A 55162-nucleotide genomic window follows, 5' to 3' on the forward strand; every position below is an offset into this window, starting at 1 on the left:
TCCCGCGGTGGGGGTGGCGCGGCGCGGTGGGTTCCGCAGGCCCCCCCCCCCCCCCCCCCCCCCTCCGGGGCGGGGGGGGGGGGGGCGCCCCCCCCCCCCCCGCGGCCCCCCCCCCCCCCGCCGCATGCGGCTCGTCGGCTCCTGAAGCGGAGGTTGCCCCTCTCGCCATCGGGCGAGAGGGGCACGAAGTGTGCTGGTTCTTCCCACCGCAGTCGGCGCGGCTTCGGCGGGAACGCCCTGTTCAGAGTGCGGTGTTCGGTGCTCAGTCACACCTCGCCGTGCGACCGGATGCGCATACTCAGTAGGAGCCCGTACAGGCCAGCAGAGTGCTCTCGTTGCGGAAGCCACAGGCGTACGAGGTGATGCCTGCGTCGTTCACCATCACCGTGTGCTGGTCACTGCCCGAGTTGACGCGGCGCTCCTTGTAGGCGCCGCTGGAGTTGCTCACACTAATCCAGTCACCCACGCTGGCGCCGGTGATCTTGCCCCAGGCGGCGCGGCACGACGGGCTGTACCGGAGCTGGATCGTGCGTCCCCCGGAAGACACCTGCTTGGCCGTGATGGCGTCATTGGCGCACGTGGTCCCGTTGGGCTCGACGCCGGTGCACGAGGAGCCGTAGCAGGTGGCGGTCGCGGAGGCCTGAGCAGCCGGCGCGGTGATGGCGATCGTCCCGAGCAGCAGCGCGGTTGAGGAGAGCCCAACCAGCAATCGTCCGTTCAACGTTCCCCCTGGAGGCAGGGGGCGCTGCCCCGCTGGCAGCGCCTCGGATGTCATGGACATTAGGTGCGGAACAATGGCTTCATAGCGCTGATTCAAGACATCTGATGATCTACCTCGCATTTCTCCAAAGATGGACCTGGCCTCCGCCGCATCCCATGGGTACGCCGGCGCATAGGTCGGTTCTCGTCGAACCTGGCGTTCGACGAGTGCACAGCGACGGCAGGGGGACGGTCCGGTCACTGGGGGCGCCTCGTATGTGTGCAGGAGGACGTGAGGCACCGTTGCGGACGGCACGGCGGTACGGCGGTACGGCGGCGCGACGGACCGGTGTGACCGTCCTCCCCTCCTGGCGTAAGCCCCGGACGGGCCCCGCAAAAGGCGCTGGCGCCTCCACCCCGGCAACGTCCACACTGCTACGGCATGGCGGGGCAAGTGTCCGGAGTCGGTGGAGTGTGGCGCACGCCAGGCGCAGCCAAGCGCCAAAGGGAGGCTCCACCTCGGGGCAGGGCCTCGTTCCCACCACGGACCCGGGACCCGCACGTCGTCCTCCCCCGTTCCTGATCGAAGGAAGGCTGCTGAAGTGCTCACGCTCGCGGAGATCGCCGAGAACCCCAGTTGTCTGACGCGTCGCCTGAAACCGCCCAGCGGTCCGGAGATCACCCTCCGCCCCCTGAAGCACACCGACACGGTCTGCCTGGCTGACTTCCTCGATGGCCTGTCCCCTGAAACCAGGCGCTTCATCGCGTTCGACGGACAGGGCCTCGCAACCGCCCGGGACCTGTGCGACGCCATCGCGCGCTACGACAAACTCCGACTGGTGCTCGAGGACCTACCGTCCGCCAGGATCATCGGGCTTCTCGAATTCAGCCTCGCACTCACCCCTGCGGACCTCACGCGCTATCAGGACGCGGGTATCCGCCTAAGCGAGCCGACTGACTGCCGCTTCGGCGCTACTCTCGCCGATGGTATCCAGGGCCGAGGCATCGGAACTCTTGCCTTTCCATTCGTCTCGGAGACCGCACGGCTGCTCGGCAAAGCGCGGATCATCCTGTGGGGAGGCGTCCGCGCCGACAACCCTCGCGCCATCCGCTATTACGAGAAGAACGGATTCCAGCCGGTCGGCTCCTTCACCCCGGCGGAAGGCTCCCGGTCTTTCGACATGATACTGGACCTGTCCGATCCGACGGCTCTGTCGAATCGGATTCCGCGCCCTTGACGTAAGCGACACCAGAAGCACAACGCCGCTTCCAGGAGAAGGAGACCGGCTTTGCAGGCGCCCAGTGGGCTCACCGCTTGAGCGTCCGGCACTAGCATCGCCTCGCGCGATCGCATGGTCGCCACCATCGGGCCGGCGTTCGCCGGTTATGTCGTCACCTACCTCAACAGTCCGCGTTTGTCGCAGCGTCAGGAACGCCTTGCGCGCGTCAATCGCCAGCTCGGCAACCTGTACGGCTTTCTGTTCGCCCTCACCGAGGCCAACAGCCGCACGTTCAGCGCGCGTTCGTCGCACACCACGCTCGCCCGGGTGGCGAGTCGCCCTTCACCCATGAAACCCCGCCCACTCCCGAGGAGCTCGCTGACTGGCGTCTATGGGTCACCACCGTCTTTCTCCCGAACATTCAGGCCATGCGTGACCTGGCCGCGCTGAAGAATGAACAGGACCGCCTGCCGGGACAACGACCGAGGCCCAGGTAAGGGGCGTCCCAGTCCCGCGTCTCTCCCCCTCTGCCCTGAGCCACGGTTGTAAAGCTTGTACGGGGGGCTACAGGACTGCGATGATCGACGATCATGCGACTGGAAGAACTGGGCCCCATCGAGCGCCAGTTGTGGCATTCCTACGCTCAGGGTCGGCCAGTCGACGTTCGTCCGGGCCCGCAAGAAACCGTCCGGCCCGCCGTCCGCGCCGAATACCTGACGGCCTTGCTTCTTGCCGCCGGTCCCGAGCCGGGCGGGGGCGAACGCCCCGCGCTGCGGCTGAGCGGCGCGTCCATCACCGGCACGCTGGACCTCCAGTTCGCGGACATCGCCGCGCCCGTCGTCCTTGCGGACTGCCACTTCACCGACGCTCCCGTCATACGAGGAGCCGAGTTCCGCGAACTCACCCTCACAGGCTGCGTGTTACCCGGAATGAACGCCGACACGGCTCAGGTCCACGGCAGGCTCGTCCTGTCCCGCTGTCGGCTGACCGGCCCTCTCGTTCTCACCCGCGCCGAGGTCCGCGGCGACCTGGACCTGACGCACACCGTCATCACTGTCCCCGGTGGCGAAGCGGTGTCCGCCGTACGTCTGGCCACGGGCGGGGATCTGTTGTGTACGCACCTGACCGTGAACGGGGGCATGCGCCTCTCCGGCGCCTCCATATCCGGCGAGTTCGATCTGCAAGGTGCACACCTGAGCAACCCCGGCGGCACAGCTCTCGACGCCTACCACGTCCACGTAGCCGAGGACTTGACCTTCCACCCCGGTTTCAGCTCCGAAGGACGCATCATCCTGTCCGGCGCCGACGTGGCAGCGGCCATCGGGTTCTGCGGCGCCCGACTGCACAACCCCGGCTCGACCGCCCTCGAAGCGGTCGATGTCGCCGTCAGCCGGAACTTCGACCTCGGCGCGGGCCTCACGGTCAACGGCGGCATCAAGCTCGACGGCACCCGCATAGGCACCCACCTCAGCCTCCGAGACACCACCTTGACCCACCACACCGGCACCGCACTGTCACTACGCCTGGTCCAGGCGCGGGAGACCGATCTGCGCACCCGGGGACCGATCGACGGCACGGTCGACGCGGGCAACGCCCAACTCGGCGTCCTCTACGACTCACCGGCCACCTGGCCCACCCGGCTGCGGCTCTCCGACACGGCGTACGACGCCCTCGCCGCACCGCTCTCCGCCTCCGAACGGCTCGCCTGGATCCGGCGCGGCACCGCGGTCTATCTTCCGCAGCCCTATGAACAACTGGCGGCCACCTACCGGCGTCTGGGTCACGAAGACGAAGCCCGTACAGTCCTGCTCGCCAAGCAACGCCACCGCCGCTCCGGACTTCCCCTGCACAGTCGCGTCTGGGGGTACGTGCAGGACGCGACGGTCGGATACGGCTATCGGCCCGCGCGCGCCGCCCTCTGGATCATGGCCCTGCTCGCTCTGGGCGCATCCTTCTTCTCGGCGCATCCACCCGCTCCACTCGAAGCGGCCAAGGCCCCTCCGTTCAGCCCCCTGTTCTACGCACTCGACCTGTTGCTTCCCATCATCGGCTTCGGCCAGAAAGCGGCTTTCGCACCGCACGGGGCCGGACAATGGCTCGCCTATGCTCTGACCACCGCCGGGTGGGTCCTGGCCACAACGGTGACGGCCGGCGTGTCCAGAGCCCTCAGCCGCCAGTGAGCCGACTCCGCGGCCCTCCCTACGGGTTCGACGCCAGTTCCGGTCCACACCCGGGGCGGCTGGCGCCGGAGCCGACATCGTGTCGACCCGATCGACTGGGCCAGAGGCGGCAGGCCACTGCCCGGAAGAACGATGCGATCGCCGAACTGTCGCCGCTCCACAACTGATCCGGCACCACCACACCGTGGTGGACCCGGGCCGAGTGACCCGCGGCCCCGAAGCGGCGGACCACCGGGCCATCAGGGCAGCCGCACCGCATCACTCCTGCCGCCGGACACCCTCCTCGGTCCCCGTCCCCCTCCTCGGTCCCCGTCCCCGTCCCCGGTTCCGCCATCCGCCGGTGGGCCGCCGCCTTGACTCCATCGGGCAGCACCTTCCCGGCCAAGCCCTGCGCCTTTGCCAGCGACGACCCGGCCACGCCCTTCTCCTCGCCCTTCACGATCGCCTTGAACGCCTGCCCGGCCACCTGCGCCGGATCGTCCTTCTTAATCGTCCCCATGCGCGTGTGTCGTCCGCCATGCCGGCCCGCTCGAAGAGATCGGTGTCCGTCGGGCCCGGCATGCAGGAGGTGACCGTCACATCGGTGCCCCTAGTCTCCTCCGCCAGCGCCAGCGCCAGCGCCAGCGCCAAGGCGAACGGCTGCACAAACGACTTGGACGCGTTGTACACGGGCTGGAAGGAGCCGGGCATCGTCGCGGCGACGGACGAGGTGAGGGCGAGCCTGCCCGCACCGCGCGCCACCATGGCCCGGAGCAACGGCTTGGCGAGCCGTACGGTCGCGGAGATGTTGAGGTCGATGACTTCTTGATCGTCGGCGAGGTCGGTATCGACGAAAGCACCGCCCTGGCCCACCCCGGCGTTGAGCGCGGCGACTTCGACGGTCGGACCGTCGAGGGCGTCCAGAGCCCGTACGGGGGCATGGTCGGGTGTGCCGTGGGGAGCGCCGCTGTCACCGAACCCGTGCAGGTCCGTGGCCACGACGGTGAAGTCCCGGGCCGGCAGCGGTGCGACGCGGTGCCACGCCAGATGGGTCTCAGGGATGCCGTGGAAAAACAACACGGGTGGCCCGTCTCCGCGCTGACGGCCGTGCATCGTCGTCCCGGGCGTCGCGACATCGACTGTTGTGAACCCGTCGAACACGCCACCATGGTTGCGCGGACCGCTCCACCTCACCAGAGTGACGCAGCAGTGGCTTGCCCACCGCGCCCAAGAAGTCTCAAGACGTCACCAACGTCAAGCGCTAGCTGTGGAACGCCCGTTCTAAGATCCCGGGATGACTGATGAGCTGTTTCGCCTTACGATCCTGGGGTGCGCGACGCCGTATCCGAGCGTGGACAACCCGTGCTCGGGCTACCTGGTGTCGAACGGCGGAACCCGGATCTGGGTGGACGCGGGAAGCGGGACCCTCGGCCCGCTCCAGCGGCACGTGCGGCTGGACGAACTCGACGCCATCTGGATCTCCCACCTGCACGCCGATCACAGCGCGGACCTGCTCACCGCGTACTACGGCGCCCTGTACGCGGACATCCGTCTGGCAGCGCCGATCCCCCTCTACGGCCCGCCGGGGATCGCCGACCGGCTGGCCGGGTTCCTCACCAACACACCGGCCCGCAGTCCGATCGAATCCGCCTTCGCAGTCACCGAGTTGCACGACGGCCATCAGGCGACCATCGGCTCACTGCGGCTGACCAGCCGGGCGGTGGTGCACGACATCCCGGCGTTCGCCGTGCGCATCGAGGCGGCCGGCAGGTCACTGGTGTACTCCGGGGACACCGCACCGTGCGCGAGCCTCACCCAGCTCGCCGAGGGATGCGACGTGCTGCTGTGCGAAGCCGAGAGCGCACAGGCCCCCGTGGAGGGCGACCAAGTCCACCACACACCCGAAGACGCCGGCGACACCGCCCGGGCGGCCCGGGCAGAACGGCTGATCGTCACACATGTCGGTCGCTTCCTCACCCCGCAGGAGGCGGTGACACGCGCCTCGGCCCGGTTCGACGGTCCCGTCGACCACGCCACGCCCGGCGCCACCTTCACGATCACGTATGGCTAGGAACCCGCCGCCGTCCGAGGCAGCGCGGAGGGGGCTGCCGAGTGGCATCGCCCGCGCATGCGCGTCTCCTCGTCCGTCCGCGTCCGGATCAGCCGCCCCTCGGCCGTGCCGATGACCAGGTCACCGTCCGGACCCGCGCTCAGGCAAGTCGGTGTGTAGACGTGCCCGCCGACAGCCAGCGGCCTGCGGCGTACCACCGTGCCCCCTACGGCCTCCAGCGTGAGCAGTTCGCGGGCCCCGGTCACGGCGTGGACGAGGCCACCGTGCACATCGAGCCCGGTGATCCGAGCGTCGAAGTGATGCGCCCAGAGCACGGCGCCGTCCGGGTATGAGCGGCGTACGAGATAGGTGTCATCGCTTGCCGTGCAGGTGTGGACCAGGCCAGGCCCGGTGGCGTCATCCAGGTACACCGCCGGGCCGCCGTCCAGGCGAGGGCCCAGTGTGTCGTCCCAGGCGAACCGGAACAACCGCTCAACGCCCCCGGGGCCGGCCCGCACGACCCACTTCTCCAGCACCTCCGGCCGCACATCCGCGTCGCCGACGCCATAGAGGAAGAGCAGATGGGGCGAGCGCCTCACCGGGAAGTCGTAGCCGCTGCCGCTCTCCCCCAGCGGCAGGGTGGCCAGTTGCCGCCCGGACGGTGTGAGTACGACGCTCTCGTACGGGGGCCAGCGTGCGTCGGGGAACAGTTCCCTGGAGTCACGGGCCACCCAGGCGCCGTCCGTGCGTGCAGCGATGGCCACCGGGAAGTCGAAGCGCAGCTCGGCCAGTCGAGCGCCGTCGGCGAGGGCGAAACGGCACAGGCGGGTGCGCCGGTTGTCGCTGGTGCCGACGAGGACGGTGATCCACACGCTTTCCTCGTCGGGGGTCACGTACCAGCGGCAGCCGCTGTGCTCGAAGGTGTCCTCCGGTTCGGGCACGGACCACTGAAGGGCGCCGTCCGGGGACCAGCACTCCAACAAAGGGTCGCCGCTCCTCGCCGCGGCGAGCACGCGGCCGTCCCGCAGCGTCTCCACCAGGGCCGTCCCGGTCCGCCGGGTCCAGGCGAGGCCCCGCTCGGCGGCCGTGGCGGCGAGGAACTCCTGAGGCCGGCGGATCCGCGGCGCCTCGACGGTGTGCCAGTCGATCTCCACGGGCACCTGCGGCCAGGAGACGAGCGCCGCCAACCGGTCGGCCGTGACGGCGTTCCAGTTGTCGTGCTCGGCGACGGCTCGTGTGTACGTCTCCCGGCCCTCATCCTCGTGGTCGATCTCGGGGCGGGCGAACGTCACCTCCAAGCGGCGCACGTCCCGCCAGCGCAGCGCGTTGACGCTTCCCCCGGCTACGGCCACGTCGGTGCGGCGCCGGACCTCCGGCTCGTACAGATGGAGCCCGCCCCGGCGATGGAACTCGTCGTCGGAATGCTCCGTGCCCAGGGCGAGCACGGGCAGGACCGGATGGAAGGCGAGCGCCTCGACGCCGTACTCCAGCACGAGTTGGTCCCACAGGGCGAGATCACTCATCCGGTAGACGGCGACCCGGCCGCGCTCGCGGCGGCCTCCCGCGGTACAACTCACCGCGAGCCAGCGGCCGTCCGCACTCACGTCCGTGGCGTACGGATGGCCGATCTCGGGGAACGGGTCGTCGGGTACCAGGCGCATCGCACGAGCCTATCGGCGCCGCCGCGTGGTGACGCGGAGTGTGGCCGTTCGGCTGCGGGACGGCCAGGTCCTCAACCAGCGACCAGCGACCGACGACCAGCGAGCAGCGACCAGCGACCAGCGACCAGCGACGCAACCAGAAGGCGCATCATGCACCACTCTCGCGACGCAACAACTCCCACGCACGCCCGTCCTCGCTACTTCCCGGGAGGCCGATGAGTTTCGGCGCGCCGGTCGGTCCAAGTCGGCACATCCCATAAAGATCGGCACCCCCAACGAAGAGGAGACCCCCATGGGCGGGACACACTCACACACCAGGACTCACATCGCCCGTCGCATGTACGAGCTCTTGGAGCCCATCTGCCTGGTCACCTACTTCGCGGACGAGTGCAACGAGGAACTGGCCGCACTCGGCCACCGCACCTACTGGGACGGCTACTTCGCCAGTCGTGCCGCACCTCTGGGGCGGGTACGCGCCCAGGTCGTGCACGCGGCCTTCTACAACTTCGCCGACGGGGAAGCCGCACGGCACATTCCCAGCGCATGGAAAACGATCCCGCCCGAGGCCTCCGTCGCCGCGCGGGAGCGGGGCAGCGCGGCCTCCCTACGGCGCATCCTCGGCGGCGAGCTGGCCGGCTCCCCGGGCCTGGTGCGCGCTGCTGACCTGACCACCAAGGCCGCGACGGGCGCCCCCACCGAAGGCCGGGTGATGTACGCCGGCATGCGCACCCTTGAGGTACCCGGCGAACCGGTCGCCCGGCTGTGGCATTCCGCGACCATGCTGCGCGAGCACCGCGGCGACGGGCACATCGCCGCTCTCGTCGGCGCGGGCATCGGCGGCACGGAGGCCCACGTGCTCTCCGCCCTGGAACAGGGCATTCACCCCCCGGAGTCGTTCGGACGCATCCATCACCTGCCGAAGGACCGGCTGGCTGCCGTCATGGGCGGCTTGCGCGAACGCGGACTCGTCGATGCCGACGGCCACTTCACCGACGCCGGCCGCGCAACCAAACAGCGCATCGAATCCCTCACCGACGAACTCGCCACTCCGCCCTACGACGCCCTGTCCTCCGCCGAGCTGGGTGAACTGATCACCGAGCTCGAACCCATCACCGCGACCCTGGTGGCCACGGGCTCGCAGTGACGCGTAAAGGTGCTTCAGATGCTCGTGGTCAGGTACGGCGCAGAACAACCGGCGTCCCCCGCACGGCCTATGGCGCCCTGCAGAGGGCGGCCAGTCGAGAAAACCGATCGACATAGAGTCCACCAGGCACTGTGATGGCTCCAACTGCCCGCTACAGGGAGCGGGCCCACCGCAGGAGCTGTTCTTGGCAACCGGGAAAACCGCAGACTTTCGCCCCGCGATCAATGCCGCTCTGGTAAGACGCCTGGTCGACATGCAGTTCCCGCAGTGGGCGGAGCTGCCGCTCAAGCTGCTCGACCCCGCTGGTTCGGACCATGTGATCTACCGGCTGGGCGATGACCTGTCCGTCCGGCTGCCCCGCCATGCGGGAGCCATCAGGCAGGCCAAGAAGGAGTTCGAGTGGCTTCCCAGGCTTGCCCCGCACCTGCCCTTGCCAATCCCAATGACGGTGGCGGTGGGTGAGCCCGGCCTCGGCTACCCATGGCCATGGGCCGTGTCCCGCTGGCTGGACGGGGAGGTGGCGACGGTCGAGGCCCTGTCCGACTCGTCCAAGGCTGCCGTCCAACTGGCTGAGTTCCTCTGCGCCCTTCAGGCGTTCGCGCCCGGGGACTTCTCGGTCGAGGACGCCGACGAGGACCTCACCGGGCAGCCCTTGGCCGACCGGGATCGCGCGACGCGAGCCGCTATCACCGAGGTCGCCGGTGTGTTCGACGCGGTGGCCATGACCGAGTTGTGGGATGCGGCGCTGAGCGCTCCCGGATGGGACCGCCCTCCGGTCTGGTTCCACGGCGACTTCCACACCGGCAACCTGCTGACTGTCGACGACCGCCTCAGCGCGGTGATCGACTTCGGCGGACTCGGCATCGGCGATCCGGCCTGCGACCTGACCATCGCCTTCACCCTGATGTCTGCCGGAAGCCGCGCCGCCTTCCGCTCCACGCTCGACGTCGACGACGCCACGTGGACCCGGGGCCGCGGCTGGGCCCTGGCCACCGGCCTGAACGCCTACGTCTCCTACGCCGCCGTCAATCCCCGGGTCGCCGCGCAGACGACCCGCCAGATCACCGAGGCTCTGATCGGCTGAGCAGGCGCGTGCGGGATACGTAGGCCGCGGGCAAACCCACCAACCCGCCAAGCGTCACCCGCCACCTGTCACCCGTCACCCGCCACCCGTCAGGTGTCACCTGTCATGTGGCTCAAGTGGTCTGTGCAGCCTCGCATGCCTCGGTGAGAGCCCGGCGCCTGAGATTGCCACCGAACAACTGCATCGTGGCGGCGGCCAGTACGTCGTCCCTGCCGATGGTCCGCCTGTCCCGTCGGCGGGCAGGCAGGGTCCCGGCGGAATCCTTGGAATCCTTGGGCAAGGGAGGAGGGACGGGTTCGTCCGACAACTCCGAGGTACCCGGCTCCGAAGTGCCCAACTCCAGAGTGACCGAACCGAAACGTCTGACCCCACCCTCGCGAACGATCATCGCCGCGTCCCGGGCGAGGTCCGTCAGGAACACGCTCGCGATTCCGTCCAGCTCACGGACCAGTAGCGGCACGGCCGTCGCCCCCTGGCTCCGCAGGAGCTGCTTGATCCCGGCCTCGAACCGATGGGCACCCACCACAGCACTCGGTCTACGCGATCTGCTCCGCTTACGAGCAGGCACGATGACGCCCTCGGCGTCGTACACGACACCGGTCAGCCCTCTGAACGTCGGGCTGTGTGCGTACCACTTGCTCCCCACCTCCAACTCGACGTTCCGATCGATCGCCGAGACGAGGTCCGCGGGGAGCAATTTCTTCCGGGCTTCCTCCGCCGCCGCTCTTCGCGCGCCGTCGATGATCTCCGTCAGCACTGTCCGTGTCACCGACGCGGCGGTCCACGCGGCCGACCGAGTGACGTGCATCGACGTCACGTCCCTGAACACCGCTTTGACGAGGGTGGGTTTGAACGGCGGGACATCCGCGACCGAAACGGATCCGGGGTCGCTGCGCTCAGGGCATGCGGGCTGTGCGGTCATCGGAGGAAACACTCCCTGCTGTGCGGGCTGTCAAGGGACCACACTCCCCGTGCAGCCCCAGGCCGCGATCCCGAATCCGTGACTACGGGTTACGGGTTACGGGTTACGCGGTGGTCGGCAGCCTAGTTGACGTGTTTCGGAGGCTGCCTCTGCCTCGTAAACGATCGGCCGCTTGCCCGAGGCAGTTGAACGTCGTGGTGCCTGGGCCGTGGTGCAGGACTTGGCGGGCGCGCGCTCGCGCCGCCCGGCCGGCGCGACCCTGCCACCGTACGGCCGTCGACCCTCCGGCACCGACGAAATGGCGGGTCGCTTCGTCGCACAGCAGCATGTCCAGGCCGCGGCGTGGCGTCGCTGTGGTCGCGGGTGAGAAATGATGGTGCGCATGAACGATCCCCAGCACACCGGCGAGCTCGGCGCACGTGTCCGGCCGCGACGGTTGATCCCGATGACCGGTCGCGATCCGGAAGAGCCCGGCCGGGTGTCCTCCCCATTGGAGCTGCTGTTCGACCTGACTTTCGTCGTCGCGGTGGGCACGGCGGCGTCACAGTTCGCCGAGATGGTCGCGGAAGGGCACGCCTGGCAGGCGGTCATCGCCTTCGTACTCGCGATGTTCGCGATCAGTGTCGCCTGGATCAGCTTCAGTTGGTTCGCCTCCGCCTTCGCCACCGACGACTGGCTCTACCGGGCACTGACGATGGTGCAGATGATCGGCGTCGTCGTGTTCTCCCTCGGGCTGCCGGCCATGTTCCACTCCGTCGACGAGGGCAGTCACCTCGAACTGCGCGCCATGGTCATCGGCTACGTCGTCATGCGGATCGGAATGGTCCTGCAATGGTGGCGCGCAGCGCGGGAGTCCCCGTCGTTCCACGACGTCGGCGTGGCCAATATGCGCTGGACGGTGATCGCTCAGGTCTGCTGGATCATCGTGGCCTTCCTTCATCTGCCGATCGCCGCTGTCTTCGTCGCGTTCGGAGCCCTGGGTGTCCTCGAACTCGTCCTGCCGGTGCTGACCCAGGGCTCAGCGGGTGGCACACCTTGGCACCCGCACCACGTCGCCGAACGGTACGGGCTCTTCGCGATCATCACCCTCGGCGAGGGCGTCGTCGGCACGGTCGCCTCCTCCGGTGATCTCCTCGGCGGCGACGGCACGCACTGGACCTCCGACGCGATCGCCGTGATCGTCGCCGGTGTGGGCCTGACGTTCGGCATGTGGTGGGTGTACTTCACGACGCCGTTCGGCGACATCCTGGTGCACCGCCGCGACTGCGGATATCTCTTCGGCTATGGTCACATCCCCCTGTTCATCGGGGTCGCAGGAGCCGGCGCGGGCCTCCACGTGGCGGGCCTGTACATGGAGCACCACACCGACATCTCCGGCACGGCCGTCGTCCTCGCCCTGGCCCTGCCCGTCGGTGTCTACCTCTTCATGGTCTATCTGCTGCACTCTCTCCTGCTGTCGGCGGTCGACCGCCTCCATCTGCTCCTGATCTCCCTGAGCCTCGCGGTGCTGCTCACCTCGGTCCTGCTGGCCGCCGCAGGTGTGCCCATCGCGGTGTGCCTGCTCGTCGTCATGCTCGCGCCGTTCGTCACCGTGATCGGCTACGAGACGATCGGCCACCGCAAGCAACAGCGCATGCTGGAAAACCTCAGTACGCAGTAGACGCAGGATCGGTACGCACCGGCCAGATGTCATGGCACTGCCCGGTCGTCCTGCGGTGCCTGCCTGCCGTGCCCGCCGTCGAGGAGCCACTCCGATCTGACGCGCCCGCAAATCAATGGGCGGGCTGCTCCCCAGCCCGCCCAGGCACCCCACGCCCCACGCTCCACGCCCCGCGCCTCACAAAGGCACTAGACACACGCGGGCCAGCCGCAGCGAGGTGTTGGTTGCGGTCGACAGAAGTGGTCGATCATGCGAAGAGACGTCAGCGGTGGCCCAACACATTGACCACTCGGTCGTTGGGGTCACGGACGAAGAACCGTCGTACTCCCCACTCCTCGTCCCGCAGCGGATAAACGATCTCCATGCCCCTGTCCTGCATGAGTGCGTAGGCCGCGTCCACGTCGTCCACCTCGACGCTCATGTCCGGGGTGACCGGCGCCGTCTTGTCGCTGGACATGATGCTGACCTGCGCTGCCGGGTGGGACGGGGACGCGAGCGTCATGATCCAGCCGTGGTTCATGACCTCCTCGAAACCCAGCAGGCCATAGAACTCCCGACTCTCCTGCCCAGCCTCGGACTGGATGTTGGGCACAACGCGGCGAACGGCCATCGATGACTCCAGACGAGTTCGAACGGTCTTTGAGACTGTCAGGAGTACTACGGCCACGCAGCCGCCGCCCCCACTTTCGCCACACGCTCCGAAACCACGAGCCCACTCACGCACGAGGACCGAGGTACACCTCTCAGCAACCTTCCGGCACCTCCTGCAAGGTATTGCAAAGAATTGCCGATGGAGAAAACTGGCGCCCAACCCCCGCCGTACAGGGGTTTTCAGCCTGCCTCGCACCCTTGAGCACCTTCAGGTGTGAAAAGCTTTGCGTCATCTTGCGCAACGTTGGACGGACGCCCTCAAGGGCCGAGATCGCAAACGAGAGGTGACATGCACCCCGACACAGGAGGGTCCTGACGGACCCTCACCCCCATCGACCAGCCGACGGGCCCACCCAGCCAAGCCCCCCGCCATCCGTTCAAGTCTTTAACGAAGTAGCTGAAGATGGGGAGACTATGCGGCCAGATTCCGCTCCTTCTTGAACGCACGAGGCGCATAACGCCACCTCGCGACTCCAACTCGTGTTGGGATGTGCGCGGACGACGGGCCTCAACCTGTTCGCCCCGCGGCGGTGCCCGCCGTCGCGCGTCAGAAGGGATGACATGCTCTCGATACGCAATCGGGTACCGGCCGCGTGGCGGTCGGTGCTCATGCTCACCGTGCTCCTCGCCGGGCTGCTCACCGGAACTGCCGCCCACGCCCAGGCGGCCACGTCGCAGGATTCGTCCGTCACCTTCCGGGTGGTCGCCGACACGGAAGGCGAAACCCTCCTGGTCTCCGGCAGCACTCCGCAGTTGGGCTCGTGGGACCCGGCCAAGGCCGTTCCCCTGGGTACCACCGCAGGCACCTATCCGCACTGGTCGACCAGCATCCAGCTACCCGCCGGCGCCACCGTGCAGTACAAGTACATCAAACGCTCCCCCACCGGCACCTTGACCTGGGAAAGCATTCCCAACCGCACCCTGACCGTCTCCCAGGGCGCTCTGGGCACCGACGACCGCTGGAACGTCAGCTCGGTCAGCACCACGTTCCGCGCCACCGCCACGACCGGTTGGGGGCAGAACCTCTACGTCACGGGCAATCGGCCCGAACTCGGCAACTGGGACCCGGCCAAGGCACTCCCCCTGACCACCGGCTCCGCCACCTACCCTCTGTGGTCCGGCACCCACCAGCTACCGCCTGACACCGCCGTGCAGTACAAGTACTTCAAGAAGAACCCGGACTCCACCATCACCTGGGAAAGCGGTGACAACCGCGCCGTCGTCACTCCGACCAGCGGCACCCTGACCATCAACGACACCTGGCGCTGACGCCGTGGCACCGGGGCCGAGGGATATGGAACAGATACCCCTCGGCCCCGGCACCCACCAGTATCCCCGCCCTCGGACCCGGAGCGCGTCGCGCGGTGGCGGCGACGATCGGAGGGCGCGCGGCCGAGGTTCCCAACAGCTGGTGACGACCGGGCTGTTCAGCGGGTGGCGGTGCCGGACACGGTGCTGATGTAGGTGCCCGGGTGAGTGGCCCCGTCCTGACGCAGGACCGCGATGTTCTTCCACGGCCAGGCGAGCGTGGTCGTGGCCGTCGTGTCAGGAGGCGTGACCTTCACCTTGACGGGCACGAATGCCTCCGCGCCCGCGCCTGTTGACTTGGGCGAGACCGGCAGGAAGGTCAGCTCGGCCATGGTGGCGACGCCCGGCTTCAGCGTCACCTTCTCGGCGGTCTTCTTCTGCCACGCCACGCTCCACGCCTCTCCCTTGGCGTTCACAAGGTCCAGCCCCGGGTGTCCCTTGAGGGTGCAGGTGCGCTTGCCGACGTTGGTGAAGAGGAGGGTGGCGCTGGTCTGCGTGGCCGTCCCGTCCGGGTCGGCGTCGGTCCCGTGCACGAGCGACGGCTTCAGCTCGGACCCCGTACAAGCGGGCTTGGCCGCGGCCTGTGCGGAGGTCGACGTGACGGCGACCCCGAGCACAGCGACGGCACTGACGGCCGCGGCGGCGAGGGCACTGGACAGGCGGGTACGTGTACGGCTGGCGTTCATGCGGTGCGTTCCTCCGTGGTCGTGCGGCTACCGGTGCAGCCTGCATCCAAGTAGAGGGCATGGCTCTCCCCGGGGTTGGCAGCCAATTTCGACAGCCCCGTAACAGAGTTTCGTGCCGTGGCTCGGTCGCGGAGGGCCGGGACGAGAGGTCGCGCGAGATCGGTCGGCGTGCTGGTGGGTTTCCGAGCTGCTGAGCCGCTGAGCTGCGCGGAACGTGAACAGCGCTACTCGTTCAGCACTACGTACAACATTGACGACGCGTTTTGATAGGCGAACTCAAGGTCCGCCAGACTGCGCGCCCACCCCTTGTAGGCCTGCGAGTTCTCGTCCTTGGCCTCGTGCGGGCTCTGCATGAGGCTCCGCACGGCCGCGTAGACGACTTCGAGTTGGTCACATACGACCCCGCCCGCCTGCACCAGAGGTGGTGGACAGCTTGACCAGACGTCGGCCTGATAGGCCACTTTGGCTGCGTTGATCGCCTGCGCGACGGGGAGGTCAACGGCTTCGCGGTCGTTGGCCAGCGAATCGACGACGTCATGGAAAGCGTGCATTGCCTTGTTGACGTGGACCTGGAAGCCACGGAAGCGCTCTTCAAGCCCCACGTACAGACGTGTTCGCCGCTCACTCCGCTCGGTCTCCCGAACTGTCACCAGGGCCGTGCGTCCGGCGAAGATGGAGCCGAGCGCAGCTCCTATGGCGCTGGAGAAACCGGCTACGGCCGAAGCCCACACAGCCGCTGACCCTGGGTCCATGGCCAGAGTCTGCCGCATCCGTAGTCACTCGTCACCCCCTCAACCAGGGCCTCACGACCTTCACTTGGCGACATGTGCCGAAGCCGAACGAGGCCCTCGGCTGTCGTGTGACCATCGGGCTGATGAGAATCTCGCGCGCTCGGCGGTTGATCCGGTGGAGCCCGCCTTGCTCACACCATCGCCCGCGCGGCAGCGCCAGGGTCGGCAGGTTCCGCGTGAGGTGGCGAGAGAGACGCACAATGGATTCCGTGGCCCACGTTCCGATCGCTCGACATCTGCTCCGAGCCCGGGATCTCGCGGACGCCCGCTACGCCGACGCGGACATGGCCGCTGCCGCCGGATTGTCCCCGGCCCACATCAGTCGCTGCTTCAAGGCGGCGTTCGGGGAGTCTCCGGACCAGTACCCGCTGGCCCGTGGCCTGGAGCGGGCCGCCGCACTGCTGCGCGTGACCGACTGGACGGTCGCCGCGATCGGTGTCGCGGTCGGGGCACGAAGCATCGGATCGTTCACGACGAGTTTCCGCAGGATGTACCGCATGACGCCGCAGGCGTACCTCGCGGCGCCCCCCCTGCCGCACGGCATGTGTGCATCCCGCGCTGTGTGGCGATGGCCTACCGCCGGCCGTGGAACCGCACGTTTCGAGAAGACACCGGACCGGAGCCTGCATGGCGTCGGATGCACACCATCGACGCAGGAGCCGGCCATGACGACTATCAAGATCGCTCATGCACAGTTCTGGGTGCATGACCAGGACGCGGCGCTCCACTTCTACACGAAGAAGCTCGCCTGGGAGGTCCGGGCGGATGTGACGACGCCTGAGTGGAACTATCGCTGGCTGTGTGTCGCACCGCCCGGCGGTGAAGGGCCGGCGTTGGTGCTGATGCCGGTTCCGGGGCAACCGATGCTGGACGAGGCGAGCAGTGCCCAGTTGTCGGATCTGGGCGCCAAGGGGGCGGGAGGCACTTTGTTCCTGGAGACCGACGACTGCGAAGCGGCGTATGACGAGCTGTCCGCCCGGGGCGTCGAGTTCACTGATCCGCCCACGCCGCAGCCGTACGGGATCGACACCTCCTTCCGTGATCCCTCGGGCAACAACATCGGGCTCACTCAGGTACTGCAATTCGATCCGGAACGGCACTGACATGGCTGCTGTGGACGAGCCAGGGTCGTACGAGATGCGGGTTCGCCGGTGTCTGGGCGTCGAGGAGGCTCTGGCCTTGCGGGAACCCATCGAGCGCCTGCTGTGCCCGGAGCCCGATCACGCGCCGCCGTGTGATGTGCCGTGGGGTCTCACCCTGGGTGCCGACGAACCTTCTGACGACGGTCGCGAAACGACAGCGCTCGTCCTGGGCGTCCATACGTCAGGCAGGCGCGCCGCGCAAACGGCTGAGGGGGTGCGCGGCGTTGTGGGCGAGGCCCGGCATGTCACGGTGAGCGCGGCGGACGCCGGACAGTTCGAGGAACTGGCCGAGCAATATCGGATCGAGCGCGCTCTCCGGCAGAGTTGACTCGCGGCGCCCGACTCGGTGCCGGCACCGGCAAGGACGTGGGGTGTCTCTGCTGGGCACAATGCAGCCATGGTTGATCCCGTTCGCGATACTTCCCGCCCGGATTTCCTCAGCAAGCCGTCGCTACGAGGGGAACAGGTGCTGCTCCGTCCCGTCACCGCGGATGACGTGCCTGCGTTGATGCCCATGCTCCTGGACGCCGGGACGGCGCGCCTTACCGGCAGCCATGAAGACGATGTGTCCGATGAGGCCGACATACGCACCTGGTACGGCAGCCGTCTGGAGCAAGATGACCGGCTGGATCTTGCCGTGGTCGAGCAGGCGACGGGGACCGTCATCGGTGAGGTGGTCCTCAACGGATGGGAGCCGAACAACGAGAGCTGCAACTTCCGCATCTGTCTGGTGCCCGGCACCTACGGATCGGGGTTCGGGACGGAGGCGACCCGGCTGATCATCGGGTACGGATTCGAGGCGCTGGGTCTGCATCGCATCTCGCTGGAGGTCTACGCGTTCAATCCGCGAGCCCGCCGCGCCTACGAGAAGGTGGGGTTCGTCGCCGAGGGCGTGCTGCGTGACGCGCTGCTCTGGGAGGGCGAGTGGGTGGACGCGACCGTGATGTCGATCCTGGCGCCGGAGTGGTTCCAGCACGGTGGGCGTCCGGGAGCAGCCGGTCACGGGGCAGGCTGACTGCGAGCGCGATGTCGAGCCGACTCCGCTCACCCTCTCGACCGGTCAACGTACCGAGAGGATCGGGGATGCCCGCCACGCTCGCCCAGGCCAGGTCGGGCCTGCGGGGCGCGGTCAGGGACCTGCGGCGGGCACGGACCGGAGACGGTGCGGTCGCCGGTCAGGGTCATGGTGATCAGCAGGGTTGGATCGGGCATCGGTTCCGGTCGGCGGACCTCTGACTGGACGACCACGATGAGTTCCGTGAGCGCATCGCCCCGGGCGGCACTGTCGTCCACATCGGTTCGATCGGGGCGGAACGCCGCGGCGGCTCGTACGGAGCCGCGAAGACCGCGCTCGCGGCCCGGAACGCCTCGCTCTCCGCGGAGTCGGCGCCCCGCGATGTCACTTGCAACGTCATCTCACCCGGATACATCGCCGGGAGCGCGGCACATCACCGGACAGACGATCAACGTCGACGGAGGCGCGTCCGCCACCCGTTGAGCCGACGGTGGCCCGAGCAGTACTGGTTCCGGCTCAGACGTGGGTGCCCAGCGGGATCTCCGGCGGGCCGCCGAGGCCCGCGTCGCGGGCGCGTACCGCCGCCGAGGCGCGGTCGTGGACCCCCAGCTTGGCGAAGATACGGGTGACGTAGTTGCGGACCGTCTTTTCCGCGAGGAAGAGTCGGCGGGCGATCTGCTGGTTTCCCATGCCGTCGGCGAGCAGTTCGAGTATTTCCAGTTCGCGAACGGTCAGATCGGCGAATCCGGTGAGTTCCGGAATGCTGGGCATCGTGGAGAAGTATCTGCTGAACCTCGCGGCGATCGTTGAACTGAAAGCGGCTCCGCCACCGGCCACGATGCGAATGGAGTGCAGCAGTTCCTCGGGTGAACCGATGCGTGAGAGATAGCCGTTGACACCGACGCGCAGGGCGGCCACTATCACGTCGTCGTCATCGTTCTGCGAGACCACGAGCGTCCTCGGCCGGGTCAGGGCGCGGCCGTAGGTGGACAGGATCTGCTGGACGTTGTCGCAGATGAAGCGCTTGGAGGGCGGCTCGCCGAGGATGATGACATGCGGCTGTGCCGCTTCGCCCGGCGGACATCGCAGGCGGTCGGAGCGGCGCAGGAGGCTCACCTCCACGTCCTTGTCGACGATCGCCTCGAGGCCGGCGCGGGCGACGGGGTCTTCGCTGAGAATCAGCAGATTGATATCGCTCATCGACGTCACCACCCTACGCCTCCTCTTTTTTTCGCGCGGTTCGAAGCGTCGGCGTGAAGCAAAGGCACAAGACTCCTTCTGGTCATCATCCGTCCGCGTGGGGAGGTGAGAGAGGTGGGGGAGGGAGCATGGCGCAACGCGTGTCGAGTATGCGTAGGCGTTTCAGGGGAACCCAAGTTCGCCTATCAAGTGCAGGAACTCCCTTCCGGTTAGAGGGTGATTCTCGGTCAGGCGTTGGACGGGCCTGTGGTCGGGCGCATACTTTCGCCGCATGGTCGACACCCGTGATCGGCGCCTTGTCCTGCTCGACGTACCGGCCGCGTTCGGCTTCGCGCTGCTGCTCCAACTGGCTCCGCTGCGCCCCGCGTTCGACGGCGCGGCGGACGGTGCCGGCGCGTGGCTGCTGTCCGCGGCCGTCGCGCTGCCGCTCGCCGTCCGCCGCCTGCGGCCGCTGCCGGTCTTCGGTTTCGTGCTGGTCGCGGCGTGTGCGGCGCTCGCGTACGGGCTCGGTCCCGTGCCCTTCCTCGCCGCTGCCTACGCCCTCTATCCGGTGGCCGTCGCGCGGCGCCGCACCGGCCGTTCCGCGGTCGTCATCGGCGGGGTCTGCGTGGTCGGCGCGGCCCTGCTCACCATGACCGGCGGCAGCGACTACCGCGGCGGAACCGGCGCCGTGCAGGGCCTGTTCGGGGCGCTCGTCCTCGGCGCGACCTGGGCGACGGGCTCGGCCGTGGGCGAGCGGCGGGAGAGCCTGCGGCGGGTCATCGAGCAGACCGCCGAGCGGGCCAAGGTCGAGGAGCGCCTGCGCATCGCCCGCGACATCCACGACGTGGTCACCCACAGCGTGGGGCTCATCGCGGTCAAGGCCGGAGTCGCCAACCACGTCATCGACAGCCGTCCGCAGGAGGCGCGAGAGGCCCTGGTCGTCATCGAGGACGTCAGCCGCAAGGCCCTGCGTGACATGCGGGCCACCCTCAAGCTGCTGCGCGACGGCGACCGCGCCGTCCCCGCCCCGCAGGAGCTGCGGCCCGTACCGGGCCTCGGTGACCTGCCCGCGCTCGTGTCCACTGCGGAGGCCGCGGGCGTCCGTGTGGAGCTGCGCGCCCACTGCCCGCAGCAGCCCCCGGAGACCGTCGCCACCTCCGCGTACCGGATCGTGCAGGAAGCCCTGACCAACGTCGTCAAGCATGCGGCTCCGACCGTCTGCCGGGTCCGGCTCGTCGCCCAGGACGGCGTGTTGGCGGTCGACATCGCCGATGACGGGCCCGCGCCCGCCGCCGCGCACCGGCCCGCCGTACCCGGTGGCGGCCTCGGCCTGGTCGGGATGCGGGAGCGGGCCGCCGCGCACGGCGGCAGCCTGACCGCGGGGCCGCGCCCGGACGGTGGTTTCCAGGTCGCGGCTACCCTTCCGTACTGACGGGGCCGCCCGAACCCGCTCCAGGAGCGCGCCGGTTGTGCCGGTTGTTCCGACTGTCCTGAATCGGCCTCATACTCAGGTATGGGTTCCGGGCGCAGGGCCCGCGCGTCCTTCCCGTCCCGCGGCCGATGTGCCCGCCGGAGCCTCCCGGAAGACTTCTTCGTGTGATCGACGCCAAGAATCTGACCAAGCGGTACGGGGAGCACACCGTCGTCGGCGGTCTCACCTTCACGGTGCGGCCCGGGGCCGTCACGGGCTTCCTCGGCCCCAACGGAGCGGGCAAGTCCACCACCTTGCGGATGATGCTCGGCCTCACCCGCCCCGACGAGGGAACCGCGCGGATCGGCGGGCGGGCCTACCGCGACCTGCGCCACCCGGCCCGGCACGTCGGCGCGCTCCTGGAATCCTCGGTGCCGCACCGCAGCCTGACCGCCCTCGACCATCTGCGCTGGCTGGCACAGAGCAACCGCATCCCGCGCCGCCGCGTCGACGAGGCCCTGGACGCGGTGGGGCTCACCGGTGCCGCGCGCCGCCGCGTGGGGACGTTCTCGCTCGGCATGGGGCAGCGGCTCGGCCTCGCCGCCGCCCTGCTCGGCGACCCGCCGGTCCTGCTGCTCGACGAACCCGTCAACGGACTCGACGCCGAAGGCATCCGCTGGCTGCGTGAACTGCTGCGCGCCCAGGCCGCCGAGGGCCGCACCGTCCTCGTCTCCAGCCACATGATGGCGGAGATGTCCATGGTCGCCGACCATCTCGTCGTCATCGACCGCGGCCTACTGCTCGCCGACACCGGGATGGCGGACTTCATCGAGCGCCACGGACGCTCCTACGTCCGCGTCCGAACCCCCGAACCCGGGTTTCTGGGGCGGGAGTTGGAGCGTAAGGGCGTCACCTTGCGGGTCGCGTCCGACGGCAGCCTCGAGGTCTCGGGGCTCACGGCCGCCGAGATCAACCAGATCGCCGCCGCCGTCTCCCTCCCCCTGAACGAACTGAGCACCCACACCGGCTCCCTGGAGGACACCTTCCTCGCGCTCGTCGGCCGGCGCCGCCCCGCATCCGAGGGGAACACACGTGTCTGAGACCGTCTCCGAGACCGCCGCGGCCGTCCGGGCCGAGTTCACCAAAGTGCGTGGCGTCCGCTCCACCTTCCTCGCCCTGCTCTTGTTCGCGCCGCTGAGCGTGGCGATCGCCGCGCTCGACGGCTGGTCCGCGAAGTCGGCCATCGAGTCCGACAACGGCATGCTCAGGGACGGCTTCACCGCCCAGCAGGCGGGCCTGGACGGCATCCTGTACGGGCAGCTCGCGCTGATCGTCTTCGGTGTGCTCGTCGTCAGCACCGAGTACGGCTCCGGCATGATGCGCGTCTCCCTGCTCGCCGTGCCGCGGCGCGGACGCCTGTACGCGGCGAAGCTCACCGTGACCGCGAGCGCCGCCCTGCTCGTCGCCCTCCCGGTCACGGTCGTCGGCTACCTGGTCACCCAGGCCGCCCTCGGCACGCACGGCGCCTCCCTCGGTGACACCGGCGTGCCCCGCGCCCTGGCCGGTGCGGTGGGCTACCTGGTCCTGATGAGCCTGTTCGCCGCCGGGGTCGCGGCCGCCGCGCGCAGTGCCGTGCTGCCGTTGGCCGTGCTGCTGCCCATGGTGCTCGCCGGATCGCAGATCCTCTCCGTCATCGGGGCGACGAAGGAACTCGCGCGGTACTTCCCCGACCGGGCAGGCACCCAGATGCTCACCGTCGACTCGGACGACGCGCTGCGCGGCTGCGTCGTCCTGCTGGTGTGGACCGCGGCGGCGCTCGCCCTCGGCTACGTACGGCACCGGCGGTGGGACGCGTGACGGGACCTGCATGGGGCTCTTGTCCCATGCCTTTGGGACATGCCGCGCCCTAGCTTCCTCCTGTCAGCGGGATCGCGGCCCCGGACCCCTCCGTCCGGGGCGACCCGCCCGATCAGGAGGTATGCCATGTCCGTTGAGATCTACGAGCCCCCCATGCTCCAGGAAGTCGGCGACTTCGACGAGCTGACCAAGTGCCTCGGCGTCGGTAGCTGCAACGACTTCGCCGGCTGTGGCTACGCCATCGTCTGCTTCTGGTGAACACACTCGGTGCCGGCGCGCCCGCTCGGGCGCGCCGGCACCGCCCGGGGGAACGAGGCGACATGGAATTCGTAGTTCTGCCGGACTGTCCGGCCGGTGCCGCGCCCGCCGCGCGCCTGCGGGCGAGCCGCAGGATCGACCACCCGTCGGGGCGTCCGTGGATCGTCGGCGACTGGGCCGACGACGAGGCCGTCCTCATCGAGGCGGGAACCCGCCGGATGGTGCTCTTCGGCATCACCGACCTCGACGCGCGGGCCACCGCCGACCGGCTCGGCCGACTGCGCTCCCCCGGTGACGCCGACGCGCTCGCCGCCCGTCTCGCGGGCAGCTTCCACCTCCTGGTGAACATCGACGGAGACGTGCGTGCGCAGGGCTCCGTCGTCGGCGTCCGCCAGATCTACTCGGCCACGGTCGACGGCGTCACCGTCGCGGCGAGCGGCGTCGCACCCCTGCGGCGGCTCACCGACGCGCCCCTGGACGAGAGCGTGCTCGCCGCCCGGCTGCTCGCGCCCGGTGGCGCGCCCTGGCCCCTCGCGCAGCGGCCCGTCCGGCGCGGTATCGCCCCGCTGCGCACCGGCCACTGGCTGTCCGTCGGCGCCGACGGCCGCTCCCGGCAGGTGCGCTGGTGGCGGCTGCCCGACGCGACTTGCTCCCTCGCCCAGGGCGCGGGCGCCGTCCGCGCCGCGCTGACCGACGCGTTCGAGGCGCGGGTGCGGCCCGGCCGGAGAGTCAGCGCCGACCTGTCCGGTGGCATGGACTCCACGACGCTGTGCTTCCTCGCCGACGTGGCCGGGGCGGACCTGGTCACCTATCACGTGGCGCCGCTGGACAGCGCGAACGAGGACAGCGTGTGGGCGCGCAGGGCGGCCGATCTGCTGCCGCGGGCCCGCCACCACACACTCACGGCGGACCGCGCGGAGAACCTGTTCGACGTCGGCTACACCGCCGAACACACCGACGCCGCCCCCGAAGGCCCCTCGACCTGGGCGTCCGGGCTCGCCCACATCCGCGACCTGGCGCGCCGGGCCCGCGACGAGGGCTCCGTACTGCACCTGAGCGGCTTCGGCGGTGACGAGCTGTTCGGCCGGATGCCCACCTCCGCCTGGTCGCTCGCGCGGGCCCGGCCGGTCAGCGGACTCCGTCTGGTCAACCGCTACCGCCTCGCCAACCGCTGGTCGTGGACCGGCACCGTACGGGCGCTCGCCGACCGGTCGACGTTCGCCCGCAACCTCACCGACGTCGCCGCCCGGATCGGTGCCCCGCCGCCCCCGCTCGATGTGCCCGACTTCGGCTGGGTGTTCGCGCCCCGGATGCCCGCCTGGGCGACGCCGGACGCCGTGGCGGAGGTCCGCCGGCTGCTCGTCACGGCCGCCGCCGAGCAGCCCGAACCCCTGGACGACGACCGGGCCCGGCACCAGGCCCTCGCCTCGCTCGTCTTCGAGGGCGCGACGATCCGCCAGGTCAACACGGCACTCGCAGGCACCGGCATCGTCTGGGACGCGCCGTTCCTCGACGACCGGGTGATCGAGGCCGCGCTCGCCACCCGGGTCGAGGACCGGCTGGCGAGCGGCCGGTTCAAACCGCTGCTGGTCGACGCCGTGCGCGGTGCCGTGCCCGACGGCATCCTCGACCGCCGCGACAAGGGCGAGTTCAGCGCCGAGGCGTTCCGGGGCCTGGCCCGCAACAGGGCCCGGATCCTGGAACTCGCCGAGGACTCCCGGCTCGCCGCACTCGGCCTCATCGACCCGGCGAGGTTCCGGGCGGCGGTGCTCAACCCCGGGCCGATGTCCCACCACCTCCAGCCGATCGACACCACCGTGGCCTGCGAGAGCTGGCTCCGCACCCATGCGGGCCCCTGGCAGGACACCGAGGTCCAGGACACAGGAGTACGCCGATGAAGCTGAGCCTCGCCCGTGACGTCACCCTCACCGACGTCGATTCGGGCGCCGTCCTGCTCGACGGACGCCACGGCCGCTACTGGCAGTTGAACGCGTCCGGGTCCGCCGTCCTGCGCAGGCTGCTGGACGGACACGGCCCCGACGAGGTCGCCGCGAGCATGTCGGCCGTCGCACCGGTCACCGAGGACCGGGCCCGCCAGGACGTACAGGCGCTCATCGACTCGCTGACCGCCGCCCGCCTCCTGGAGGTCTCCCGATGACGACCCCCGCCATCGCCGAACACGCGGCCCGACTCCCCTGGCGCCGCCAGCTCGCGCCCCGGTGCGCGGCTGGGTCCGCCGTCCTGCGCAGGCTGCTGGACGGGCACGGCCCCGACGAGGTCGCCGCGAGCATGTCGGCCGTCGCACCGGTCGCCGTGGACCGGGCCCGCCAGGACGTACAGGCGCTCATCGACTCGCTGACCGCCGCCCGCCTCCTGGAGGTCTCCCGATGACGACCCCCGCCGTCGCCGAACACGCGGCCCGACTCCCCTGGCGCCGCCAGCTCGCGCCCCGTTGCGCGGCCGGTGCCGCCCGGCTCCTGGTGCGGCTGCCACCGGCCAGGCTGCACCGGGCCCTGGGGGTGCTCAGCACCGGTGCCAGGCCCGCCGGGTACGAGGAGGTGGCGCGGGCGCGGCGCTCCGTCGTCTCGGTGAGCACCCGGTGCGCGGGGCTCGGCTGCCTCCAGCGCTCCGTCGCCACCGCCCTGCTGTGCCGGGCCAGGGGCCGCTGGGCCGACTGGTGCACCGGCTTTCGCACCCAGCCCTTCGGCGCGCACGCCTGGGTCGAGGTCGACGGGCGCCCGGTCGACGAACCCGGCGAGCTCAGCGCCTTCCGCACGGTCCTCGCCGTGCGCCTGCGGGACGGGGGCCGCGCATGACGGCCGCCGCGATCAGGGCCGAGGGCCTCTACGCGTACTACGGCACCCACCCCGCCGTGAACGGGCTCGACCTGACGGTCCCCGAAGGGTCCACGTTCGGCTTCCTCGGACCGAACGGGGCCGGGAAGACGACCACCATCAGCATGCTCACCACGCTGCTCAGGCCCACCGCGGGCCGCGCCGAGGTGGCGGGCTTCGACGTCGCGACGCACGCCTCCGACGTCCGCCGCAGAATCGGCATCGTCTTCCAGGAGTCCACCCTGGACCAGGAGTTGACGGCGAGCGAGAACCTTCGCTTCCAGGCCGATCTGTGCGGGCTTCCCCGCCGGGAGGCGCGTACGGCGATCGCCTCGATGCTCGACCTGATGGAGCTGTCCGAGCGCGACCGGATCCCCGTACGACAGTTCTCCACCGGGCTGCGGCGCCGCCTGGAGATCGCCCGCGGACTGCTCGGTGCGCCCCGTGTCCTCTTCCTCGACGAGCCGACCACCGGCCTCGACGCGCAGACCCGCGCGGCCGTCTGGGACCACCTCGACCGGTTGCGCCGCGAACAGGGCATCACGCTCTTCTTCACCACGCACCAGTTGGAGGAGGCCGAGCACTGCGACCAGGTCGCGATCGTCGACCGCGGCAAGGTCATCACCCAGGGCACACCCGCCGAGCTGAAGTCCGTGATCGGGTCCGACCTGGTGATGCTGCGCACCGAGGACGACGCGCGCGCCGTGGACGCCCTCGCCGATCGCTTCGCCCTCGCCGCCGAACGCACCCCCGACGGGCTTCTGCTGCGGGTCGCGCACGGCGCCGAGCTGGTCCCCCGGTTGTGCACGGAACTCGGCCTGACCGTGCGGTCGGTGTCCGTCGCGCCGCCCACCCTCGACGACGTCTTCCTGCACCACACAGGGTCGGAGATCCGGGAGAGCGTGCCGAACGCGCACACGCTCGGCACGATCGGGGAGGGAATCCGATGAGCCGCACCACCGTCGCCCAGGCGCCCGTCGAGGCGCAGGCCCCCGCCGGGCCGCCGCGCACCCCGGGGGCTCTGCGCCCCTATCTCCTGCTGTGGCGCCGGGAGATGACCCGGCTGCGCCACAATCCCGTACGTCTCGCCATGGGTCTGGTCACCCCGCTGCTGTTCCTCGTCGTCCTCGGCACCGGTCTCGACGCCGCGTCCGGCAACCTCGGCAAAGCGCAGCTCAACGACTACCGGGCCTTCCTGTTCCCGGGCGTCCTGGTGATGTCGGTGCAGGCGCCGGCGATCGCCGTGGGCATCTCGCTCGTGTGGGACCGCAGGCTCGGTGTGCTGCGGCAGATGCTCGTCGCCCCGTTCCCGAGGCCCAGCATCGTGCTCGGACTCGCGCTCGGCGGCGCCACCACGGGCGGCATCTACGGGCTGCTCGTCCTGTCGGTGGGGGGCATCGCGAGCATCCGGTACACACCTGTGCTGCTGGTCGTCCTCGTCGAGGTCTTCCTGATTTCCCTGCTGTTCACGGCACTCGGACTGCTGGCGGCGGTGACGATCCGTCAGGTCGACACGTTCCAGGTCGTCGTGAACCTGAGCCTGATGCCGCTCATGTTCTTCTCCGGTGCGATGTTCCCACCGAACGGCCTGCCGGGCTGGCTCTCCGTCGTCGTCAAGCTCAACCCCCTGACGTACGGCGTCGACGCGGTCCGCAGGACGCTGCCCGGCCCGGAGGTCCTCAGCTCCGACCAGACCCGGCTGCTGATCGGCGACTGGCAACCGCCCGTCGCCGCCGAACTGGGCCTGCTCGCCGCGATCGTCGCGCTCACGCTGGGGATCGCCACCTACCGTTTCTCCCGTACGTCATGAGGTATGCCATGAGGTACGCCGTGAGGGCGGCCACGGCGGGACCCGCGGCCCGGGCACGGATGTGGCCCTGGGCGGGGACGGCGGCGCGGCTGCTCCTCGCCGGGGTCCTGGGGTACGCGGGGCTCGTCAAGATCCAGGACCTGGCGAACGCCGAGCGCTCGGTCGCCGTCTACCAGATCGTTCAGGGCGGGGCGGCCCAACTCGTCGGCGGCGCCCTGCCGTTCATCGAGGTGGCCCTCGCTCTGCTCCTGCTCGCCGGGCTCGGAACCCGGGTGGCGGCGACCGCCACCGCCACGCTCATGGCCGTCTACATCACGGCCATCGCCTCGGTGTGGGCGCGCGGCCTGTCCATCGACTGCGGCTGCTTCGGCGGCGGAGGCACGCTCGCCGACGGCGCCGTACGCGGTTACGCCGTCGACATCGCCCGCGATCTGCTCTTCCTCGGCGCGGCCGTTCTCCTGATCCGCCACCCGCGCACGCGTTACGCCCTGGACCGCAGGGTCCTGGACACCCACGACTCAGGAGGGAACCAGCGACATGGAGTCCACGGACACGGACACGGAGATGGGCAAGGGGAAGGGCGAGGGCGAGGGCAAGGGGAAGGGCGAGGACAAGCGGGCGGGCGAGGCCGCGAAGCGCTCGCATCCGCACGACACGGACAGCACCAGCAGTAGCAGTAGCAGTAGCGGCACGGACACGCTGGTCCGTGACATGGTCCACCGGCGGCATCGCCGCAGGCGCACCGCCGTCGTGTCGACCGTCGCCGTCGTTGTCGTCGCCGGGGCCGCGCTCGTCGGCGCGGGTCTGGTCCGGGCGAACAACTCCGACCCCGGTGAGGCCCCGGCCCGGGCGCCGCGCGGGGCGAGCGCCGACAAGGCGGGCATCACGGCCGCCGAGGGCCCGGTCCGTATCGACCTGTACCTCGACTACCTCTGCCCCGAGTGCCGCAACACCGAGCGGACCCTCTCCCCCGCCCTCACCTCCCTGAAGGCGAAGGGCGACATCCGCCTCGTCTACCACCCTGTCGCGTTCCTCGACGACTACAGCGACCCCGGTGGCTACTCCTCCCGGGCCGCGTCGGCCGCGGCCTGCGCCGCCGACGCGGGCCGGTTCGAGGAGTACACGGCCGCGCTCTTCGCCGGGCAGCCACCCGAGCGCGGCCCCGGCCTCAGCCAGGCGCAACTCATCGCCACCGGCCGGGACGTGGGCATCACCGGCGACTCCTTCGCCCGCTGTGTCCGCGACGCCCCGCACAAGCCCTGGGTGACCTACGTGTCCGATGTGGCCGCCTCCCGCAAGGTGTCCATGACCCCGACCGTCATGGTGGACGGCGCACGCGTCGACGTCACCGGCAAGGACGCCACCGGTGAACTGACCCGCGCCGTCGAGAAGGCCCGCCGGTGAGCCGCCTGACCGTGGCCCTCACCGGTGACTGCATGGCCACCAGAGGCGCCCCGATCACCGCGGACCCGGCCGCCCGGGCCCTGCGCGACCTGCTGCGCGGCGCCGACTTCGCCTTCACCAATCTGGAGACCGTGCCCGGCGCGGGCCGCGGCCATCCGGTGCACAACGCGGCGGGCGGCGGCGGGCTGATCGCGGACGCGGGCATCCTCGACGGCCTCGCCGACGCCGGTTTCACGGTGCTCGGCTGCGCGAACAACCACGCCCTCGACATGGGCGTCGAAGGGCTCCTCGGCACCATCGACCAACTCACGGCCCGCGGTGTCCCGTTCGCCGGGATCGGCGCCGACCTGACCGCCGCGCGACGCCCCGTCTACGTCGACCGGCCCGGCGGCAGCCTGGCCCTGATCGCGTGCAGCGCGACCTTCCTGCCCGGCCAGGAGGCGGCCCCGCCCTCACCCGACCTGCCCGGCCGGCCCGGCGTGAACCCGCTGCGGCACACCGCGACCCTCGACGTGACCGCGGCCCAGATGAAGGTGCTGCACGAGATCGACGCGCAGAGCGGGCTACGGGCCCGACGGGCCGAGGCGCGCACCCTGCTCGGCATCGACCCGGCGCTGCCCGGACCCGGCCGGTACACGCTGTACGGGGCGCGGTTCCGGGTCGCGGACGCGCCCGGGATGACGACCGCCTGCGACCCGGGGGACCTCGACGGCATCGAGCGGTGGGTGGCCGAGGCACGCTCCCGCGCGGACCTCGTCCTGGTCAGCGTCCACGCGCACGAGCCTGGGCCGACCCCCGAGGACCCCGGCGAGTACCTGCGGGAGTTCGCCCACCGGGTGATCGACGCGGGCGCCGCCATGGTGGCCGGGCACGGCCCGCACTTCCTGCGCGGCATCGAGCTCTACCGGGGCCGGCCGATCTTCTACAGCCTGGGCAACATCGTCAGCCAGATCGAACTGGCCGACCGGATCCCCGCCGAGGACTACGCGAACGTCCCCGGCATGCGACAGCTCACCCCTGGGCGGTACTTCGCCGAGCTGAGCGGGCACGGGCGCCGCCTGTTCGCGCCGCACCGCCGCTACTGGCGTTCGCTCGTCCCCGTCCTCACCTTCGAGGACGGCTGCCTGGCCGAGGCGCGCCTCCACCCGGTCGATCTCGGTTTCGGCGAGCCGGTGCACCGCCGGGGCCGCCCGCGTCTGGCCGGGCCCGTCGAGGCGAAGGAGATCCTCACCGACGTGGCCGACCTGGCCGCCGCGTACGGCACCCGGGTGAGGCTCACACCGACGGGAACCGGCGAACTGGTCCTGCCCTCACCCCGCCCCCCGGACGACACCGCATAAAATCGTCCGCCCAGGACCCGACACCGTCGCGCGCGCCAGGCGGGGAACGAGGAACACGGCATGACCGAGCCCGTCCGGGTACTGATCGTCGACGATCAGGCCCTGCTGCGCGGGAGCTTCCGGGTCCTCATCGACTCGACGCCCGGCATGGAGTCCGTCGGCGAGGCGGGCGACGGCGCGGCGGCGGTCCGACTCGCACGCGAACTGCGGCCCGACGTCGTCCTGATGGACCTGCGGATGCCGGTCATGGACGGGATCGCCGCGACCCGGCAGATCTGCGCCGACGCGGCACTGTGCGGCGTACGGGTCCTGGCGCTGACGATGTTCGACATGGACGAGTACGTGTATCCGGCCCTCCAGGCGGGCGCGAGCGGGTTCCTGCTGAAGGACGCGTCGCCGGCCGAACTGGTCCACGGCATCCGGGTGATCGCCACCGGCGAGAGCGTCCTCGCCCCGACGGTCACCCGGCGCCTCATCGCCACCTTCTCCCGCGTCCCCGCCGAGCCCGGCCCCGCCCCCCGGCTCGTCGGTCTCACCCGCCGCGAGCAGGAGGTCCTCGTCCTGATCGCCAACGGTCTGTCGAACGCGGAGATCGGCGAACGCCTCGTCATCAGCCTGCCCACCGTCAAGACCCATGTCAGCAGCCTCCTGGCGAAGCTGCGCGCCCGGGACCGCGCGCAACTGGTCATCATCGCGTACGAGAGCGGCCTGGCGGAGCCGGGGATGCCGGCCTGACGGTTCCTGCGGATGGACCTCGACCGTCGGCCGCCCGCCCGGCCTACGGCTTGTCCGGCCAGGTCGGACGGCGTACGAAGTGTGCCCCCACGACCACCGTGGCGAGAGCAGCGGTGACGCCGCCCAGCGTCATCACGGTGGACGGTGAGGTGCGGTCGACGGTGAGACCGCCGAGCAGCGCGCCGAGGGAGATCGTCACCTGGAACGACGCGGTGAACAGCACACCGGCCGCTTCCGCCGCGGGAGGGGCCGCCTTGGCGAACCAGGTCTGCGACGCGACGGGTACCGCCCCGTAGGCGGCGCCCCAGACGATCAGCAGCGTCATCGCGCCGGTGCTGTGGTGTCCCAGGACCGGGAGCAGAAGCGTGGCGGCAGCGATCATCCCTGCGGCGACGGCGACGGCGACGGTGGATCGCGGTCGGTGTGTGACACCGGCGCCGCCGACGAAGTTGCCCACCATCCCCGCGGCGTCGAAGAGGAGCAGGAGGACGGTGAGCGAGCCGGAGCTCACCTCGGTGACCTGTTCGAGGAACGGGATGACATAGACGGGGTGACATAGGTGTAGGCCCCGAGGTGCGCCAGGACGATGAGAAAGGTGAGGAGGAGCGCGAAGCGGGTGTTGGTGCCGTGGAACATGCCGCGCAGCTCGCTCAGCCGGGCCGCCCCGACCGGCGGCAGCGGCGGGACGACCAGCAGGACCAGGGCCAGTACGCCGAGGGTCAGGACGCCCATGACGACGAACGTCGTACGCCAGCCGGCGAGTTCCGCGACGAAGGTGCCGACGGGGACGCCCAGTACCGAACCCAGCGGAACGACAGAGAAGATGACGGCCGTGGCTCGCCCGACCGATTCCGTGGGCACCAGGCGCTCGGCCAGACCTCGTCCGCTTTCCCGGCGACCACGCCCACCAACAGGTGATCCTGCGCCCGGAACTCGTCGTGCGCCGCTCCTCGCGCGCGCCGCGGAAGTCCGCCGCGGCGCGACAGCCGTCGTAGATGACTGGTCTAATCCGGTGTTACGGTCCGCCCATGCCAGTCACCAGGACGGAAACGCGCCAGAGCCTTCTGCACACCGCACGGCGGATAGTGGCGACGAAGGGTTACAGCGCGGTCGGCATCAACGAGATCCTTGCCGCGGCCGGCGTGCCGAAGGGGTCGTTCTACCACTACTTCGGCTCCAAGGACGCCTTCGGCGAAGCGATGATGAAGGACTACTTCGACGAGTACCTGGCGACGATGGACTCGATCGCCGCCGACGAGGGCAAGAGTTCCGCCGAGCGGCTGATGACGTACTGGCAGTGCTTCTACGACACGCAGGTCGCCGACGACTGCCGGGGCGGCTGCCTGGTCGTCAAACTCGCCTCGGAGATCGCCGACCTCTCCGAGTCGATGAGAGAGGCCACGAAGACCGGGACCACGGGGATCATCGACCGACTGGAACGGATGATCACCGCCGGTGTCGCGGACGGCTCCGTGGCCGTCGGCGACGCCCCTCGCGCGACGGCCGAGGCCCTGTACGACCTGTGGCTCGGCGCGAGCATGATGGCGAAGATCCATCGCAGCCCGGCCCCCCTCGCCCGCGCCATGGACAACACGCGCCGCGCACTCCACGAGCAGGCCGAGAGGTAGGCGTCAGCGTGCGCCCGTCCGCATCTGGACCACGCGGATCCAGCGGTCCCCCTGTTCGAGGGTGACCCGCACGTCGTGGCCGCTGCGGTCCTCGCCCACGTAGATTTCGGGCTGCCCCGTGCCCTGGCGGTGGAGGGCGCAGGCCGCTATGGCCGTACGTAGCTTCCCCAGTTCGTAGGCGCGGCCCGCGTCGCGTGTGTACTCCCGCTGTGTCTCGCTCGCCACCGCGCCCGCGCTGCCGGTGTAGTGGACCGATGTGTTCCAGGAGTCGTAGCCGGCGGCCTCGTCCCCGGTGGAGGCGTCCTCCCACTCCTCGTTGTCCAGTCCGGTCGCCCCGCACGCGGCCTGCGCCAGCGGCCACTGGCTCTCCGGGAGATCTCCGTGCGTGTTTCGCCAGTGCCATGTCTTGTACGCGGGCATCAGCTTGGCCGAGCCCACCGAATTGACGCCGTGTTTCTTGTACGGGGTGTCGGCCGGGAAACCGTCCGGGTCCGACAGTGTCGGGGAAGCCGTCACCGCGGGCCGACGCGCCGGACGCGCGTCGCCCTGACCGAGGTCGGGCCAGGCGGTCCAGGCCAGGCCTACCGCCGCGACGGCGGCGAGTCCCACGGTGAGACGGCGCCGGGCAGTGCGCCGCGTGGCCCGGGCACGCACGGTGGCCGCGTCCGGAAGTCGTACGGTGATGTCGTCGAGGAGTTCGTCGACCTCAGGCATGATGGGGGGCCTCCTTCGCGCTCGGCGGGGTGATGTCCGACAGTTCGGCGCCGAGGATTTTGCGGGCGCGGCTCAGTCGGGTGCGGACGGCTCCGCTGGAGGCGCCGGTCTCGTGCGCCACCTGTTCCACGGGCAGGTCGAGCAGGTGATGCAACACGACCACCTGCCGCTGCTGCGGGTTGAGCCGGCGTAACGCGTCGACCAGCGCGACCCGGTCCGGCGTCAGGCCGGGCAACGCGTCCCGCGGGCCGTGGCGGCGATGGGCCGACAGCCGGTTGCGGCCCCGGCGCCAGGAACTCACCGCCTGACGCACCGCGACCGTACGTACCCACGGCAGCGGATCTCCCTCGCGCACCAGCCTCCCCCAGCGCTGCCACGCCCTGATGTAGGCCTCCTGGACCGCGTCCTCGGCCTCCCCCAGGTCACCTGTCATCGCGTACACCGTCGCGACCAGCCGTCTGGCGGTAGCGGCGTAGAAGACATCGAACCCCTCCGCCCCCGGCTCAGGGCCGTCTTCGTTCATGAATCCCCCCGCGTCATCCGGTCCCCCGTCCATCTGTCTCAGCAACAACACGCACGACGAGGCGGTCACGTTACAGAGACGTTCGCGGTTTTTTCCGTACTGCCCTCCTCGCCTGGAGCATCGCGGGAGCCTCTGCGGCGGGCGCGAGAAGCCGCTCGGGGGTGGTGAACTGGACGCGGCAGCGCGCTCACTCGGCGGTGGTGGCCGCTTTCCGGCTACGGAAGGCGGCCACCCGCGCGCGATTCTGGCAGGTGACCGAGCAGAAGCGGCTCCTGCCACCGGGCGACTGGTCGACGTAGACATCGGCACAGCGTCCGCCCGTGCACACGCCGATTCGGGCGAAGCCCTGCTCGCCCAGGTACTGCCGGAGGGCGACCGCCGCCGCCACGAGTCAGCGGTCGGCGCTGTCAACGGCCCAGACGGCGTCGAGCCGATCGTCGTCCACGGCGTCGAGGACCGGCCGGATTCCGGAGGCGGACAGCAGCCGAGTCAGCCGCCGGGCGCAGTTGTCGGACGACTCGCCGTGACCACCCTGCGCTCGGCGACCGAGGCCCCGGCCGCGTCACCGGCACCGCCGCCCGAGCGTGAGATTCCGCGCCGCGCGGCCGTCACCAACCTGCTCAACCCGAAGACGATCCTCTTCTTCGCCGCGTTCCTCCCCCGGTTCACCAGCCGGGACCGCGGACCGTTGTGGCTGCAACTCCTCACCCTGGGGCTGGTCTTCCTCGCCGTGGGTCTCCTCTGGGACAGCATGCTCGGGCTGTGCGCCGGGCACGACATACCCGGCGACCCGGCCCCCGCGCGAGGACCGGCCGCGAAGATGTGCGCCGCCGCTACAACCCTCCACCGCACAAGATCGTCTGACTGTCGAGGAGTTGGGGAGGGCCCGGCTCCCTGACACGACTGGGGATGCAATGCACCACGTTTCCGTCGGGCGTGCGCTGAGGTTGAGCGCATGCGGCACCGCGCTCGCAGGCCTGATCGTCATCGGTCTGGGCGCCGGGACCGCTTCGGCCTCCGACACGCTGTGGATCCAGTCGCCGTCCGAGCTGAACGTGCCGCTCGGGACCGACGGCGGCCAGGCCCCGGCCCGCTCGCTCGACCTGGGGCTCTACCACGACAACAGCAACGTGTCGGTCACCGCCGGACGACTGACCGTCGACGTCACCGGGCTGAGCGGCGTGGCCGACATCGTCTGGCCCGCGAACTGCTCCCCCGACGGCACCATCGCCGTATGCACGGTCGACGGCAGGATACCGACGAGCAACGTCGACGCGGTGCACCTCGGCATCCGCGCCGCCGCCGGGGCACAGAAGGGCGCACAGGGCACCATCGCCTACAAGGCGACGGCCACCACCCCGTCCGGCACGATCAAGTCGCCCGACGGCTCCACCACCACCGTCACCGTCGAATCGGGCCCGGACCTCACCCTCGACGACCCCGGCAAGATCGCGGGCGCCCGGCCGGGCTCCACCCTGACATGGCCGCTCACCGTCACCAACGAGGGCAACGAGACCGCCCACGGCTACACGCTGCGCATGAGCGCCTCCTACGGCCTCGGCTTCGCCACCTCCTACGCCCAGTGCTCCTACCGCACGGAAGGAGGCGACGCGTACGCGCCGATGACCTACGCCACCTGTGCCTTCGAGGACGACATCGCCCCCGGCGCACACGTCGAGCTGCCCGAACCGCTGCGCGTCGCCGTCAACGACCGTGCGCTGTACGAGCGCCTCGACCTCAGCGTCGAACCGGCCGATGAGGCGACCGACATCGACAGCGCCGACAACTACGTGGCGCAGGAGATACTCGCCGACAACACCGCCGACTTCGCGGTCCACGGCGCCGACGTCACGGGCGGCGCGGGGCAGACGGTCACGGCCGAGGTCGGGTTCGAGAACACCGGCCCGGCCTGGTTCGGGAACCTGGGCTCGGGGGACCCCGCCGCGGTCGTCGAGTTCCGGACGCCGCAGGGCACGACCGTCACCGACGCCCCCTCGGAATGCGTTCCGCGCACACTGACCGGCGGTTACTACCCCAGCCGCGTCGGTGCCCCGCGCTACGACTGCGAGCTTCCGTACTGGGTGGCGGAGGACACCGAGCGCGCCTTCCCGTTCCACCTGCGCGTCGACACCGTGGTGGAGAACGCCGCCGGGCCGGTCGTGGTGCGCCCGGTTTTCGGCGCGTTCGACTTCGACCCGGACACGACCGACAACACTGCGAAGGTCGTGGTGAACGCCGCGCCGTCCGCCTGACCTTGTTCTCGTGACGGCGTTCTCGTGACGGCGTTCTCGTGACGGCGTTCTCGTGACGGCTCTCGGGTGGCTGGAACGCGACAGGTCGGGCCCGCGCCGAACGTAAGGTCCATCGCTCGTTCGAAGTCGTGGCCCGGCCCCTGCGTGAGCCGATCCCCCCGGGATGCCCGTACGAGGACGCCGACGCGTCGGCGTGGTCGGTGCCCGCCGGGGTACGCGCAGTGCATCGCCGTGCTTGGAGGAGGCTGTTGATGCAGACAGGACCTAGCGACAGGGACGCAGCCGCGCCCGCGCGGGAGCCCTTCCTGGGCGGCGGCCGGTACCGCATCCAGAACCGGCTGGGCTCGGGGGGAACGGCCGACGTGTTCGCCGCTGTCGACACGGTCCTGGGCCGCGAGGTGGCGGTGAAGGTCTTCCGTCCCACCGCGGGCACGGTCACCGCGAACCGCTTCTGCGCCGAGGCGCTGACGCTGGCCCGCCTCTCCCACCCGGCCCTCGTCACCGTCTACGACGCGGGTCGGCACGGCGACGACGCCTTTATGGTGACCGAGTTGGTGCGCGGCACGACGTTACGGGATCGCCTCACCGTCGGTCCCCTGACCACCGCACAGGCCGTCCGCCTGGGTACGGCCCTGACCTCGGCCCTTGATCATGTGCACGGCTGCGGCATCATCCACCGCGACATCAAGCCGTCCAACATCCTCCTGGACGAGCTCGGCGCGCCCCGCCTGGCGGATTTCGGGCTCTCCCGCTCCATCGGTGACCGCACCCACAGCGAACCGGGCACCCTCGTCGGCTCCTTGGCGTACATGGCTCCCGAGCAGTTGCTCGGCGGCGGGGCGAGCAAGGCCAGCGACGTCTACGCCCTGGGCCTGGTCCTCCTCGAAGCCCTCACCGGCGATGCCTCACGCCGCACCACACCCCTCGAAGAGGGCATCGGCCACCTGCTGCAAGCCCCTCGCATCCCGGACCGGATACCCGCCGAACTGGCCCGCCTGCTCTCCTTGATCACCGCGCAGGACCCGCAGGATCGCCCCGACACCGCCCGCGTGCTGTGCCTGCTCGAAGAGATCGGGTCCGCCCCCGTTCCGGCCTCGAAGCCGGTGATCCCCGCATCGGGGACCTCCACGACGATGTCCACGACGACAGCCACGCACCGCACCTCCGCTCCCCTGCCGAGCGACCCTGCGTCCGCGTCGGCAGGAACCGAGACGACATCGGCGCGCCCCGCGGAACCGGCTCCCGCCGAGACCGGCAAGCGGGCCCGCCGGGTGTGGCTCCGGCCGGTGACCGTCGCAGCGGCCGGCGCCCTGACGCTCGTCATCACCGGGGCCGTCCTCAACGATGTCGCCTCGCCCCCTGCCGCCGATGCGGGAGACCACCCGCACCCTTCGCTCTCCACACCCGCGAGGACACCCGACCCGTCCCGGCCGGACGCGGCGGACAGCACCTCCAGGATCACGCCGCCCCACACCCCGGCCCGCGACACCGCACCCATCGTCGCCGACGCGCCGCGGACGAGTTCCGGTGACAACGTGGTGCCGACCAGTACCACCACACATGCACACCCCCCGACGACGACCCAGTCGGCCCAGCCGACCCCACAGGAAACGAAGAAGCAGAAGACGAAGAACCCCAAGGCCACCGAGAACAAGAACAACAAGTCGAAGGAACACAAGAACACACACACGACGAAGTGATGCGGGGGCCTGCTCCCCCGGGCCGCCGGATCGGGCAACACGGCTGACGGTCACGGTAGTTGGGCCCCGCCGTGTGTGGAGTCGAGGCGCAGTGCGAACGTAGGGACATGACCACTGACACACCGGCGGATGTGCGCGTCACCCGGGCCTGGAGCCGCATCCTGACATGGCTGGCGGAGTACGCCCCGCCGTCCTACGCGGCCCTCAAGCCCGGCGCCTCCGACGACGAGATCACGGCATTGGAAGCAACCCTCGGCGTGAACGTCCCGGAAGAGTTGAAAGCGTTGTGGCGGCTGTCCGCCGGTGAGGACGGCGTCGCCGGTTCGGGGCTGATGCTGGGCGGCAGGGCCCTGATGCCGCTCGACGCCGTGATCGAGGTCCACCAGAGGCAGATGCGGTTCCAGCAGCAGGACGCCGAGGGGACCATCGAGGACGAGGGCGCCGTGGCGCTGTGGAAGCCGTCCTGGATACCGTTCTGCTCCTTCGCCCCCGAGGACACCCTCTACGGCCTCTACGTGGACGGTGAGACGGGAGAGGTGTGCCGGTGGACCGAGTTCAGGGAGCACCGGAGAGAGTACGAGTCGCTGCCCGCCTACCTGGAACTCATGGCGGTCAGCCTGGAAGCCCCCTTGGCGGCGGCCGGTCCGGAGAAGCCCGGCATGAGGGCCGGCGCCCTGGTGTGGGGACCGCCTGCGCACGAGGAGCGCGGGGACCCGTGGGTGCGTCACCTCGGACAGGCTCCGCCGCGCCGTCCCGCGAAGACTCCCGGCGCGATCCGGGAAGCCCTGCCCGGCGACGACCGTGCGGAGTTCGACGAGCGGCGCGACGCCCTCGACCTCGCCGATCCCGAGGCCGTCGCCGCCTTCCGGGACCAGTGGTGGGAGCGTGCCGTGCAGGCCCAGAAGAAACTGGAGGACGAGGTCGCGTCCGCGCTGGGCGGGAACGTCTTGGTCCACCCCGGCCACCATCTGGCGCCCGAGTACGAGGCCACGCTGCCGCCCGCCGTCCGCCACCGCCCGCCGTCCCTGGACGACATCCGCACCGCCCTGCGCCACGAGAGCGTCCGCACACGCTTCGACCGGGACCTCATGGACGCGGTCCCGCCGCACTACCCGGCGCTGCTGCTGCGGTGGTGGGACATCGCCCGCCTGATGGCCGACCCCCGAGGCGATCGGGCCGTACGCGCTGTCGTCAACGGCCGTCGCACCGCAGACTAGACACTGCCGAGCACTTCCGGGTCGCGCACGTCGGGCAGGCAGGTCCTGCCCGGCGCCGCGTCACCGTGCGGAGGGGCTCCGGTGGGCGACCTGTGCCGCACAGTAGTTGCGCACCCGGGCGTACCGCTCCGCCGGATCCCCGTAGTACGACCAGGGTCTCGTGCCCGCGTACCCGTCCACCGCACGGAACTGCTCCAGTGCCTCCTCGTACCGGTTCTGCCAGTACAGGAAGTGACCGAGCATGTGGCGGGCCGGCGGGACGCGCCGGTCGTGCGGGTCCTTCGCGTGCGCCGCCGCCACGTCCGCGAGCGCCGCGTCCGTCGCCGCGACGATGTGCGGCTGCCGGTAGTACGTGCCCGGGTTCAGCGTCTCGTCCGTGAGCTCGTACTCGAAGTACGCGTCCAGGACGATCGTGGCCAGGAGCTGCCCGGGAACACCCTTCGCCGCTGCGGCCCTGCCGAACTCCTCCGCCGCCTCGTGCGAGCCCCGCCACTTCGCGCACCAGTACTGGAGCGCCGAGCGGTGCGCGCCCACGTGGTACGGGTCCCGCCGCTCCACCTCGGCCCAGATCGCCTCGAACGCCTCGTGGTCGTAGCCGAGTCCCATCGCCAGCGGCAGCTCGGCGATGAACGGGCACGGGTCGTCGCCCGCCGACGCCTGCGCCGCGGTGAACGCCTCGCGGGCCTGCCCGAGAATCCGGTGGAACCCGGCGAACTGTTCCCGGGTCGTGGCCCCCGCGAAGCCGCCGCCGCGGACCTCCCACGCCAGGTCGACCAGCGATCGGGCGTTCACGAGCGCCGCCCCGGGGTCGTCGCGTCGCGCGGTGCGCCAGGCGAGCAGCCAACCGTCGTCCGTGACGGCTTGCGCCGCGAGTGCGTCGGAGCGGCGGTCGCGCTCCGCCCAGTCGCGGCCCGCGTCCTCCAGATACGCGGCCCCCGCCTGCCAGTTCCCCGCCCGTACAGCCTCTTTGACCTGTTCGGACAGTGGGTCGGGGGCCATCGCCGCGCTGCCGTCGATCTCCTCGGCAGGAACCAGCCCGAACTGCTGTGCCGCTGCCGCGAGTTGCTTGTCGCTGAAGGATCCGACGCGGTTGGGGCGCGTGTCGCGCCGGGCACGGAAGAGGCCCATCAGATCGACTCCCTCTCTCGCGTGCCGTCCGCCGCGCCTGCGAGGTGCGGCAACTCCCGCAGCCCGGTGGTGTCCGGCACATCCGCCACCGCCGCGTCCAGGGCCCGGGTCAGTTGTTCCTCGGACGCGTCGTGCAGCCGCAGCAGCGCCGCGTCCGACCAGGACAACTCGAAGTGGGCGCCGCCGCGGGCGATCAGCTCGGTGACCGTCAGATCGCGGAGCAGGTCGTACAGCCGGGGACGGACGAACTCCCTCGCCGCCCGGCCCGTCGCGGCAGCCGCCTGCGCGGACTTGGGCAGCCGGTCCGCGACCTGCCACAGCGCACCGGCGTCGATCGCCGCGAGCACCGAGTCGAACGAGCCGTCCGCGCCGGTCACCTCGCGCACCGCCTGCCGCAGTGGCTGCGTCGCCCCATCGGCGTACGTCGCCATCGACTCGTGCACGAGCTGCGCCCAGTCCCCGGCACGCCGCATCCTGAGCGCCTCCGAGGTGAGCGACGCCTGCTCCAGGGCGGCGAACGCGGCGGCCGGGTCGTCGAGGAGGCCGAGCGCGGGATCCGCCGTGACCGCGGCGCGGCCGTCGTCGGGGAGCTGCTCGATACGGGTCACCCGGTCGGCGACCGGCGGATGCGTGTCGTACGGCGAAAGCTCCTCGTGCGGCAACGCACGGCGCAGCTCGTCCAGTTCGTCCGAGCGCGCCTCCAGAAAGTGGTGCAGGCCGCCGTAGACCTCACCCTGCGGCGGTAGCAGGCCCGCCCTCGCGCCGAGGCTCGCGTAGGACCGCATGTAGAAGCCGAACGCGGTGTCCAGGACGGGGGTCTCACGCAGTGCGGATGCCGTCGCGGCGCGGCCCGCGATCCGCGCGGCGGCCAGGTCTGCGGCGTACTCCTGGCGGCGCATCGTGCCCCGCATGCACCGCACGTAGAACATGCCGTACCAGATGAAGGGTTTGGCGGCGAGGCGGTAACTCAGTCCCGCCGAACCGGTGTGGACCTGCCGCGCCGACTTGCCCTTGGCGACGCGGCGCGCCTCCTTCTGCTCCGCCTTCACCCGCTCGTCGTCGACCTTGGCCGCCGAGCGCAGCATCAGCGTGGAGACGGTACGGGAGATCTGCTCGAAGCCGCGCCGGTTGATCGCGCCGAGCCGGGTGTCGGCGTTGGAGTAGTGGCCGAACTCATGGGCCAGTACGGAGACGAGCTGCGCCTCGTCGAGACCGCTCAGCAGCGGCATGCCGACCAGCAGCACCCGCCGCCCGGTGAACAGGCCGAGCAGCCGCGACTCCTCGTGGACGGCGGCGTTCACGGCGGGCACCAGGTAGATCTCGTCCGGCGCGCGGGTGCCCGTCTGCTCGGCGAGCCGGCGCACGACGGCCCACAGCCGCGGCTCCTGGTGCTCCTCGACCCGCAGCCCGTCGGCCGGCGGCTCGAACCGCGGGCCGCGCACCGCGAACATGCCCTGCATGATCGGCACGCCGACGACCAGGCTGAGGAAGACGACCTTCAGCGCGGCGATACCGTGCCCGCCGTCCGCGACCAGCCACCAGTCGGCGGCGCCCAGGGCGCCGAGCAGCACAAGCCCGACCAGGTAGAAGCCGAGCAACAGCACCAGAGCGCGCACGGCGCGCAGAGCAGAGCCCATCGGGCGGTTCCCCCCACGGGAAAAAGGCCCTCTCAGAAGGCGAGCCGCGAGCGGACAAGCCTCAGGAAGGCAGGGACAGCAACATAGATGTGGGGGGAACGGGAGTATGGCACAGGGTGGTGCGCATCCCTTCATCCGCGGCCCGGCCGGGGCGAGCGGGACGGCTGGTCGCCCCGGCCGGGCCGGACGGGCTCGCTTCGGCTCTCAAGTCGTTGCCGGTCCTAGTTCTCTCATGTCGTTGCCGATCCTGCTTCCTCCGCCCAGCGTCGGCTCCAGGCATCCAGCGGACGTAGCGCCTCGACCAGCTCCTCACCGAGTTGGGTGAGGCGGTAGCCGTCGCCGTCCAGGGCGAGCAGGCGGGCGCCGGTCAGCTCGTCGAGGCGGGTGCTGAGGACGCTGGAGGACATGCGCTCGCATCGTCGCTGCAACTCGCGGAACCCGAGCGGAGTTCGGCTCAGCTCCCACAGGATGCGCAGGGCCCAGCGGCGTCCGAGCAGATCGAGCGCGGCCATCACAGGGCGCCCCGACTCCGACCCCCGTACCGGCACACCCGGCCGTGGTGCTCTGGCTTCCATACCCGCTCCTTGCGCTTCGGTTCTCGAAGCATCATAGTGATTCGGAAATCGAAGCAGGAGGTGCCGCGATGCCACGGATCGAACCGCTCACCCCGCCCTACACCCCCGCTGTCGACCGGGCGCTGCGCCGATGGATGCCACCAGGCGTACCGCACGAGCCACTCGCACTGTTCCGCACCCTGCACCGCCACCCGGAGCTGGCCTCGCGCATGTTCGCTCTGGGCGCCGGGCTGCTCGGCCATGGACTGCTGCCCGCCATCGATCGCGAGGTGGTCATCGCCCGTGTGACCGCGCGCTCCGACTGCCCCTACGAATGGGGCGTGCACGCCGCGACTCTCGCGCCGCAGGCCGGGCTCCGCCCGGAGCACCTCCGGGCGACCACCCGACCCGACGCGACAGCCGACACTCCATGGCCGCCGCACCACACGGCACTTCTGCACGCGGTCGACGAACTCCACGACACGACGCACCTCACGCAGCTCACCTGGGACGCCCTGCGCAGCCATTACGACGAGGCGCAGCTACTCGAACTTCTCGTACTGATCGGCTGGTATCGCACCATCAGCTACGTGGCGAACGGGCTTCTCCTGGACGAGGAGGTCTGGGGCCTCAAGTTCCCGGCGCAGTGACCACATCGGATCAGCAGGCCGGTAGAGGACGAACAGGGCGCAGGCGGCGGCCAGGGCGGTGTTGACGTTCTTCCAGCCGCTGGAGATCCTGCTCCAGGTTCTCTCGCGGAGTGCGACCGGCGGCGGTGGAACTACCTGGTCGTGTGGGTCGGGTAGACCTGCACGTCCGTGTAGGCGCCCTTGATGTCCCCCGCGCCCGCGGGCCACTTCAGGCTCACGGTGTGGGTCTCGTTGGGCGGTGTCACCAGGATGTCGGTCGGGGAGGAGAGGCTCTCGCCGGTCTTGTCGATGGTGTAGGCGAGATCGAAGATCGCGGCGTCACCGGGCTTCAGCGTGGTGACACGCGGCTGGGCGGGACCGCGTTCGATGGGGTTGGAGGTGTGGTCGGCGTCCTTGATGTCGACACCCGCGAAGCCCGTCGCCGAGCAGGTGGTCGAACCCCGGTTCACCATCGTGATGTTGATCCTGCCCGTGGTCTCGTCGGGCGCGGCGTCCACGGCGTCGACGGCCAGATCCTTGGTCTTGCAGAACGTGACCTTGCCGCCGGCCTGGGTCCCGCTGCTCACGGCGCCCCCTGCCCGGGTGTCCTTCGTGGCGGCCGGCTCGGCGTTGTCGGCCTGCGAGCCGCTGGTGGCGTCCGAACTGCCCTGCGGCTTCGCGTCGCCACGGGAGGACGACGAGGACGAGGAGCCCTTGGAGGATGACGAGGGCTTACCGGAGTTGTCAGCGCCACAGGCGGTGAGCGTGAGGCCGGCGGCGACGCCGAGGGCAGCGAGAGCAGTGATGCGGGTGTACTTCACGGTGTTCCCCCAAGGAGTGACGCGGTCCGTGCGGTCAGAGATATTTGTATCCCGCACCGAGTCACAGGCCGTCCTCCGCGACGTCTTCGTTCTGTCACAGGGGACGTCAATGGAGTAAGCGGTACGGGGGGCGGCGCCCGGGCGGCGCGGCTGAGGACGCGGACCGCCTTGCGGCAGTGCACCCGCCGCTCAGCCGCGCGAAGGCGTCACCCCCGCCGCGGCGTGCGTACCGCGCGTCCCACCTTCGCCCGCAGTGTCACGAACTCCGGCAGGGCGCGGGTCGTGATCTGGTCGCGTCTCGGGGGGAGATCGACCGGGAGGTCGAGGGCGATGCGGGAGCCGGGGCCGGGCGAGAGGACGACCACGCGGTCGCCGACGTAGACGCTCTCGTCGATGTCATGCGTGACGAACACGATCGTGGTGCCGTCGTCGCGGTGGACGTCCAGGAGGAGGTCCTCCAGGTCTTCGCGTGCCTGGGCGTCGAGCGAGCCGAAGGGCTCGTCCATGAGCAGCAGTGAGGGGCGGACGACCAGGGCGCGCGCGATGGCGACCCGCTGCTGCATGCCGCCGGAGAGCTGCCAGGGGTGGTGGCGCGCCGAGCCGTTCAGGCCGACGCGGGCCAGGATGTGTTCGGCCCGCTCGTGCCGCTCTGCCCGGCGCGGTCCCTGGCGGCGCAGTGGCAGCGCCACGTTGTCGCGGACGGTGAGCCAGGGCAGCAGGGAGCGGCCGTAGTCCTGGAAGACGACCGCGAGTCGCTCGGGGACACCGGTGACCGGTGTGCCGTCGACGGCGACGGTGCCCTCGCGTGCGGGCAGCAGTCCGGCGATCGTGCGCAGCAGCGTCGACTTGCCGCAGCCCGACGGCCCTACGACGCAGAGGAGTTGGCCGTCCGGCACGGTCAGGGACACCTTGTGCAGGACGTGGTGCTCGCCGTAGGACTGGCTGACGGAGTCGAGTCGGAGCATGCGGGGGGCCTCACTCGGCCCAGGGTTCGTACAGCACGCCCTCGGTGCCGGTGACGCGCAGGTGCAGCAGGTGGGGGCCGTCGTCGTCGCCGAGCCGGGTCACCGCGCGGTCGAGTGCCTCGCCGAGTCCGTCCGGCCGGTCGGCGTAGTCGGCGGCGCAGCCGAACGCCGAGGCGAGTGGGGCGAACTCGATGCCACCGATGTCCGTGCCGGGCACCGGGGTGATGCCGATCCGGCGTCCCAGGGCGCTCACCGCCCCGTAGCCGCCGTTGTCGAGGATCACGAAGGTGACGGGTGCCCGGTGCCGGGCCGCCGTCCACAGTGCCTGGACCGAGTAGAGCGCCGATCCGTCGCCCAGCACGCAGACGACCCGCCGCCGGTCGGCGAGGGCGCGGCCGACGGCCAGCGGCAGGCCCCAGCCGAGCGCGCCGCTGCCCGTCGTGAGGAACCCGCCCGGCAGATCCACCGGCACGCGCGCGTGCAGGGCGTCCCGGTGGCTGGGTGCCTCCTCGACGATCACCCGGTCGCGCGGGAGCCGTTGCCGCAATTGGTCCAGCACCAGTTCGGCAGTGAGATGCGTGAGGTGTGGGGGGTGTGGGTCGTCGGCGTCCGTGTCGAGCGGGGTCGGTGGGGTGCGCGGCGGTGGCGGTTCGCGGTTCGACTCCCCCACCAGTGCCAGGAGTCGGGTCAGGGCGGGGCGCAGGGTGGTGACCAGGCTGGTGCCGGTGGGGAGCCATGCCGCCTGGGCGGGGTCGCAGTCCAGGTGGAAGAGGTTGGTGCCCGGTGCCAGTGGCGGGCTGTCGTCCGCCACGTGGTAGGTGAACAGCGGCGTTCCGAGCGCGACCACCACGTCGTACGGCTCAAGGCGCGCGGCCAGCCGGCCCGCGACCGGCGGCAGGAACCCCTGGAACAGCGGGTGGGACTCGGGGAAACCGGAGCGGCCGGACAGCGGGCTGATCCACACCCCGGCACGGATCCGTTCGGCCAGGGCGCGTGTCTCGGGCAGCGCGGCCTCGTCCTCCACTCCCGGGCCGACCACCAGCGCGGGCCGCTCACACGTGTCGAGGCGGGCGGCGAGCGCGACCAGGGCGTCCGGGTCGGCGGTGAACCCGCTGTGCACCGTCCGGGGTTCGACCCACTGTGCCGGCTCGTCCCAGTCGTCCTCGGGCACGGAGACGAACACCGGCCCGCGCGGATGTGTCATGGCGACGCGGTGCGCTTCGGCGAGGACGGCCGGTACGTCGGCGGCGCGTTCGGGCTGCCGGGAGAACTTGACGTAGGGGCGCGGGAACTGGGCGGGTTCGTCGGCGCCGAGGAACGGGCGCAACTGGATCAGGGAGCGTGCCTGCTGTCCGGCGACGATCACCAGCGGCACCCGGTCGCGGTACGCGTTGAAGACGGCGCCCAGCGCGTGCCCGACGCCGCCCGCCGAGTGCAGGGCGGCGAAGGCGGCGCGGCCCGTGCCCAGGGCGTGGCCCGCGGCCATGGCCACCACCGTGGACTCCTGGAGCCCGAGGACGTACGTGAAGTCGTCGGGCCAGTCGCGGAGCATGCGCAGCTCCGTGGAGCCCGGGTTGCCGAAGACGGTGGTCATGCCGGTGTCGCGCAGCAGCCGGACGACCGCCTCCCGGACCGTTGTCGTCATGCCGTCCTCCCTGGGACCAGCAGGCGCCTCTCGAGGGCCAGCAGACCGGTGTTGAGCAGGTATCCGAGGATGCCGAGCAGGGCCAGTGCCGCCCACACGGTGAGCAGGTCCGACCGGGACTGGGCGTCGGTGAGGGTGAAGCCGATGCCGTTCTCGGTGCCCGGCAGCAGCTCGGAGAAGACCATGAGGATCAGGGCGAGCGACAGGCTGAGCCGCAGCCCCGCGAAGATGCGGGGCAGCGCCGACGGGACGATCACGTAGCGGAGCCGTTCGGCCCGGGTGAGCCGCAGCACGGCGGCGACCTCCAGACGCAGCGGATCGGTGTTGCGGACACCCGCCGCGGTGTTGACGAGTACCGGCCACACGGCGCTGAACACGATCGAGGCGATCTGCATCGGCGTGCCGAAGTCGAGGACCACGACGAACACGGGGACGAGGGCGGGCGGCGGGACGGCCCGCGCGAACTGCAACACCGGATCGCACAGCGCGTACACGCGACGGGAGCGGCCGATCGACACCCCGAGCACGATCCCGGCGACGGCGGCGAGCAGGAACCCGGCCGTCATCCGCCACAGGCTCGGGGCGATGGTGTCGAGTGCGGCGTCGGTGAGGAACAGGTGACCGACCGGGCCGCCGAACCAGAGGTCGTAGGCATGGCGCCCGATCCGCGACGGCGGCGGGAAGAAGACGCTCCCGTGTGTGCGGGCCGCCAGCTCCCAGGCGCCCACGGCGGCGAGGAGGACCGGCCGGCGCAGCAGGGCGCCGAGCGCGGGTCGTGGGGCCTTGGTCGTCGTCGGCGCGCTCACCCGCGCGCCCCGCGTCGTTCGGGCGTCCAGGGGAACAACCGCCGTTCGCACCGGACCAGTACACCGTTCATGACGAGGCCGAGCAGCCCTGCCCACACCACACCGGCGAGCACGTCCCGGGCGCCGTCGGTGGCCAGTTGCGCCTGGGCGATGAAGATGCCGAGGCCCTCGCCGAATCCGGACAGCAGTTCCGTGGCCACGGCCACGATGAGCGCGACGGCCGCCGAGATCCGGACGCCGGCCGCGACGAAGGGCGCGGCGCCGACCAGTTCGACGCGCAGCAGCACCTCGATCCGGCCGAAACCGAAGGCCCGCAGCGTGTCCTTGGCCAGCGGGTCGCTCTCGCCGAGCCCGTACACCGTGTTGAACAGGATCGGCCATACCGAGGCATATGTGACGAGCGCGACCTCGGTCTCGGTTCCGGAACCGAGCAGCAGCGACACCAGCGGGATCAGTGCCACGGAGGGCATCGGCCGCAGGAACTCCACGATCGCGCGCGTCGCGGCGTCCACGACGGGCACGCTCCCGAGCAGCAGGCCGGTCGGTACGGCGATCGCGCACGCGAGGGCGAGGCCCAGTGCCCAGGCACGCAGCGTCGCGCCGACACCGTCGAGGAACGCGGAGTCACCCGCCAGTTCGACGGCGCGCCTCAGGACCTCGGACACGGGCGGCAGGTAGGTGCGCCGCACGATGCCCGCCCGCGGCACCACCTCGCACACGCCGAGGGCCAGCAGGACGCCGAGGGCGCCGAGCCCGATGTCCCGACGGCTGCGCCGGCTCACTTCACCAGCAGCGTGGACGGGTCGACGGCCTTCTTCGACAGGCCCTGGTCCCGCATGAGTCGGACAAGGCGGCTGAACTGGGCCGGGTCCGCCGTGGAGGGGTACGCGGGGAGCCCGAGCGACGTGGCCTGCGCGGCGGTGACCTTGGTGTACTTCGGCAGCTCTGTGCGGACGGCCGAGGGATTGCGGGCCGCGATCTTCGAGGCGGCCTCGATCGCCCGCCGGAACTTGGCGGCGGTCCCCGGGTTCTTCTTCGCGTACCGCGCGGTGGTGACGTATCCGCTGATGGGCAGCGCCTCGACGGGGCTCGCGCCGCCGTCGAGGACGATCCGTGCTTCGAGGTCGCTCCGGATCGCGCTGTCGAACGGCTCGACCGCGTGCACCGCGTCGACCTGGCCGCGCTCCAGTGCGGGCCCCATCTGCGGGAACGCGATCTGCCGGTATGTGGGCCGACCCGCCCCCCGCTCGTCGAGGATCGCGTTGAGGGTCAGCGTCTGGATGTTGTTGAGAAGGTTGACCGCGACCGTCTTGCCCTTGAGGTCGGCGGGGCTCTTGACGGCGGAGTCCTTCGGCACCAGAACGTCCATCATGTGCGGCGCGGTCCGCACACCCTCCGCGAGGATACGTACGTCGAGAGTGCCCTTCTCGTGGGCCTGGAGGAACGTCACGTAGTTGGCGCCCGCGATGACGTCGACCTGGCCCTTGGTCAGCGCCGGCAGCGCCTGGAGGCTCTGCTGGACGGGTCGGATGCCGACCTCCAGCCCTTCCTTCTCGAACAGGCCGCGGTCGCGCGCGATGTACAGGGCCGCCGTGTCCGTCAACGGGAGTGCCGCGACCGTGACATGGTTCTGTTGCCCGCCGCCCGAGTCTTGTGACTCGCCGTCCCCGCACGCCGCGACCAGGAGCATGAGTGCGGCGGCGGCCACGGCGGCCTCACGCGTTCTCGTCCCTACCTGACGTAACGTCACGAAGCCTGCCTATCAGGTGGATGACGGTGATCGCCACAACCCACCGCATACTTGGCCGGTCCTCGCAGAAATTGGTGAGTTCCGTCGTGCCACCCTCGGCCGGTCCTCTGCGGCCGGTCCCCGGAACAGGCCTGCCGGCCCGCCCGGTGAAGCGCCGCAACGGGCATCCTCCCCCTCTCACCGCGCGTGCAGCGCGTCCATCGCGGACTGGCTCTCCTCGTCGGCGGCGCGGTAGATCACCAGCATCTGGTCCGGGTCCTGAAGGGGCGTGAGCGTCTCGAACTCCACAGTGATCGTCCCGGCGTCGGGGTGGCGCAGCGTCTTGCGTCCGCGGCCGTTGACCTTGACGTCCCGCTCGGCCCACCGCCGCGCGAACTCCTCGTCCCGGTCGAGGCATGCGGTGATGAGGTCGGTCAACGCCTGGTCCTCCGGGTGCGCGGCCCAGGCCGCGCGCAAGTGCGCGACCCCTTCCCGCACGACGCGTTCGCGGTCGACGTACCTCTCACGTGTCCGGGGATGCATCAGGCACAGCCACATCGCGTTGCGCTGCGGCGGAGGCAGGGTGGCGAAGTCCAGGAGCAGGCTCGCCATGTCGTCGTTCCAGGCCAGGATGTCGTAGCGGTGGTTCATCAGCATGGCCGGCAGCGGCGCGAGGTCGGCGACCAGTCGGGCCAGCGACGGCGCGGCGGTGGTGGCGGGCTTGTCGGCGCCACGGGGACGCTGCTGGGCGAGGCCGTAGAGGTAGGCGCGTTCGTCGGGGGCCAGACGCAGCGCCCGGGCCAGCGCCTCCACCACGTCCGCCGAGGGCCGCAGCCCACGGGCCTGCTCCAGCCGCACGACGTAGTCGACGCTGATCCCGGCCAGTTGGGCCACCTCTTCGCGGCGCAGGCCGGGAGTCCGCCGGGCCTGCCGACTCGACGGCAGGCCGACGTCCCGCGGGTCCAGGCGTTCCCGCCGGGTCCGTAGGAACGCGGCCAGTTCCTGGGTCACGTCCACGGTGCTGCTGATCATGGTTGGTCCAACAGCCGGGGTAGGACCGGTGTTCCCAGGATTTTCCTTCCCTTACCCCCGGCCCCGGGTGGTCGCAGGCTGGTGTCCGACGACGATCGCGAACACAGGAGGTCACGATGGCGCTCACCCTCGACACCTACCGGCTGCTGGGCCGCTCAGGGCTACGGGTCTCACCGCTGGCCCTGGGCACGGCGACCTTCGGCACCGAGTGGGGCTGGGGCGCCGGACAGGACGACGCGCGCAAGCTGTTCGACACCTACGTCGAGCGCGGCGGCAACTTCATCGACACCGCCAACACCTACACCGACGGCAGCTCCGAGCGCATGCTGGGCACATTCGTCCGGGACCGCCGCGAGAGCCTGGTGCTGGCCACGAAGTACACGACGCTGCGCCGCCCCGGCGACCCGAACTCGGGCGGCGCGCACCGCAAGAGCCTGTTCGCGTCGGTGGAGGCCAGCCTGCGGCGGCTGAACACGGACTACGTCGATCTGCTCTTCCTGCACGTGTGGGACGCCACGACGCCGGTCGAGGAGATCCTGCGCGGCCTGGACGATCTGGTGCGGCAGGGCAAGGTCCTGTACGTGGCGATGTCCAATGCCCCGGCCTGGGAGATCTCGCGCATGCAGGCCATCGCCGACCTGCGCGGCTGGTCACCGCTGGTCGCGTTGCAGATCGAGTACAGCCTGATCAACCGGGCCGGGGAACGCGACCTGATCCCGATGGCGCGGGCCATGGGGCTGGGCGTGACACCGTACTCACCGCTGGGCGGCGGCGTGTTGTCCGGCAAGTACAGCCGCGCCGACCTGACCGCGACGAGCACCGGTACCGGCGACAGCGACCGCAAGAGCTTCAACGCAGGCCTGGGCATGGTCACCGAACGCACCCTCGCCATCGCCGACACCGTGCGGCAGGTCGCCGGGGAACTGGACCGCACCCCCGCCCAGGTCGCCCTGGCCTGGACCCTGCGGAACCCGGGCGTGACGGCACCCGTCATCGGCGCCCGCACCCCCGAGCAGTTGGTGGGCAACCTGGGCGCCCTGGACATCGACTTCACCGCCGATCAGTTGGCCCTCCTCGACAGCGTCAGCACACTCGACCTCGGTTACCCGCACGACATGCTCGCCAGTGACCACATCCGCACCGTGGTCCACGGCGACTTGAAGATCGAGAGCCGCCGTGGGTGATCGCTGGTGGACGGAGGCGCGGTCCCGCTGCCGGGCGCAGCGCCCTCTCCGGCCGGGGGACACGCGTGCCGGGGTTCTCGGTGATGCCAGGGTGGAGCGGGGAGGCTAGCGGGGCGCGGCGAGTACATCCTGGAGTACGTTCGCGAGCGTGACGCGGGCCAGTTCGCTCCGCAGGGTCGCCTCGATGCCCTCGTAGATGCCCTGCATCGCCGGTTGGATGCCGTGGCCCACCACGCATTCGTGGTCAGGGGCGGTGCGGTGCATCGCGAACAACGGGCCGGGTTCCACCGCCTCGTACACGTCGAGCAGGGTCATCGCGTCCAGCTCGCGCGCCAGGGACCAGCCCGCGCCCGCGCCCCGCCGGGACTCCACGAGCCCGGCCCTGCGCAGTTCGCCGAGCAGCCGCCTGATCACCACGGGGTTGGTGTTCGCGCTGGCCGCGATCTGCTCGGAGGTGGCGACCTCATGGCCCTGGCGCTGGTAGAGACCGATCCAGGCCAGCGCGTGGGCGGCAATTGTCAACCTGCTGTTGGCGCTCATGCACCCCTCCGTCCCGTCGGCCGCAACGTTTCATGTTACGACGAAAGTCGTCGTAACAGAGAAGGTTGCGACAAGTAGTCGTAACAACTAGCGTTGCGACTGTTCCGGACGTCACTCAACGAGGTGAGAAGAATGAGCAAGCCACTTACGGGCAAGGTCGCCCTGGTCACCGGAGGGTCGCGCGGACTGGGAGCCGCGACCGTACGGCTGCTGGCCGAGCAGGGCGCCGACGTCGCCTTCACCTACGTCAGCTCCGAGCGGCGGGCCCAGGCCGTCATCGACGACGTGCAAGGCAAGGGCGGGAAGGCCATCGCCCTCAGGTCCGACCAGGCGGACACGAGTCGGGCACCGGCCCTGATCGACGACGTGGTCGCGCACTTCGGCGGCCTGGACATACTCGTCAACAACGCGGCGATCTCGGTGGAGCAGGGCCGCACGGTGGACGACCCGGACGCCGACACCGCCGCGCTCGACCGGATGCACGCCACCAACTACCTCGGCGTCATCGCCGTCATCCGGTCCGCCGCCCGTGTGCTGCGTGCGGGCGGCCGCATCATCACGGTGAGTTCCGGACTGGGCTCCCGGGTCGGCGCCCCGGGCCTCGCCGACTACGCGGCGACCAAGTCAGGGATCGAGAGGTACACCATGGGGGTCGCCCGGGACCTCGGCCCGCGGAACATCACGGCCAACGTCGTGCAGGCCGGACTGATGGAGGGCGGCATGGAAGGGCCGGGCCCCGAGACCCTCAAGGCCCTGATCAGCTCGCTGTCCCTGCAACGCATGGGCCGCCCCGAGGAGGTCGCCGCGGCGATCGCCTTTCTCGCGAGCCCCGCCGCGTCGTACGTCACGGGCGCGGTGCTGGACGCCCATGGCGGCTACAACGCCTGAGCCCGGTCGCGGCGCTCGAACGACAGGGCCGCCGGCCCGGTCGGCGGAATCGAGCCGGACACCCCTGCCCGCCGGGCCCACAACCAGATTTCGCCACCTCCGTACGGGCGCTGCGGCATATACCGGCACGGCCGATCACTGCGCGGGGTATTGACGGGTACACGCTTAGTGGCTTCCATGGGCGCGGCCCTCGGCTCGGACGAGCGGGGCGCCCGGAGCGGGATGCTCCGGGCGCCCCGCGAAGCGTCACCCCGGGTGCCACCCCTCACCACCTCCACACACCCGACCTACCGACTCTCTCAATTGGGAGCGCTCCCAAAGGCTCCTCCCCGCACCGGTTTCGAGAGGACCCCATGAGACATCCGCCCGCCCGCCGCCTGAGAAAACTCGTGATCGCCTTCCTGGCGACCCTCGCCATCGCCCTCGTGCCGCTGCTCGCCGTCCCCGCGCAGGCGGATCCCGTCCGAGCCGGTGCACAGGCGGCGTCCGCCGGCTCCGGGTACTGGCACACCAGTGGCCGCCGCATCCTCGACGCGCAGAACCAGCCGGTGCGGATGGCGGGGATCAACTGGTTCGGCTTCGAGACCGCCAACTACGTCCCGCACGGTCTCTGGTCCCGCGACTACAAGTCCATGCTCGACCAGATGAAGACGCTCGGGTACAACACCGTCCGCATGCCCTACAGCGACGACATCTTCAAGGGCACCATCCCCGCCGGAATCAGCTACGCGAACGGTCTCAACACCGACCTGGAGGGTCTCAACTCCCTCCAGGTCATGGACAGGATCGTCGACTACGCGGGCTCCGTCGGCCTCAAGATCGTCCTCGACCGGCACCGCCCGGACTCCTCCGCGCAGTCGGCCCTCTGGTACACCTCCTCGGTCCCCGAGACCACGTGGATCACCAACCTCAAGGCGCTCGCCGCCCGGTACAAGGGCAACACCGCCGTGGTCGGTATCGACCTGCACAACGAGCCGCACGATCCGGCCTGTTGGGGATGCGGGGACACGAGCGTCGACTGGCGGCTCGCCGCCGAGCGGGGCGGCAACGCCGTCCTGTCCGTCAACCCGGACCTGCTGATCTTCGTGGAAGGCGTGCAGACCGTGAACGGCCGGTCCACCTGGTGGGGCGGCAACCTCTCCGGTGTGGCCGCCGCCCCCGTCCGCCTCGCCGTGGCGGACCGCCTCGTCTACTCGGCCCACGACTACGCCACGAGCGTGGCCCAGCAACCCTGGTTCGACGACCCGTCGTTCCCGGCGAACATGCCGGGTATCTGGGACCGGAACTGGGGTTACATCTTCAAGCAGAACATCGCTCCCGTATGGCTGGGGGAATTCGGCACCACCCTGCAGTCGACCACCGACCAGAAGTGGCTCGCCGCCCTGGTCGACTACCTCCGCCCCACAGGGACCTACGGGGCGGACAGCATGAGCTGGACCTTCTGGTCGTGGAACCCCAACTCGGGTGACACGGGCGGCATCCTCAAGGACGACTGGCAGACCGTGGACACCGTCAAGGACGGCTACCTGGCCTCCATCAAGGCGCCCGGGTTCGCCGGGGGCGGCGGAGACGGGGGCGACAGCACGCCGCCCTCGACACCCGCAGGTGTGCGGGTGACCGGCACGACCTCCACGAGTGTCTCGCTGTCCTGGTCACCCTCCACCGACAACACCGCGGTCACCGCCTACGACGTCTACCGGGGCACCGGCAAGGTCGGCTCGGCGACCGGCACGACCTTCACCGACACCGGCCTCACCGCCGCGACCCGCTACGAGTACACCGTGCGGGCGCGCGACGCCGCCGGAAACGCCTCCCCCGCCTCGGAGCCGGTCGCCGCGACGACCTCCGGTTCGGGCGGCGGATCGTCGGGCTGCACAGCCGCCTACAAGGTGAGCAGCGACTGGGGCAGCGGCTTCAACGCCGACGTCACCGTCACCAACACCGGCACCTCGGCGACGACGTCGTGGCAGGTCACCTGGGACTGGCCGGGCAGCCAGACCATCGCCCAGATGTGGAACGCCGCCTACACCCAGACCGGCAAGGCGGTGACGGTCCGCAACGCCGCTCACAACGGGGCCCTGGCCGCCGGGGCGACGGCCTCGTTCGGCTTCGGCGCGGCGCCGGGCGGCGCGGGGACACCGACACTGGTCTGCCACGCGAGTTGACACCCGCCCACCTGTGCCCGCAGGTGTCCCCCTCGGACATCTGCGGGCGCTGCCTGGGTCCGAAGCACGACGTCGTCATCAGCGGTCGGGCCCTCAGGGCGTGAGGAGGGTTTTGCCGATGGTGGTGCGTTCCTCGAAGGCCCGGTGCGCCGCGGCGGCCTCCGACAGCGGCAGGACGGCACCGATGATCGGCTTGAGCGCGCCCTGGGAGGCCAGGGCGAATGCCTCGTCGCGCAGGCGGCTCTGTTGGTCCGCTGCCAGGGCCACGGAGGCGAGTCCGGTCACGCAGACGCCTCGGTGAAACACCGCGAGCGGGTCGAAGCGCGGCGCCTGCCCGCTGGTCATGCCGTAGACGACCATGCGGCCCGTGCCCGGGGTCAGC

56 protein-coding genes and 4 pseudogenes (1 of these 60 running past the window's edge) are annotated in these 55162 nt (G+C 70.5%); 35 read left to right on the forward strand and 25 right to left on the reverse strand.

Features of this window, described 5'->3' with window-relative positions; genetic code table 11:
- Positions 1-298: 298 nt before the first annotated feature.
- A complete protein-coding gene (locus ACIRF8_RS09550) occupies positions 299-721 on the reverse strand; it encodes a DUF2690 domain-containing protein (RefSeq protein ID WP_404212719.1) in 423 nt (140 codons plus the stop codon).
- Positions 722-1301: 580 nt separating this feature from the next.
- On the opposite strand from ACIRF8_RS09550, the gene ACIRF8_RS09555 reads away from it, so the two are divergent.
- The 3 genes and pseudogenes from ACIRF8_RS09555 (at position 1302) to ACIRF8_RS09565 (ending at position 4099) form a co-directional block, all read left to right on the forward strand.
- Entirely contained in the window at positions 1302-1937 is a 636-nt protein-coding gene (locus ACIRF8_RS09555; protein ID WP_404212721.1) for a GNAT family N-acetyltransferase, read from the forward strand.
- 114 nt (positions 1938-2051) lie between these two features.
- Positions 2052-2359: pseudogene (locus ACIRF8_RS09560) on the forward strand (hypothetical protein); the annotation flags it as partial.
- Between the two features lie 150 nt (positions 2360-2509).
- Entirely contained in the window at positions 2510-4099 is a 1590-nt protein-coding gene (locus ACIRF8_RS09565; RefSeq protein ID WP_404212723.1) for an oxidoreductase, read from the forward strand.
- Positions 4100-4400: 301 nt separating this feature from the next.
- On the opposite strand, the pseudogene ACIRF8_RS09570 reads toward ACIRF8_RS09565, so the two are convergent.
- Positions 4401-4996, reverse strand: a pseudogene (locus ACIRF8_RS09570) (SDR family NAD(P)-dependent oxidoreductase); the annotation flags it as partial.
- Positions 4997-5038: 42 nt separating this feature from the next.
- A pseudogene (locus ACIRF8_RS09575) lies at positions 5039-5191 on the reverse strand (alpha/beta fold hydrolase); the annotation flags it as partial.
- Between the two features lie 181 nt (positions 5192-5372).
- Between ACIRF8_RS09575 and ACIRF8_RS09580 the strand changes: the two are divergent.
- A complete protein-coding gene (locus tag ACIRF8_RS09580) occupies positions 5373-6149 on the forward strand; it encodes an MBL fold metallo-hydrolase (protein ID WP_404212725.1) in 777 nt (258 codons plus the stop codon).
- Here the strand turns inward: ACIRF8_RS09580 and ACIRF8_RS09585 are convergent.
- Complete coding sequence (locus ACIRF8_RS09585; protein ID WP_404212727.1) at positions 6146-7789, reverse strand: hypothetical protein; 1644 nt, start codon at positions 7787-7789, stop codon at positions 6146-6148. The genes ACIRF8_RS09580 and ACIRF8_RS09585 overlap by 4 nt on opposite strands.
- Positions 7790-8126: 337 nt before the next feature.
- On the opposite strand from ACIRF8_RS09585, the gene ACIRF8_RS09590 reads away from it, so the two are divergent.
- Complete coding sequence (locus ACIRF8_RS09590) at positions 8127-8933, forward strand: MarR family transcriptional regulator (protein ID WP_404212729.1); 807 nt, start codon at positions 8127-8129, stop codon at positions 8931-8933.
- A gap of 184 nt (positions 8934-9117) precedes the next feature.
- On the forward strand, positions 9118-10017 hold the full coding sequence (locus ACIRF8_RS09595) for an aminoglycoside phosphotransferase family protein (protein ID WP_404212731.1): 900 nt from the start codon (positions 9118-9120) through the stop codon (positions 10015-10017).
- 112 nt (positions 10018-10129) lie between these two features.
- Here ACIRF8_RS09595 and ACIRF8_RS09600 read toward each other — a convergent pair whose 3' ends face one another.
- The gene (locus ACIRF8_RS09600; RefSeq protein WP_404212733.1) at positions 10130-10939 is read right to left on the reverse strand and encodes a hypothetical protein; all 810 of its coding nucleotides are present in this window, start codon (positions 10937-10939) and stop codon (positions 10130-10132) included.
- Between the two features lie 382 nt (positions 10940-11321).
- On the opposite strand from ACIRF8_RS09600, the gene ACIRF8_RS09605 reads away from it, so the two are divergent.
- Positions 11322-12599 (forward strand): low temperature requirement protein A, encoded by a 1278-nt coding sequence (locus tag ACIRF8_RS09605; RefSeq protein WP_404212735.1) that lies wholly within the window; start codon positions 11322-11324, stop codon positions 12597-12599.
- A 262-nt stretch (positions 12600-12861) separates the two neighbouring features.
- On the opposite strand, the gene ACIRF8_RS09610 is transcribed toward ACIRF8_RS09605, so the two are convergent.
- Positions 12862-13209: a VOC family protein gene (locus tag ACIRF8_RS09610; protein WP_404212737.1), complete on the reverse strand. Its 348-nt coding sequence runs from the start codon at positions 13207-13209 to the stop codon at positions 12862-12864.
- Positions 13210-13811: 602 nt separating this feature from the next.
- On the opposite strand from ACIRF8_RS09610, the gene ACIRF8_RS09615 reads away from it, so the two are divergent.
- The gene (locus ACIRF8_RS09615; protein WP_404212739.1) at positions 13812-14519 is read left to right on the forward strand and encodes a carbohydrate-binding module family 20 domain-containing protein; all 708 of its coding nucleotides are present in this window, start codon (positions 13812-13814) and stop codon (positions 14517-14519) included.
- Between the two features lie 158 nt (positions 14520-14677).
- On the opposite strand, the gene ACIRF8_RS09620 is transcribed toward ACIRF8_RS09615, so the two are convergent.
- Positions 14678-15244: a DUF4232 domain-containing protein gene (locus ACIRF8_RS09620; protein ID WP_404212741.1), complete on the reverse strand. Its 567-nt coding sequence runs from the start codon at positions 15242-15244 to the stop codon at positions 14678-14680.
- A 224-nt stretch (positions 15245-15468) separates the two neighbouring features.
- Positions 15469-15846 carry a hypothetical protein gene (locus ACIRF8_RS09625; protein ID WP_404212743.1) on the reverse strand — a complete coding sequence of 126 codons (378 nt, stop codon included), beginning with the start codon at positions 15844-15846 and terminating at the stop codon, positions 15469-15471.
- Between the two features lie 398 nt (positions 15847-16244).
- Between ACIRF8_RS09625 and ACIRF8_RS09630 the strand changes: the two genes are divergently transcribed.
- The 4 genes from ACIRF8_RS09630 (at position 16245) to ACIRF8_RS09645 (ending at position 18821) form a co-directional block, all read left to right on the forward strand.
- Entirely contained in the window at positions 16245-17138 is an 894-nt protein-coding gene (locus tag ACIRF8_RS09630; protein ID WP_404212745.1) for a helix-turn-helix domain-containing protein, read from the forward strand.
- Between the two features lies 1 nt (position 17139).
- Positions 17140-17505 carry a hypothetical protein gene (locus tag ACIRF8_RS09635; protein WP_404212747.1) on the forward strand — a complete coding sequence of 122 codons (366 nt, stop codon included), beginning with the start codon at positions 17140-17142 and terminating at the stop codon, positions 17503-17505.
- A 69-nt stretch (positions 17506-17574) separates the two neighbouring features.
- Entirely contained in the window at positions 17575-18192 is a 618-nt protein-coding gene (locus ACIRF8_RS09640) for a GNAT family N-acetyltransferase (protein WP_404212749.1), read from the forward strand.
- A 287-nt stretch (positions 18193-18479) separates the two neighbouring features.
- Positions 18480-18821, forward strand: coding sequence for an SDR family oxidoreductase (locus ACIRF8_RS09645; protein WP_404214238.1), 342 nt, complete (start codon positions 18480-18482; stop codon positions 18819-18821).
- Here ACIRF8_RS09645 and ACIRF8_RS09650 read toward each other — a convergent pair.
- Positions 18709-19392 carry a DNA-binding response regulator gene (locus tag ACIRF8_RS09650; protein WP_404212751.1) on the reverse strand — a complete coding sequence of 228 codons (684 nt, stop codon included), beginning with the start codon at positions 19390-19392 and terminating at the stop codon, positions 18709-18711. The genes ACIRF8_RS09645 and ACIRF8_RS09650 overlap by 113 nt on opposite strands.
- Before the next feature lie 271 nt (positions 19393-19663).
- Here ACIRF8_RS09650 and ACIRF8_RS09655 point away from each other — a divergent pair, with 271 nt between their 5' ends.
- The 14 genes from ACIRF8_RS09655 (at position 19664) to ACIRF8_RS09720 (ending at position 31023) form a co-directional block, all read left to right on the forward strand.
- Positions 19664-20806 (forward strand): sensor histidine kinase, encoded by a 1143-nt coding sequence (locus ACIRF8_RS09655; protein ID WP_404212753.1) that lies wholly within the window; start codon positions 19664-19666, stop codon positions 20804-20806.
- A 164-nt stretch (positions 20807-20970) separates the two neighbouring features.
- Positions 20971-21885, forward strand: coding sequence for an ABC transporter ATP-binding protein (locus ACIRF8_RS09660; RefSeq protein ID WP_404212756.1), 915 nt, complete (start codon positions 20971-20973; stop codon positions 21883-21885).
- Positions 21878-22642, forward strand: coding sequence for an ABC transporter permease (locus tag ACIRF8_RS09665; protein WP_404212758.1), 765 nt, complete (start codon positions 21878-21880; stop codon positions 22640-22642). Before ACIRF8_RS09660 ends, ACIRF8_RS09665 begins: the two co-directional genes overlap by 8 nt.
- A 126-nt stretch (positions 22643-22768) precedes the next feature.
- Entirely contained in the window at positions 22769-22900 is a 132-nt protein-coding gene (locus tag ACIRF8_RS09670; protein WP_207828757.1) for an aborycin family tricyclic lasso peptide, read from the forward strand.
- Between the two features lie 62 nt (positions 22901-22962).
- Positions 22963-24798 carry a lasso peptide isopeptide bond-forming cyclase gene (locus ACIRF8_RS09675; RefSeq protein WP_404212761.1) on the forward strand — a complete coding sequence of 612 codons (1836 nt, stop codon included), beginning with the start codon at positions 22963-22965 and terminating at the stop codon, positions 24796-24798.
- On the forward strand, positions 24795-25058 hold the full coding sequence (locus ACIRF8_RS09680; protein ID WP_404212763.1) for a lasso peptide biosynthesis PqqD family chaperone: 264 nt from the start codon (positions 24795-24797) through the stop codon (positions 25056-25058). The genes ACIRF8_RS09675 and ACIRF8_RS09680 overlap by 4 nt, the downstream gene beginning before the upstream one ends.
- Positions 25055-25291, forward strand: a complete 237-nt coding sequence (locus ACIRF8_RS09685; RefSeq protein ID WP_404212765.1) for a PqqD family peptide modification chaperone — start codon at positions 25055-25057, stop codon at positions 25289-25291. Before ACIRF8_RS09680 ends, ACIRF8_RS09685 begins: the two co-directional genes overlap by 4 nt.
- Positions 25288-25716 carry a lasso peptide biosynthesis B2 protein gene (locus ACIRF8_RS09690; RefSeq protein ID WP_404212767.1) on the forward strand — a complete coding sequence of 143 codons (429 nt, stop codon included), beginning with the start codon at positions 25288-25290 and terminating at the stop codon, positions 25714-25716. The genes ACIRF8_RS09685 and ACIRF8_RS09690 overlap by 4 nt, the downstream gene beginning before the upstream one ends.
- A complete protein-coding gene (locus ACIRF8_RS09695; RefSeq protein ID WP_404212769.1) occupies positions 25713-26684 on the forward strand; it encodes an ATP-binding cassette domain-containing protein in 972 nt (323 codons plus the stop codon). The genes ACIRF8_RS09690 and ACIRF8_RS09695 overlap by 4 nt, the downstream gene beginning before the upstream one ends.
- On the forward strand, positions 26681-27544 hold the full coding sequence (locus ACIRF8_RS09700) for an ABC transporter permease (RefSeq protein WP_404212771.1): 864 nt from the start codon (positions 26681-26683) through the stop codon (positions 27542-27544). The genes ACIRF8_RS09695 and ACIRF8_RS09700 overlap by 4 nt, the downstream gene beginning before the upstream one ends.
- 8 nt (positions 27545-27552) lie before the next feature.
- Positions 27553-28218, forward strand: a complete 666-nt coding sequence (locus ACIRF8_RS09705) for a MauE/DoxX family redox-associated membrane protein (protein ID WP_404212773.1) — start codon at positions 27553-27555, stop codon at positions 28216-28218.
- Between the two features lie 37 nt (positions 28219-28255).
- Positions 28256-28948 (forward strand): DsbA family protein, encoded by a 693-nt coding sequence (locus ACIRF8_RS09710; protein WP_404214240.1) that lies wholly within the window; start codon positions 28256-28258, stop codon positions 28946-28948.
- The gene (gene mslH, locus ACIRF8_RS09715; protein ID WP_404212775.1) at positions 28945-30288 is read left to right on the forward strand and encodes a lasso peptide C-terminal Trp epimerase; all 1344 of its coding nucleotides are present in this window, start codon (positions 28945-28947) and stop codon (positions 30286-30288) included. The genes ACIRF8_RS09710 and mslH overlap by 4 nt, the downstream gene beginning before the upstream one ends.
- Positions 30289-30348: 60 nt before the next feature.
- The gene (locus tag ACIRF8_RS09720; RefSeq protein WP_404212777.1) at positions 30349-31023 is read left to right on the forward strand and encodes a response regulator; all 675 of its coding nucleotides are present in this window, start codon (positions 30349-30351) and stop codon (positions 31021-31023) included.
- 43 nt (positions 31024-31066) lie between these two features.
- Here ACIRF8_RS09720 and ACIRF8_RS09725 read toward each other — a convergent pair.
- Positions 31067-31908 (reverse strand): annotated as a pseudogene (locus ACIRF8_RS09725) (MFS transporter); the annotation flags it as partial.
- Positions 31909-32051: 143 nt separating this feature from the next.
- Between ACIRF8_RS09725 and ACIRF8_RS09730 the strand changes: the two are divergent.
- Positions 32052-32651 carry a TetR/AcrR family transcriptional regulator gene (locus ACIRF8_RS09730; protein WP_404212779.1) on the forward strand — a complete coding sequence of 200 codons (600 nt, stop codon included), beginning with the start codon at positions 32052-32054 and terminating at the stop codon, positions 32649-32651.
- A gap of 3 nt (positions 32652-32654) precedes the next feature.
- Here the strand turns inward: ACIRF8_RS09730 and ACIRF8_RS09735 are convergent, their stop codons facing one another.
- The 3 genes from ACIRF8_RS09735 to ACIRF8_RS09745 form a co-directional block, all read right to left on the reverse strand.
- Positions 32655-33365 carry a hypothetical protein gene (locus ACIRF8_RS09735; RefSeq protein WP_404212781.1) on the reverse strand — a complete coding sequence of 237 codons (711 nt, stop codon included), beginning with the start codon at positions 33363-33365 and terminating at the stop codon, positions 32655-32657.
- Positions 33358-33888 (reverse strand): SigE family RNA polymerase sigma factor, encoded by a 531-nt coding sequence (locus tag ACIRF8_RS09740; RefSeq protein ID WP_404212783.1) that lies wholly within the window; start codon positions 33886-33888, stop codon positions 33358-33360. Before ACIRF8_RS09740 ends, ACIRF8_RS09735 begins: the two co-directional genes overlap by 8 nt.
- A gap of 187 nt (positions 33889-34075) precedes the next feature.
- A complete protein-coding gene (locus tag ACIRF8_RS09745) occupies positions 34076-34276 on the reverse strand; it encodes a CGNR zinc finger domain-containing protein (RefSeq protein WP_404212785.1) in 201 nt (66 codons plus the stop codon).
- A gap of 135 nt (positions 34277-34411) precedes the next feature.
- Between ACIRF8_RS09745 and ACIRF8_RS09750 the strand changes: the two genes are divergently transcribed.
- The 4 genes from ACIRF8_RS09750 to ACIRF8_RS09765 all read left to right on the forward strand — a co-directional run bounded on the left by ACIRF8_RS09750 (position 34412) and on the right by ACIRF8_RS09765 (position 39057).
- Positions 34412-34786, forward strand: coding sequence for a LysE family transporter (locus tag ACIRF8_RS09750; protein WP_404212787.1), 375 nt, complete (start codon positions 34412-34414; stop codon positions 34784-34786).
- A gap of 49 nt (positions 34787-34835) precedes the next feature.
- A complete protein-coding gene (locus tag ACIRF8_RS09755) occupies positions 34836-36140 on the forward strand; it encodes a hypothetical protein (RefSeq protein ID WP_404212789.1) in 1305 nt (434 codons plus the stop codon).
- A gap of 251 nt (positions 36141-36391) precedes the next feature.
- Positions 36392-37840, forward strand: a complete 1449-nt coding sequence (locus ACIRF8_RS09760; RefSeq protein WP_404212791.1) for a protein kinase — start codon at positions 36392-36394, stop codon at positions 37838-37840.
- A 107-nt stretch (positions 37841-37947) separates the two neighbouring features.
- A complete protein-coding gene (locus ACIRF8_RS09765) occupies positions 37948-39057 on the forward strand; it encodes an SMI1/KNR4 family protein (RefSeq protein ID WP_404212793.1) in 1110 nt (369 codons plus the stop codon).
- A 60-nt stretch (positions 39058-39117) separates the two neighbouring features.
- On the opposite strand, the gene ACIRF8_RS09770 is transcribed toward ACIRF8_RS09765, so the two are convergent.
- From ACIRF8_RS09770 to ACIRF8_RS09780, 3 genes are all read right to left on the reverse strand, one after another.
- Complete coding sequence (locus ACIRF8_RS09770) at positions 39118-40185, reverse strand: hypothetical protein (RefSeq protein WP_404212795.1); 1068 nt, start codon at positions 40183-40185, stop codon at positions 39118-39120.
- Positions 40185-41822 (reverse strand): M48 family metallopeptidase, encoded by a 1638-nt coding sequence (locus tag ACIRF8_RS09775; RefSeq protein WP_404212797.1) that lies wholly within the window; start codon positions 41820-41822, stop codon positions 40185-40187. The genes ACIRF8_RS09770 and ACIRF8_RS09775 overlap by 1 nt, the downstream gene beginning before the upstream one ends.
- Positions 41823-42052: 230 nt before the next feature.
- A complete protein-coding gene (locus ACIRF8_RS09780; RefSeq protein ID WP_404212798.1) occupies positions 42053-42397 on the reverse strand; it encodes a winged helix-turn-helix transcriptional regulator in 345 nt (114 codons plus the stop codon).
- Positions 42398-42465: 68 nt separating this feature from the next.
- On the opposite strand from ACIRF8_RS09780, the gene ACIRF8_RS09785 reads away from it, so the two are divergent.
- Entirely contained in the window at positions 42466-43026 is a 561-nt protein-coding gene (locus ACIRF8_RS09785) for a carboxymuconolactone decarboxylase family protein (RefSeq protein ID WP_404212800.1), read from the forward strand.
- A 131-nt stretch (positions 43027-43157) separates the two neighbouring features.
- Here ACIRF8_RS09785 and ACIRF8_RS09790 read toward each other — a convergent pair whose 3' ends face one another.
- The 7 genes from ACIRF8_RS09790 to ACIRF8_RS09820 form a co-directional block, all read right to left on the reverse strand.
- Positions 43158-43826, reverse strand: coding sequence for a DUF4232 domain-containing protein (locus ACIRF8_RS09790; RefSeq protein ID WP_404212802.1), 669 nt, complete (start codon positions 43824-43826; stop codon positions 43158-43160).
- A 206-nt stretch (positions 43827-44032) separates the two neighbouring features.
- Entirely contained in the window at positions 44033-44791 is a 759-nt protein-coding gene (locus ACIRF8_RS09795; RefSeq protein ID WP_404212804.1) for an ABC transporter ATP-binding protein, read from the reverse strand.
- 10 nt (positions 44792-44801) lie between these two features.
- Complete coding sequence (gene mdlC / locus ACIRF8_RS09800) at positions 44802-46436, reverse strand: benzoylformate decarboxylase (protein WP_404212806.1); 1635 nt, start codon at positions 46434-46436, stop codon at positions 44802-44804.
- Positions 46433-47242 carry an ABC transporter permease gene (locus ACIRF8_RS09805; protein ID WP_404212808.1) on the reverse strand — a complete coding sequence of 270 codons (810 nt, stop codon included), beginning with the start codon at positions 47240-47242 and terminating at the stop codon, positions 46433-46435. Before ACIRF8_RS09805 ends, mdlC begins: the two co-directional genes overlap by 4 nt.
- Entirely contained in the window at positions 47239-48024 is a 786-nt protein-coding gene (locus tag ACIRF8_RS09810) for an ABC transporter permease (RefSeq protein ID WP_404212810.1), read from the reverse strand. The genes ACIRF8_RS09805 and ACIRF8_RS09810 overlap by 4 nt, the downstream gene beginning before the upstream one ends.
- Positions 48021-48992 (reverse strand): ABC transporter substrate-binding protein, encoded by a 972-nt coding sequence (locus ACIRF8_RS09815; protein WP_404212812.1) that lies wholly within the window; start codon positions 48990-48992, stop codon positions 48021-48023. The genes ACIRF8_RS09810 and ACIRF8_RS09815 overlap by 4 nt, the downstream gene beginning before the upstream one ends.
- 177 nt (positions 48993-49169) lie before the next feature.
- Entirely contained in the window at positions 49170-50003 is an 834-nt protein-coding gene (locus tag ACIRF8_RS09820) for a helix-turn-helix transcriptional regulator (RefSeq protein ID WP_404212814.1), read from the reverse strand.
- A 116-nt stretch (positions 50004-50119) separates the two neighbouring features.
- Between ACIRF8_RS09820 and ACIRF8_RS09825 the strand changes: the two genes are divergently transcribed.
- On the forward strand, positions 50120-51187 hold the full coding sequence (locus tag ACIRF8_RS09825; protein ID WP_404212815.1) for an aldo/keto reductase: 1068 nt from the start codon (positions 50120-50122) through the stop codon (positions 51185-51187).
- 105 nt (positions 51188-51292) lie between these two features.
- Here the strand turns inward: ACIRF8_RS09825 and ACIRF8_RS09830 are convergent, their stop codons facing one another.
- A complete protein-coding gene (locus ACIRF8_RS09830) occupies positions 51293-51727 on the reverse strand; it encodes an Rrf2 family transcriptional regulator (RefSeq protein WP_404212817.1) in 435 nt (144 codons plus the stop codon).
- Between the two features lie 132 nt (positions 51728-51859).
- On the opposite strand from ACIRF8_RS09830, the gene ACIRF8_RS09835 reads away from it, so the two are divergent.
- Both ACIRF8_RS09835 and ACIRF8_RS09840 read left to right on the forward strand, forming a co-directional pair.
- Positions 51860-52615 carry an SDR family NAD(P)-dependent oxidoreductase gene (locus ACIRF8_RS09835; RefSeq protein WP_404212819.1) on the forward strand — a complete coding sequence of 252 codons (756 nt, stop codon included), beginning with the start codon at positions 51860-51862 and terminating at the stop codon, positions 52613-52615.
- Between the two features lie 353 nt (positions 52616-52968).
- Positions 52969-54780 carry a cellulase family glycosylhydrolase gene (locus tag ACIRF8_RS09840; RefSeq protein ID WP_404212821.1) on the forward strand — a complete coding sequence of 604 codons (1812 nt, stop codon included), beginning with the start codon at positions 52969-52971 and terminating at the stop codon, positions 54778-54780.
- 93 nt (positions 54781-54873) lie between these two features.
- Here the strand turns inward: ACIRF8_RS09840 and ACIRF8_RS09845 are convergent, their stop codons facing one another.
- On the reverse strand, positions 54874-55162 hold the 3' portion of the coding sequence (locus tag ACIRF8_RS09845; protein ID WP_404212823.1) for a zinc-binding alcohol dehydrogenase family protein. The gene runs 686 nt beyond the window's last position; 289 of the gene's 975 nt are visible here — the last part of the coding sequence; the start codon falls outside the window, past its right edge; it ends in the stop codon at positions 54874-54876.

This window comes from Streptomyces sp. NPDC102406, from assembly GCF_044765725.1.
Taxonomy (GTDB): domain Bacteria; phylum Actinomycetota; class Actinomycetes; order Streptomycetales; family Streptomycetaceae; genus Streptomyces.

Bases quoted from the DNA above. Each gene is read 5' to 3' on its own strand.
- ACIRF8_RS09565 (WP_404212723.1), top strand. From the start codon at position 2,510: ATGCGACTGGAAGAACTGGGCCCCATCGAGCGCCAGTTGTGGCATTCC.
- ACIRF8_RS09580 (WP_404212725.1), top strand. From the start codon at position 5,373: ATGACTGATGAGCTGTTTCGCCTTACGATCCTGGGGTGCGCGACGCCG.
- ACIRF8_RS09585 (WP_404212727.1), bottom strand. From the start codon at position 7,789: ATGCGCCTGGTACCCGACGACCCGTTCCCCGAGATCGGCCATCCGTAC.
- ACIRF8_RS09590 (WP_404212729.1), top strand. From the start codon at position 8,127: ATGTACGAGCTCTTGGAGCCCATCTGCCTGGTCACCTACTTCGCGGAC.
- ACIRF8_RS09600 (WP_404212733.1), bottom strand. From the start codon at position 10,939: ATGACCGCACAGCCCGCATGCCCTGAGCGCAGCGACCCCGGATCCGTT.
- ACIRF8_RS09605 (WP_404212735.1), top strand. From the start codon at position 11,322: ATGAACGATCCCCAGCACACCGGCGAGCTCGGCGCACGTGTCCGGCCG.
- ACIRF8_RS09610 (WP_404212737.1), bottom strand. From the start codon at position 13,209: ATGGCCGTTCGCCGCGTTGTGCCCAACATCCAGTCCGAGGCTGGGCAG.
- ACIRF8_RS09615 (WP_404212739.1), top strand. From the start codon at position 13,812: ATGCTCTCGATACGCAATCGGGTACCGGCCGCGTGGCGGTCGGTGCTC.
- ACIRF8_RS09620 (WP_404212741.1), bottom strand. From the start codon at position 15,244: ATGAACGCCAGCCGTACACGTACCCGCCTGTCCAGTGCCCTCGCCGCC.
- ACIRF8_RS09635 (WP_404212747.1), top strand. From the start codon at position 17,140: ATGGCTGCTGTGGACGAGCCAGGGTCGTACGAGATGCGGGTTCGCCGG.
- ACIRF8_RS09640 (WP_404212749.1), top strand. From the start codon at position 17,575: ATGGTTGATCCCGTTCGCGATACTTCCCGCCCGGATTTCCTCAGCAAG.
- ACIRF8_RS09650 (WP_404212751.1), bottom strand. From the start codon at position 19,392: ATGAGCGATATCAATCTGCTGATTCTCAGCGAAGACCCCGTCGCCCGC.
- ACIRF8_RS09655 (WP_404212753.1), top strand. From the start codon at position 19,664: ATGGTCGACACCCGTGATCGGCGCCTTGTCCTGCTCGACGTACCGGCC.
- ACIRF8_RS09670 (WP_207828757.1), top strand. From the start codon at position 22,769: ATGTCCGTTGAGATCTACGAGCCCCCCATGCTCCAGGAAGTCGGCGAC.
- ACIRF8_RS09675 (WP_404212761.1), top strand. From the start codon at position 22,963: ATGGAATTCGTAGTTCTGCCGGACTGTCCGGCCGGTGCCGCGCCCGCC.
- ACIRF8_RS09680 (WP_404212763.1), top strand. From the start codon at position 24,795: ATGAAGCTGAGCCTCGCCCGTGACGTCACCCTCACCGACGTCGATTCG.
- ACIRF8_RS09685 (WP_404212765.1), top strand. From the start codon at position 25,055: ATGACGACCCCCGCCATCGCCGAACACGCGGCCCGACTCCCCTGGCGC.
- ACIRF8_RS09690 (WP_404212767.1), top strand. From the start codon at position 25,288: ATGACGACCCCCGCCGTCGCCGAACACGCGGCCCGACTCCCCTGGCGC.
- ACIRF8_RS09695 (WP_404212769.1), top strand. From the start codon at position 25,713: ATGACGGCCGCCGCGATCAGGGCCGAGGGCCTCTACGCGTACTACGGC.
- ACIRF8_RS09700 (WP_404212771.1), top strand. From the start codon at position 26,681: ATGAGCCGCACCACCGTCGCCCAGGCGCCCGTCGAGGCGCAGGCCCCC.
- ACIRF8_RS09705 (WP_404212773.1), top strand. From the start codon at position 27,553: ATGAGGTACGCCGTGAGGGCGGCCACGGCGGGACCCGCGGCCCGGGCA.
- ACIRF8_RS09710 (WP_404214240.1), top strand. From the start codon at position 28,256: ATGGTCCACCGGCGGCATCGCCGCAGGCGCACCGCCGTCGTGTCGACC.
- ACIRF8_RS09720 (WP_404212777.1), top strand. From the start codon at position 30,349: ATGACCGAGCCCGTCCGGGTACTGATCGTCGACGATCAGGCCCTGCTG.
- ACIRF8_RS09730 (WP_404212779.1), top strand. From the start codon at position 32,052: ATGCCAGTCACCAGGACGGAAACGCGCCAGAGCCTTCTGCACACCGCA.
- ACIRF8_RS09735 (WP_404212781.1), bottom strand. From the start codon at position 33,365: ATGCCTGAGGTCGACGAACTCCTCGACGACATCACCGTACGACTTCCG.
- ACIRF8_RS09740 (WP_404212783.1), bottom strand. From the start codon at position 33,888: ATGAACGAAGACGGCCCTGAGCCGGGGGCGGAGGGGTTCGATGTCTTC.
- ACIRF8_RS09760 (WP_404212791.1), top strand. From the start codon at position 36,392: ATGCAGACAGGACCTAGCGACAGGGACGCAGCCGCGCCCGCGCGGGAG.
- ACIRF8_RS09765 (WP_404212793.1), top strand. From the start codon at position 37,948: ATGACCACTGACACACCGGCGGATGTGCGCGTCACCCGGGCCTGGAGC.
- ACIRF8_RS09770 (WP_404212795.1), bottom strand. From the start codon at position 40,185: ATGGGCCTCTTCCGTGCCCGGCGCGACACGCGCCCCAACCGCGTCGGA.
- ACIRF8_RS09775 (WP_404212797.1), bottom strand. From the start codon at position 41,822: ATGGGCTCTGCTCTGCGCGCCGTGCGCGCTCTGGTGCTGTTGCTCGGC.
- ACIRF8_RS09780 (WP_404212798.1), bottom strand. From the start codon at position 42,397: ATGGAAGCCAGAGCACCACGGCCGGGTGTGCCGGTACGGGGGTCGGAG.
- ACIRF8_RS09785 (WP_404212800.1), top strand. From the start codon at position 42,466: ATGCCACGGATCGAACCGCTCACCCCGCCCTACACCCCCGCTGTCGAC.
- ACIRF8_RS09795 (WP_404212804.1), bottom strand. From the start codon at position 44,791: ATGCTCCGACTCGACTCCGTCAGCCAGTCCTACGGCGAGCACCACGTC.
- mdlC (WP_404212806.1), bottom strand. From the start codon at position 46,436: ATGACGACAACGGTCCGGGAGGCGGTCGTCCGGCTGCTGCGCGACACC.
- ACIRF8_RS09820 (WP_404212814.1), bottom strand. From the start codon at position 50,003: ATGATCAGCAGCACCGTGGACGTGACCCAGGAACTGGCCGCGTTCCTA.
- ACIRF8_RS09825 (WP_404212815.1), top strand. From the start codon at position 50,120: ATGGCGCTCACCCTCGACACCTACCGGCTGCTGGGCCGCTCAGGGCTA.
- ACIRF8_RS09830 (WP_404212817.1), bottom strand. From the start codon at position 51,727: ATGAGCGCCAACAGCAGGTTGACAATTGCCGCCCACGCGCTGGCCTGG.
- ACIRF8_RS09835 (WP_404212819.1), top strand. From the start codon at position 51,860: ATGAGCAAGCCACTTACGGGCAAGGTCGCCCTGGTCACCGGAGGGTCG.
- ACIRF8_RS09840 (WP_404212821.1), top strand. From the start codon at position 52,969: ATGAGACATCCGCCCGCCCGCCGCCTGAGAAAACTCGTGATCGCCTTC.